This window comes from Pseudomonas sp. TKO26, assembly GCF_003225665.1.
In the GTDB taxonomy this organism is placed as follows: domain Bacteria; phylum Pseudomonadota; class Gammaproteobacteria; order Pseudomonadales; family Pseudomonadaceae; genus Aquipseudomonas; species Aquipseudomonas saponiphila.
On sequence record NZ_QKLN01000043.1, the window covers coordinates 1 to 57126 of the forward strand.

Genomic DNA, 57126 nt, shown 5'->3' on the forward strand with positions numbered 1-57126 from the left:
CACGGGCGGGGCCACCGGCAGCCCCAACCCGACCCCCTTGACCATCCCCGGCGGCGCCGCCGTCAGCGTCGCCGTGCCCAGCGCTGCCAGCCATGGCCCCGCCACCGCCAGCGGCACCAGCATCACCTACACCCCGACCGCCGGGTTCTCCGGCTCCGACAGCTTCACCTACACCGCCACCAACGCCAGCGGTACTTCCAGCCCGGCCACGGTAACCATCACTGTCAGCGCGCCAAGCATCAGCCTGAGCCCCACGACCTTGAGCGACGGCACCGTCGGCAGCGCCTATAGCCAAACCGTCAGCGCCTCCGGTGGCACCGCGCCCTACACCTACGCCATCACCGCCGGTAGCCTGCCGGTCGGCCTGGCCCTGAACACCAGCAGCGGCGTGATCAGCGGCACACCAAGCACCACCGGCACCCTCAACCTGACCGTCACCGCCACCGACGCCAACAGCGCCACCGGCTCCCAGGCCTACACGCTGACCATCAACGCCCAGGCCCCGGTAGCCAATGCCGTAAGCGCCACGGTCGCGGCCAACAGCAGCGCCAACCCGATCACCCTGAACATTACCGGCGGCGCCGCCGTCAGCGTCGCCGTGGCCAGCGCCGCCAGCCATGGCACCGCCACCGCCAGTGGCACCAGCATCACCTACACCCCGACCGCCGGGTTCTCCGGGTCCGACAGCTTCACCTACACCGCCACCAACGCCAGCGGCACCTCCAGCCCGGCCACGGTAACCATCACTGTCAGCGCGCCGAGCATCAGCCTGAGCCCCACGACCCTGAGCAACGGCACCGTCGGCAGCGCCTATAGCCAAACCGTCAGCGCCTCCGGCGGCACCGCGCCCTACCCCTACGCCATCACCGCCGGTAGCCTGCCGGTCGGCCTGGCCCTGAACACCAGCAGCGGTGCCATCAGCGGCACACCGAGCGCCAGCGGCACCCTGAACCTGACCGTCACTGCCACCGACGCCAACAGCGCCACCGGCTCCCAGGCCTACACGCTGACCATCAACGCCCAGGCCCCGGTAGCCAATGCCGTCAGCGCCACGGTCGCGGCCAACAGCAGCGCCAACCCGATCACCTTGAACATCACCGGCGGCGCCGCCACCAGCGTCACCGTGGCCAGCGCCGCCAGCCATGCCCCCGCCACCGCCAGCGGCACCAGCATCACCTACACCCCGACCGCCGGGTTCTCCGGGGCCGACAGCTTCACCTACACCGCCACCAACGCCAGCGGCACCTCAAGCCCGGCCACGGTGACCATTACCGTCAGCGCGCCGACCCTGGTGCTGACCCCAGCGACCCTGGGCGCCGGCACGGCGGGCAGCGCCTACAGCGCGACCCTCAGCGTCGCCGGCGGCACGGCGCCGTACACCTACGCCATCACCGCCGGTAGCCTGCCAGCGGGCCTGAGCCTGAACGTCGCCAGCGGCCTGATCAGTGGCACACCGAGCACCGCCGGCACGAGCAACCTGACCGTCACCGCCACCGATGCCAACGGCGCCACCGGCGTGCGCAACTACTCGATCGCCATCTCCGCCGTGGCGATCACCGTGCCAGCGTCCAGCCAGATCCTGGCGGCGGGCCAGTCGGCCACCGTCGACCTGACCCAAGGCGCCACCGGTGGCCCGTTCACCCAGGCGATCCTGGGTTCGGTCACCCCGGCCTCCGCCGGGCGAGCGCGGATGATCGGCCCATTCTCGATGAGCTTCGTGCCCTCGGCTGCCTTCGCCGGCACCGCAGTGGTCAGCTTCAGCCTGCAGAACGGCGGCGGTGCCAGCGCCGCCAGCACCGTCAGCTTCATCATCCAGGAGCGTCCAGACCCGACCCAGGATGCCGAGGTCATCGGCCTGCTCAACGCCCAGACCCGTGCAGCAGAACGCTTTGCCAGCACTCAGATGGACAACTTCAACCGCCGTCTGGAGCAGTTGCACCAGATGAACTGCGACCGCAATTCGTTCAACGCCAGCTTGCGCAAGGAAGGTCGTGACGTGCCCCTGGGCGAGATCGCCAAGGCCGTCCAGGACCAACTGGGGGCCTCAGCCCACCAGACCGAGCAGGAAAAACGTGAAGCGGCCGCCGCCCTCAAAGACAGCTGCAAACAGGATGCCCTGGCCTTCTGGAGCGACGGCTTCGTCAACGTCGGCTCGACCCACACCCGGGGCGCGCGGGACAGCAGCTTCACCACCCTGGGCCTGAGCGTCGGCGTCGACTATCGCCTGTCGCCCAGCGCCATTGCCGGGGTCGGTATCGGCTACGGCAACGACCGCAGCGACATTGGCAAAAACAACACGCGCAGTGACGGGGACGCCATCGGCATCGCCACTTACCTGAGCCTGAACCTGGCGCCGCAGGTGTATGTCGACGGCCTGCTGGGCTACAACCGCATCAGCTTCGACTCGCGCCGCTACATCACCGGCAGCGCCGATGACTATGCCCGTGGCTCCCGCGATGCCGACCAGCTGTTCGCCTCCCTGACCGCCAGCTACGAGTATCGCCAGGGTCCGCTGTCGCTGACGCCCTACAGCCGCCTGAACGCGAGCACCACGCGCATGGACGCCTACCGTGAACGTGGCGGCGGCATTTACGGCCTGTCCTACGACGAACAGCGCCAGCAGAACTTCACCTCCTACCTGGGTGTACGCACGGGTTACGACCTGATGACCCGCATCGGTGTGGTCACGCCCAAGGTCGGCCTGGCCTGGGGCCACAACTTCAGTAGCAGCAGCGACTACAAGATGCGCTACACCGACCAGGGCGACGAAGGCACCCTGTACCGGCTCAAGCCCGATGCCCTGGACAGCGATTTCGCCAGCCTGGACATGGGCGTGGACTTCAACCTCGGACGCGCCTGGCAACTGGGCGTCTCGTACAAGACCGCCCTGGGCTCGGACGAACGCAACGACACCTTCCGCCTGGGCTTGAACGGCAAGTTCTGAACCCTGGCCACAGATTAGTGGCCCGGGACCGGGCCCTACAGCGGGAAATGGCTCCCCCCGAGCCAAGGCAAAAAAACACACCCCGCCAGAGTCCGACTCTGGCGGGGTGTGGTGTTTTTGCCGCGACCTCAGGCGCTGAACCGAGGACTGTCCTCAGGCCGTCGGCAACTGCCCGCTCTCGATCTCCCGGGCCGTGCGCTCCACCGCGCGGCGGGTCTTGTCGATCAACTCATCGATATCGCCACGCGTCGCCACCAGCGCCGGGGCCATGATCATCCGCCCCAGGGTCGAGCGGATGATCACCCCTTCTTCAAAGCCCAGGGTGCGGCAGCGCCAGGCGATGTCGTTCTCGTTGGCAAAGCGCTTGCGGCTGGCCTTGTCCTCGGCGAACTGCAAGGCGGCCACCAGCCCGCAGCCCTGGATCTCGCCGATCAGCGGGTGGTTGCCGAACACTTCGCGCAGGCATTGCTGCAGGTAAGGGCCGGTGTCGTTCTTGACCTTTGTGACCACCCCTTCATCGCGCAGGGCCTTGAGGTTGGCGATGGCCACGGCGGCGGCCACCGGGTGCCCGGAATAGGTCAGGCCGTGGGCGAACACCCCGCCCTGCTCCACCAGCACCTGGGCGATGCGCTTGCTCAGCACCAGCCCGCCCATGGGGATGTAGCCGGACGTCAGGCCCTTGGCGATGGACAAGGTGTCGGGCTCGAAACCGAAATGCTGATGAGCGAACCACTCGCCGGTGCGGCCGAAGCCGCCGATCACTTCGTCGGCGCACAGCAGCACGTCGTACTGGCGGCAGATACGCTGGATTTCCGGCCAGTAGCTGTCTGGCGGGAAGATCATGCCGCCGGCGCCCTGGAACGGCTCGGCGATGAAACCGGCGACGTTCTCGGCACCCAGTTCGAGGATCTTCTCCTCCAGCTGGCGGGCGCAGCGCAGGCCGAATTCGGCCGGGGTCAGGTTGCCTTCGTGGGCGAACCAGTAGGGTTCGTCGATGTGCGCCACGTCCGGGATCAGCCCGCCCATGTCATGCATGAACTTCATTCCGCCCAGGGCCGTGGCCGCCAGGGTCGAACCGTGATAGCCGTTCCAGCGGCCGATCATCACCTTCTTCTGCGGCTGGCCGAGGATCTGCCAGTAGCGGCGCACGCTGCGGATCAGCACCTCGTTGGCCTCGGAGCCGGAGTTGGTGTAGATGGCGTGGCTGTAGTGCCCGGGCAACAGGCTGAACAGCAGCTCGGAGAGTTCCACCACCGCCGGGTGGGTGGTGTGGAAGAACATGTTGTAGTACGGCAATTGCGCAAGCTGGGCCGTGGCGGCGGCCGCCAGGTCCTTGCGGCCATAGCCGAGGTTGGTGCACCACAAGCCGGACATGCCGTCCAGGTAGCGCGTGCCGTCGTTGTCCCACAGGTGCAGGCCCTGGCCACGGACGATCACCCGCGGGCCTTCGGCGTTCAGCGCCTTCTGATCGAGGAAGGCATGGATATGGTGGGCGGCATCCAGGGCCTGGTAGTCCTGGGTACTGCGTTGGGCGGTTGGGTTTTCAGCACTCATGGTCATTCTCCTGCACGACAAGTGGATTCAAGGGAAGGCGCGGCGACGGGACTCGGCCCGGCGGGCACCAGCGGTTCGGGAACAAACAGGGGCTTGCGCATCACCCACTTGATCCAGACCACGGCGATCAGCGAGATCACGCCCAGCACTACGCCGGCGCTGCCGAAGATCCGCGCGGTCATCTCGGGGGACGGCGAGACGTGGTAGATCGCAAACAGCATGCCGACGATGCCCAGCACCTGGGGCCAGGGGTAGAACGGCGAGCGAAACGGCCGTGGCGCATCGGGGTAGCGCCGGCGCAGGGCGATCACGTCGATGTGCACGATGATGTAGGCCAAGAGCCAGGCCAGGGCCGCGGCCAACAGCAACAGGCTGATGGAATCCGGGTCCTGACCCAGGACCAGGATCGGCAGCCCCGTGAGCGCGGCGACGAACAGCACCGCCACCCAAGGCGTGCGGCCCCGCCGGCTGAGGCGCTTGAACTGGGGGAAGGCCTGGCCGTTCTGGGCCATGCCGTAGAGCATCCGCGGCAGCGCCGCCAGGGACGAGTTGACCGTGCTGCAGGTGGCGGTGATCACCGCGCCCACCAGGAACAGCTTGCCGGCCTCGCCGAACACCGTGGTGGCGAACAGGAAATGCGGCAGCGGATCACTGGCCAACTGCGCCCGCGGCACACAGAGCAAGGCTCCCAGGCAATACAGGGTGATCACCAGGAAGATCACGCTCAGGCCGATGATCATCGAGCGCGGAATGTTGCGCTCCGGGTTGCGGGTTTCCTCCACCAGCGGGCAGACGAACTCGGCGCCGACAAAGCCCCAGATGGCCATGGCCGCCAGGGCCAGCGCCCCCACCTGCATGGGGTTCCAGCCCTGATCCAGGGGCAGTTGCAGGTCCGCCTGGGCGCTGCTTACGGCGCCCAGGCCGAGGGTCAGCAGGATCACCACCATCACCACGGCCAGCACCGTCTGCAGCTTGGCGAACACATCGATGCCCAACAGGTTGAGCAAGGTGAACAGCCCGAGCACCCCATAAGCCACCAGCATCGGCGGCAACACCCCGGGGTAGACCTTGCCGATGATCAGGTCCAGGAGCAGTAGCTCGGCGGACAAGGCAAACATCGCCACCACCATGTAGCCGGAGAAGGTGGCGAGGATCGCCGGAAAGTGCCCGATGGCCACTTCGGTGTAGCTGCTCAGGCTACCGGCCCGGGGCACCATCAGCGCCAGTTCGGAAAACGACAGCGCATAGGTCAGCGCCAGCAGGTAGGCCAGCAGCAGCGGGATGAAGAAGCCCAGCCCGGCCATCCCCGCGCCTTGCAGCATCAGCACCATTACCCCCTGGGACACCACCAGGCCGACAGCCACCGACACCAGCGAACCCAGGCCCAGCACCCGGCGCAAGCCGCCGCTGCTGGCGGGGCTCAAGGCCGCCGTGGAGATATTTGCAGTCATGGCACGCACTCCTTTCTTATTGTTGTTGTGGGCCTGCCGCTACGGCGGCAGGTGCAGCGGCGCCGGGGTGGCGCCGCCCAGGCTCGGCAGCGCTCAGCGCAGCTGGAACCAGGTGGTTTTCAGTTGGCTGTACTTGTCGAAGGCATGCAGCGACAGGTCGCGACCGAACCCCGATTGCCGGCCGCCGCCAAAGGGCACGCTGACGTCCAGGGCGTCCACGGTGTTGACCGACACCGTGCCGGCGCGCAACTGCCGGGCCACCCGGTGGGCACGGTTGAGGTCGTCGGTCCACAGCGAGGCGGCCAGGCCGTAGACGCTGTCATTGGCCAGGGCGACGGCCTGCTCCTCGTCATCGAAGGGGAGCACCGCCAGTACCGGGCCGAACACTTCTTCCCGGGCGATGGTCATCTGCGGGGTCACCCCGGTAAGGAGGGTGGGCTCGATGTAGTTGTCGCTGCCGTCGATGCTCAGTTGGCGGCCGCCGCACACCAGCTGCGCGCCCTGCTCCCGGGCGCCGTCGATATAGCCCATGACACTGGCGGTCTGGCGCGCGTCGACCATGGCCCCGGCGCGGCTGGCCGGGTCCAGCGGGTTGCCCGGACGCCAATCCCGGGCCTTGGCCTGGAGGCGCTCGACGAATTCATCGTGAATGCTGCGCTGCACCAGCAGCCGCGAGTTGGCCGAGCACACCTCGCCCTGGTTGAAGAAGATGCCGAAGGCGGCTTTTTCGGCGGCCAAGTCCAGGTCCTGGCAGTCGGCGAACACCAGGTTCGGGCTCTTGCCGCCGCATTCGAGCCAGACCTGCTTGAGATTGGATTGCGCCGAGTACTGCATGAAGCATTTGCCCACCGCGGTGGAACCGGTGAACACCAGGCAATCCACATCCGGGTGCAGGCCCAGGGCGCGACCGGCCTCGCTGCCCAGGCCCGGCACCACGTTGAGCACCCCTTCCGGCACCCCGGCCTCCAGCGCCAGCTCGGCCAGGCGCAGGGCCGAGAACGGCGACTGCTCGGCGGGTTTGAGCACCACCGAGTTGCCCACCGCCAGGGCCGGGGCCAGCTTCCAGGCGGCCATGTCCAGGGGGAAGTTCCAGGGCACCACCGCGCCGATCACTCCCAGAGGCTCGCGGGTGATGCTGGCGTGGCTGTTGCGGGCACCGGGGGCCAGCTGATCGTAGAGTTTGTCGACGCTCTCGGCGTACCAGGCGAAGACATTGGCCGCACCGGGCACGTCGATGTTCCAGGCGTCCATCACCGGCTTGCCCATGTTCAGTGAGTCCAGCAGCGCCAGCTCCTCACGGTGGGCGAGCATCAGCTCGGCCAGGCGCAGCAGGACTTTCTTGCGCTCCACCGGGGCCATGCGCGCCCAGGGCCCCTGCTCGAAAGCCAGGCGCGCGGCGGCCACCGCCAGCTCGACCTCGGCCGCGCCGCAGGCGCTGACCCGGGCCAGCACCTGGCGGGTGGCCGGATTGACGGCATCGAAGGTGGCGCCGGACTGGGCGGCCAGCCGTTGGCCGCCGATCAGCGCCTGGTCAATGAATGTCTGTTGGGCAGCTCGCTGCTGCCAGTAAGCGAGATCGAACACGCTGCACTCCCTCGTCGGCCGTTGCGACGGCCTGCTTGTTATTAGGTCCTGAGGGATGGTGCGTCACCGCGAGCCCGAGGAAAAATACTAAAAATATGCTCCAGCACCATGAAAAAGCTCTGTAGCCTTCAGGCCCCGAAGGGCCCGCGCAAACGCCAGCGCCCCAGGGCATCCGTGCGATGGCCTGGGGTTGGAACGACGCCTGCTTCAAACGCCCGGCAAGCTCAGCCGGGCCCCTCCAGCCAGTCGCCCAGGCGCTGCAACAGGGCGTCGCAGGCGTGCAGTTGCTCAAGGCTGATGAACTCGTCCGGCTTGTGGCCCTGCTCCATGCTGCCCGGGCCGCAGACCACCGTGGGGATGCCCGCCTCATGGAACAGCCCGCCCTCGGTGCCAAAGGCCACGGTGGCGAACTCCCGCGAGCCGCTGAGCAGCGCCAGCAGTTGCGCGGCCTCGCTGTCGGCGGCGGTGGCCAGCCCCGGGTAGGCACTCAAGGGTTGCAGGTCGATCCCGGTGTCGGCCTGGACCGCCTGCATCTGCGGCACCAGCTCGGCCTCGGCATAACCTTGCAACTGCTCCACCACGGCCTGGGCGTCGTAGCCCGGCAAGGTGCGCACCTCGAAATCGAACTGACACTCGGCCGGCACGATGTTCAGCGCACGGCCGCCCTGGATGGTGCCGGTCTGCACCGTGGAAAACGGCGGATCGAAACGCGGATCGTGGTGCTCGGGTTGCGCCAGCCGGCTACCGATTTCCCCCAGCTTGCCGATCAGCCGCGCGGCGTACTCGATGGCATTGACCCCATAAGGCGCGTAGGCCGAATGGCAGGCCGCGCCCCGCACCTGGCAGCGCATGGCCAGCTTGCCCTTGTGCCCGAGCACCGGACGCAGCTCGGTGGGCTCGCCGATCAGGCACAGCAGCGGCTTGTGCAGGCGTTGCTGCAAGCGTTCGAGCATCGGCCGCACCCCCAGGCAGCCCACCTCCTCGTCGTAGGAAAACGCCAGGTGCACCGGCAGCCGCAGGCGACGCCGGGTCAAGCCCGGCACCGCCGCCAGCACCGAGGCGAGAAAGCCCTTCATGTCGGCGGTGCCACGGCCGTACAGCCGCCCTTGCCGCTCGCTCAAGACAAACGGCTCGACGCTCCAGGCCTGCCCATCCACCGGCACCACGTCGGTGTGCCCGGACAGCACCACCCCGCCACAGTCACTGGGGCCGATGCTGGCAAACAGATTGGCCTTGGTCCGCTCGGGGTTGTAGATCAGCTCGCTGTCCACCCCATGGCGCGCCAGGTAGTCGCGGATAAAACCGATCAGTTCCAGGTTGGAATCGCGGCTGACCGTGGCAAAGCCCACCAGCTGCGCCAGCAGCTCGCGGCTCGATGGCTCACTCATTGCCCGGCACCCCGTAGCTGGGGGCCGCCGTCGGGTCCAGGGCGCGAGTCAGGTAGTCCTGCATCTGTGGCCGGTAGGCCTGCCACAGGCCGGCGAGCTGGCCGATGGGGTCTTCATCGGCCCAGTCCACCCGCAGGTCGACGATGGGCCAGGTCAAATCGTCAACCACGCTCAGCGCCGCCGAATGCACCGGGCCCGCCTCGCCACCGGCGGCCATGGCCGCGTGCAGCGCCGCCAGCAGGCGCTCGACTAGCATCCCCGGCGTCTGTTCGAACGCCTGGACCATGGCCTGAATGACCCCGGCGTCCGCCAGCAGGTTGCCGGCGGCCACGCACTGCTCGCCGGCCAGCGCATGGTGGGTGCCCAAGGCCTGCTGGCCGCTGAACAGCGCCGTACGGCCCTGGTTGTCGATCACCGTCACCTGGCGGTACTGGCTCCAGCCGTTGCGACTCAGGGCCTGCTCCAGGGCGGTGCCGGGGTCGAGCCGGCGCTGTTCCAAGAGGTCGAGAATCTGCGGCCCCAGGGCCGGCAGGGTGACGTTTTGCGTAGCCACCGCCCCCACACCGGCCCGCAGCCAGGGGCAACGGGCGCCGACGGCGATGCTCGACGAACTGATGGCGATGCCCAGCTGGCCGGTTTCGGCGCAGCGGCCAACGATGGAAAAAGTCATGCAAACTCCTTGGCCCATGGGGCCTGCGTCGACGCCGGACGCGGCATCGGTGAGAACAACGCCGGGGTCACTCGGGAATCACCGCGATCACGTCGATTTCCATCAGCCACTGCGGCTGGCCGAGGGCCGACACCACCAGCCCGGTGGAAATCGGGAACACCCCTTTGAGCCACTTGCCCACTTCCTGGTACACCGGCTCGCGGTAGCGCGGGTCGGTGAGGTAGGTGGTGGTCTTGACGATGTGGGACAGGTCGCTGCCGGCCTCCTCCAGCAGTTGCTTGACGTTTTTCATCGCCTGCTCGGCCTGGGCCCGGGGGTCGCCGAGGCCCACCAGCCGGCCATCGAAATCGGTGCCGACCTGACCGCGAACGTACACCGTGTTGCCAGCGCGCACGGCCTGGCACAGGTCGTTGTCCAGGGACTGGTTGGGGTAGGTGTCCTTGGTGTTGAACATGCGAATACGAGTATGAGTCGGCATCAGTGGGCTCCCACGCGGTCGAGGTTATGGAGGGGCGTCTGCGGCTGCGCTGGAGACGGCGCCGCAGACTGCCGGGCTTCGCTGTAGGCAAGGTATTTGCGCTGGGTGGCGATGTGATCGGCGACGTGCTTGGCGTCGTGCCAGACCCCCCAGATAAAGGAGGAGCCGCGGCGCGACAGCCAAGGCAGGCCGAGGAAATAGATCCCGGGCTCGCGGGACACGCCGCGCTGATGCAGGGGCTTGCCCTGTTCGCTGAAGGTGTCCACTTGCAGCCAGGAAAAGTCCACCGCATAGCCGGTGGCCCAGATGATCGAGGTGACCCCGGCCGCCAGCAGGTCCAATTCCAGAATCGGCTGTTTCACGCACGGCGGGTCAGGCAGGCGCTGCCGGGCTTCGGGCTCCAGCGGCAGGTCGAGGCCGTTGCGGGCGATGTAGGCATCGGCCGCGTCCAGCAACGCCAGGTAGTTCTCGTCGCCCCGCGCCAGGTTGTCCACCAGGTCCGCGCGAAAGGTCACACGCTCGCCGTCGAAGGCCTGGGTCAGGCCCACCAGGGTGATGCCTTGATGAGCCAGGGCGCGGAAGTCGATGGTCTGGCCGCCACGGGCACCGCTGACGGCGATGGTCACGTGTTCCCGCCCGGGCTTGGCAATCTCCGCATCCCACTCGCCCAGCACCCCAAGCCACCAGCAGAAGTCCCGGCCACGGTAGGAGCGCGGCGGCCGGTCATGGGCGCCCACCGAGAGGTAGACCTGACGCCCCGCTCGTTGCAGTTCATCGGCGATCTGCACGCCGGAAGAGCCCGCCCCCACCACCAGCACGGCACCCGCGGGCAGTTGCTGCGGGTTGCGATAGGCAGCGGAATGGATCTGCTCGATCCGTGCGTGCTTGGGCGCAATCGGCGGAATCACCGGACGCTGGAAAGGCCCGGTGGCGGCCACCACGCGCAGGGCCTGGATCACCCCGTCGGAGGTTTCGACGGTGAAGCCGGGCCGTCCGACATTGCGCTGCACCTTGTGCACTTCCACACCGGTGCGGATCGGCGCATTGAACTGCCGTGCATAGGCCTCGAAGTAATCCGCCACCTGATCCTTGGCCGGGAAGGCATCGGCCGGGGTGTCGAATTCCAGCCCGGGAAAGCGGTCATGCCAGGCCGGGCCGTTGGCCACCAACGAGTCCCAGCGACCGGTGCGCCAGGCCTCGGCGATACGGCTGCGCTCCAGCACCAGGTGGGGCACCCCCAGTTTGCTCAGGTGTTCGCTCATGGCCACGCCGGCCTGGCCCGCGCCGACCACCAGGGTATCCACTTGTATTTGTTCTACGGTCATGTGTGTGTCCTTCTGCGAGACGGGGGCGCCAGCGCCAGCGCTGGACACCTGGTTCAGAACCCGGGTGTGAGTCGGATGCAGCAGATGGTGCGACAGACGTCGACGAAGGAAAATGACTAAAAATATGCTCCCTGGATAAGAAAAAACGAGGCAGCGCGGGCGCCTGCGGCCGCAGGTTGCACAGGGCCCGACGGTGCTCGTGGGCATAGGGGCACGGGCTGATGGAGATCAGACTGATCCGCAGGGCCTTTCAGATGATTACCCGGCAAAAAAGCATTTCCGAGCTTTCGATCTGCAGGCACTGAAGGCACAATGCGTACCTTTTTGGCTGGCCCTGCCGGAGACCCTGAAATGATCAAGACGCCGTACTACCTCATCGACAAGCAGAAGCTTTTGCACAACATGCAGAAGATCGCCTACGTGCGCGAGCAGTCCGGCGCCAAGGCCCTGCTGGCCCTCAAGTGCTTCGCTACCTGGTCGGTGTTCGACCTGATGCAGCAGTACATGGACGGCACCACCTCCTCGTCGTTGTACGAGCTCAAGCTCGGCCGGCAGAAGTTTGCCGGCGAGACCCACGCCTACAGCGTGGCCTGGGCCGACGACGAGATCGACGAGATGCTGGCCAACTGCGACAAGATCATCTTCAACTCCATCAGCCAGCTGCAGCGCTTTGCCGAGGCCAGCGCGGACAAGGTCCGTGGCCTGCGGGTCAACCCCCAGGTCAGCAGCTCGGACTACCTGCTGGCCGATCCGGCCCGCCCGTTCAGCCGCCTGGGCGAATGGGACCCGGCGAAGATCGAGCAGGTGATCGAGCAGATCTCCGGCTTCATGTTCCACAACAACTGCGAGAACGGCGACTTCGGCCTGTTCGACCAGATGCTGAGCACCATCGAGGAGCGCTTCGGCCACCTGCTGCATCAGGTCGAATGGGTCAGTCTCGGCGGCGGCATCCACTTCACCGGCGAGGACTATGCCCTGGACGCCTTCTGCGCACGGCTCAAGGCCTTCTCCGAGAAGTACGGCGTACAGGTCTACCTGGAGCCGGGCGAAGCGGCGATCACCCAGAGCGCGTCTCTGGAAGTGACCGTGCTCGACACCCTGTACAACGGCAAGCACCTGGCGGTGGTGGACAGCTCCATCGAAGCCCACATGCTCGACCTGCTGATCTATCGCCTGAACGCCAAGCTGGCCCCCAGCAGCGGTGAACACAGCTACATGATTTGTGGCAAGTCTTGCCTGGCCGGAGACATCTTTGGCGAGTATCAATTCGAACGTCCGCTGGCCATCGGCGATCGACTGTCGTTCGTCGACGCGGCGGGCTACACCATGGTCAAGAAAAACTGGTTCAACGGCCTGAAAATGCCATCCATCGTTGTGAAACAACTCGATGGCAGCATCGACGTGGTTCGCGAGTTTGGTTTCGAAGACTACCTGTCCAGCCTTTCCTGAGCGGACAGACACGAGGAGAAGTAAATAAATTGAAGAAGAATGTTCTTATCATTGGTGCAGGAGGTGTCGCCAAGGTGGTGGCCCACAAGTGCGCGCAGCACAACGACGAACTCGGTCGTATTGCTATCGCGTCGCGCAACATCTCCAAATGCCAGGCCATCATCGACAGCGTCAAGGCCAAGGGCAGCCTCAAACAGCCCGCTGAAATCAAGGCCTACGCGCTGAATGCGCTGGACATCGAAGCGACCAAGACGCTGATCCGCGAAACCGAATCGCAGATCGTCATCAACGTCGGTTCGGCCTTCCTCAACATGTCGGTGCTGCGTGCCTGCATCGATACCGGCGTGGCCTACCTGGACACCGCGATCCACGAAGAGCCGGGCAAGATCTGCGAAACGCCGCCCTGGTACGGCAACTACGAGTGGAAACACCTCGAGGAATGCCAGGAGAAAAAGATCACCGCCATTCTTGGCGTGGGCTTCGATCCGGGCGTGGTCAACGCCTATGCCGCCCTGGCCAAGCAAGAGCATTTCGACCGCATTGATTCCATCGACATTCTCGACGTCAATGCCGGTTCCCATGGCAAATATTTCGCCACCAATTTCGACCCGGAAATCAACTTCCGCGAATTCACCGGACAGGTGTGGAGCTGGCAGAACAGCCAGTGGACCAGCAACACCATGTTCGAAGTCAAGCGCACCGACGACCTGCCAGTGGTCGGCTCGCAGAACCTGTACCTGACCGGCCACGACGAAGTGCACTCGCTGTCGAAGAACCTCGACGTGCCCAACGTGCGTTTCTGGATGAGCTTCGGCGAGCACTACATCAATGTGTTCACCGTGCTGCGCAACCTCGGCCTGCTCTCCGAGCAACCGGTCAAGACCGCCGAAGGCCTGGAAGTGGTGCCTCTGAAAGTGGTCAAGGCGGTGCTGCCTGATCCGGCTTCCCTGGCCCCGGGCTACACCGGCAAGACCTGCATCGGTGACCTGGTCAAGGGCACCAAGGATGGCCAGCCACGTGAAGTCTTCATCTACAACGTGGCCGACCACGAAGAAGCCTACGCCGAGACTGACAGCCAGGGCATCTCCTACACCGCCGGCGTGCCGCCCGTGGCCGCCGCCCTGCTGGTGGCCCGTGGCGAGTGGGACGTGCAGCGCATGGTCAACGTCGAGGAGCTGGCCGCCGAGCCGTTCCTCAAGGCGCTGGACGTGATGGGCCTGCCGACCCGCATCAAGGATGAACATGGCGACCGTCCATGGGACGCCAAGGCTTGATGCACTAGCCACAACAGGGGGCGCCACACAGGCGCCTCCTGCCCGGGACGAGTTTTTCGCTGGTGCGTCGCTTTTGCATTTCTGTGCGACAGATCCCACTTCAGGGGCTCCCGCCCGACTCCTTCGCAGTGTTAGCTTGGCAAGGTTTCTGACTATTCGTTCAGATAATCCTTACCCCCTGCCAAGGAATGCCCTACGCAATGGATTTTTCTCTCAAGCACCTGGCTGCGGCCACCCTGATGCTCGCCAGCCTGTCCGCGTTCACCAGCAGCGCCCAAGCCAACATCACCCCGCAGCAAAGCGCGGCCATCCTCAAGACCTTCAGCGACGCCCCGGCCGGTGACTTCCGCCAGTTCCTCGGTGCCCTGGCCAAGAGCGAAACGGCCAAGAGCGCCAACCTCGGTCCGGCCATCGCCGCCTTTCTCGACAAAAAATCCCTGAGCGCCGAACAACAGAACGAAATCCATCGCCTGCTGGGTATCTACGCCCGGATCAAGTACGGCAAGGCCGCCACGCAAACCCTGCGCGAACTGGTGGCCATCCCCACCTTCAACGTCGACGGCCTGCCGCAGTACAAGAACCCCGAGTTTCTCAAGATCGCCGAGAAGATTAAGGAGCTGGCCAAGGCCTTCAACCTGAACTTTCGCAACATCGACAACCGGGTCTACGAGATTTCCCTGGAAGGTACCGGCCAGGAAGTGGTCGGCATCCACGCCCACGCCGACGTGGTGCCGGTGACCCCGGAAAACTGGGTGCTCGAAGACGGCACCCGCCTCGACCCGTTCAAGGTCACCCTGATCGGCGACCGCATGTACGGCCGCGGCACCGAGGATGACAAGAACGGCATCGTCGTCGCGCTCTACGCGATGAAGATCATCAAGGAAGAGCAACTGCCCCTGGCCAGGAACTTCAAGCTGCTGGTGGACACCACCGAAGAAACCAGCGGCGACGCGATTCCCTACTACTTCGAGCACAACCCGACGCCCAACTACAACCTGGCGCTGGACGGCGGCTACCCGGTGGTGATCGCCGAGAAAGGCTACGGCACGGTGATGGCGACCTTTGCCCGGCGCGCCGCCGAGGGTAAAGGTGCAGAAATCACCCACCTCACCGGCGGCCTGGCGACCAACCAGATCCCCTCGACCTCGGTGGCTACCCTGATCACCGAGCAGCCCGCGCAGCTCGCCGCCAGCCTGCAGAAAGCCGGCGCCGAGTACGTCAAGCAGCACGGTGGCAACTTCCAGGTCGCGGCCAAGGTCGTGGGCAAGGACGTGGAGTTGACCGTCACCGGTGTCTCGGCCCACTCCTCCGAGCCCGAGTCCGGGGTCAACCCGGTGGCGCGGATGCTGGACTTGATCAACAGCCAGGACGGCAAGATCGCCTTCAAGCACAACGCCTTCACCGACGCCGCCCGCTATGCCGCCGACAACTGGGGCCTGGACTACCTGGGCAAGCAACTGGGCATCGGTTTTTCCGACGACTTCATGGGCCCGCTGACCACCTCGCCGACCCTGGTCAGCGTGGATGACCAAGTCCTCAAGCTGGCGGTCAACCTGCGGGTGCCCAAGGGCAAGACCCCGGAGGTGCTGAAGGGCGAAATCACCGACAAGCTGGCGGCCTGGAGCAAGAAGACCGGCGTGGCGGTGAACATCGACACCAAGATCGCCGAACCGATGTACCGCAACCCCGAGGGTGAATGGGTCAAGGCGCTGCTGGCGGTGGCCAGCGAGAACCTGGGCATGGCGCACAAGTTCGGCACCTCCGCCGGTGCTACCTCGGTGCATGAACTGCCCAACGGCGTGCAGTTCGGCCTGGCGCGGCCCGAGGTCAAGTACACCGGCCACACCGACAACGAGTTCAAGACCCAGGAGCAGTTCCTGCTGGACCTGCAGATCGTCACCGAAATGATGGGCCGCATCGGCCAGTTGCCCAAGCTCTGACGCACAGCCCGGGCCCGCCACCCTGGCGGGCCCGAGGTTTTTCCCCGCTCAAGCGCAGCGCGCTTTCTATACTGATGGTCGGCGCCCTGTGCCCTGTCCCCGCCGGTTTCCCCTAACCTCGGCAAGCCCCCTCCCGGCACAGGCAAGATCAGCTTCTGAGCGCGGAGAACTCGATGAACAAGCCGGGGATTGTCCTACTGGCCAGCACCGTTGGCCTGCTGGCGCTGCTCGCGCCCCTGTCGCTGTCGCTCTATCTGGCCCAGAGCCAGGGCCGTGAAGCGGTCATGTCCTCCTTGCACGAAGTGGCCAACGACGTTCTGGAACGCGCCCGCATCGAACGTGGGCAGATCAATGACGCCATCAGCCAGCTCGACCAGCAACCCTCACCAGTGACCTGCTCCAGCCAGCAGCTCGACCGGATGCGCAGCCTGGCGCTGAGCTATCGCTACATTGTCGGCATGGCGGCCATGGCCGGCTCCACGCTGCTGTGCAATACCCTGCTCACCCAGGCCGAGCCCCTGGTGCTGGGGCCTTTTTCGGGGCCGGACCCCAGCGGCCTGCGCTTCTGGAACAAGGTGCAACTGCCCGGCCTGGCGGACAAGGACTTTGCCGTGGTGGCGCGGGGTGACTACGCCGCCATCATTCACCCCGACTTCGCCCTGGACCTGCTCAATCAGCAGTCCTCGATGTCGGTCGCCTTCCTGCAGACCCGCCTGCACCGCATCATCGGCCAACGCGGCGTGGTGAAGCCGCAATGGGTGGAGCGCTACAGCGGCAATGGCCAGGCGCTCGAATTCGAGGACGAGGGCTACTTCGTGGTGATCGTGCCGGCGTCCAATAGCGAAACAGCGGCACTGGCCGCCCAATCCACATCGGCGATGAGCGAGAGGATGCGCCACCTGGCCCTGGTCATCACCCCGATTGGCCTGGTACTGGGCCTGGCCCTGGCCGCCCTGGTGCTTTACCTGGCGCGCCGCCGGCTGTCCCTGGAAGGCGAGTTGCAAGCCGCCCTGGAACGCGACGAATTCTTCATCGAGTACCAGCCGATCATCGACCTGCGCAGCGGCCGCTGTGTCGGCGCCGAAGCCCTGGCCCGCTGGCGCAACCAGAATGGCAAGCTGATCAGCCCCTCGGTCTTCATTCCCATGGCCGAGGCCAACGGACTGATCCAGCGCATCACCGCCCGGGTCATGGAGATCGTGGTACGGGATGCGGCGCAACTGCTGCGCGACGATGAACGCCTGCACATCGCCATCAACCTGTCCACCGAGGACCTGAAGACCCAGGACGCCGAACAGCGCTTGCGCAGGCTGTCCGCCGAGGCTGGCATGGGGCCGCGCAGCCTGATGGTGGAGATCACCGAGCGCGGGCTGATCGACCCCGACAAGTCGCGCGCCGTGCTGCTGGCGGTCAGGGCCAGCGGCTTCCAGGTGGCGATCGATGACTTCGGCACCGGGCACTCCAGCCTGTCGTACCTGGCCACCTACGATCTGGACTTCCTGAAGATCGACAAGATGTTCATCGACACACTGGGCACCGACGCCCCGACCCGCCTGGTGACCTTGCACATCATCGAGCTGGCGCGCTCCCTGGGCCTGCAGATGATTGCCGAAGGCGTCGAAAATCAGACCCAGTGCGACATCCTGCGCCAGCACGGCGTGCAGTACGCCCAGGGCTGGCTGTTCGCGCGTCCCATGAGCATCGAGCAACTGAGCGCGTTCATCGACCAGCACACCGCAGCTGCCCGGCACGACAGCGAGCAGGCTCAGCCGGCCGGGGGTTTCAACGGCGGGTAGCTGACGTCCCGCAGCACCCCGATGTAACCGTGATACAGGTTGGCCGTCGGCAGCAGCTGCCGCGCGGCCAGTTGCCGATGCAAACGACGCAGATGGTAGAACGGCACGCGCACATAGAGGTGATGCTCGATGTGGTAGTGGATGGCGTGGGGGCCGAACAGGAAGGTCTGCCAGTTTGGCCGCACGATGCTGCGGGCGTTCTGGCTCTGGTCGGCATGGGCCGGCAGGCCGGCATGCTCCATGATCGCCCGCACCCGGCCCAGCAAGGGCAACAGGGTAATCGCCGGCAGCAGCCACAAACCCGGGTACAGCCAGGGGTGGCCGCTCCAGGCCAGCAGGCCGAACAGCAAGGCATTGCTGGCCAGCATCGACAGCACCTCTCCCAGCGCCTGGCGCGGCGACTTGTCGACCTTGGGCATGATTGCCCGATAGTCGCCCCGGGCGAACCGCCAGGCACTGATGCAATAACCCACCCCGCTCAGGTCCGCCAGCAGCCGCAGGATCAGCCGGCCCCGGGGCAAGGGGTAATCCCCCAGGCCGAACACCGCCACTATCGGGTCGTCATGCTGCATCGGTTGCAGGTGATGCTTGAGGTGCCCGGCGCGGTAGGTGCGCAGCGAAAGAAACAACGGCCCGGCCGCCAGCCACTGGCCGACCAGGTCGTTGGCTCGCTGCCCGCGCAGCAGCAGGCCATGGGCGCTCTCATGCATGAGCACCGCCAGCGCCAGCTGGCTACGGGCGATCAGCAACGCGGCCAGCAGGTAGGTGAGCGGGTGCGGCCAGAGCGCGGCGCCGGCGAACCCGGCGCCGATCAGCGTCCAGTCGCCCAGCAGCGCCAGCCAACTGATCCAGGGCTTGGCCACGAACAGCTCCGCGGCAGGGGCAAAGGCATGCAGTGCGCGGTTGTCGCCGGCACGAGGTTCAGGCTGGGACACGGCGGTGGTTTCCTTGTCGTTGGGTGACCAGGGCACAGACCAGGGCCAGGAGCACGCCGCCCGCCACATCGACCAGCGTGTGCTGCTTGAGGGTCAGGGTCGACAGGCAGATCAGCAGTCCGCCGGCGGCGCTCAGCCATGGGTAGGGGCGGCCCCGGAGCGCCCACCAGGCCAGGCAGGTCACTGCCACATGCAGACTGGGAAAGCCGTTGCAGGCCCGGTCAAGTTGCCACATGCGGCTCAGCCGCTGTTGCAGGAAGGCATTGTCCAGGGCGTCGAGCTGCGGCCTGGGCAGCACTTCCGGAAACAGCCAGAAGCACAGCAGCGCGACGCCGAAAGCCAGGCCGGTGGCGTTGCCCAGCCCGCGAAAGCGCTCCGGGCTGGCGTAGGCCGCCGCCAGCAGGACAAAGGGAAAGAACAGCACATACAGGAACCACGACTCGGCCACGAACGGGATCCATTGGTCCAGCGGCGTGACCCAGTTGTAGCGAGGCGTGACCAGGCGCTGCAGGCCGATGAACAGCGCCAGCCCCAGCAGCAGGGCAAACGCCGCCGCCAGGGCCTGCCCGGGGTGGGCGGCCAAGATCAGGCGACGCACGGGGCTGGCCATGGCCACTGGCTGGACGGCTGCGCTGGAGCGCTGGCGCTTCAAGGCGAGCACCTCACAAGCCGAGCAAACGGCTGACCCAGGCATCGGTCCGCGCCCGGGCACGCTGGTTGCCCGCGGCCACGTCGGGCGCCGGCGCCGCCGCGCTCAACTGCCGCGCCGCCTGCGCCACCTGGCGGCGAAAATCGTCGGCGTCGCCGCGCCAGGTCACCACCTCGTGCAGCACCTGCAGCTGGGCTGCGCGCACGGCATTGCTGGTCTGTTCGGGCTGGTCGCTGAGGACCAGGATGATCGGCCGCTGATAGACCCGGGCAATGGCCAGGGCGGCCATGCCGGGGGCCGACACCATCAGCCGGGCCCGGGCCGCGCGACTGGCCCAGTGCGGGTCGACCCCAAGCCAGCCATCGTGCCCGGCATAGCCCTCGCCCACCCGATGCCCGCGCAGCCCGGCATCCTCCAGCCCGGCGCTCAGGGCGTCGGCCAGCAAGGGCTGGCGAAAATGCGGATTGAGGTACACCGCCGCGTCCGTCCCGAGCGCGTCCGGCAGGGCTTCGGCCAGGGCCACCGGCGTCGGCAGGCGATACAGCGCCGGGGCATGGGCATCATCGACGTCATGGGCGAAGTCGTGTTCGATGCGCGCCCGCGCCGCATCGATCTGGCGGCTGACGATCCAGCCGAACAGGCGCCCGAACTGCCGCGGCCACAGGCCCTCGAAATTGTTCAGCAGCGCCCGCTTGAGACTGGCGCCATAGACATGCACCACCTTGCGCCGCCACCCCGGCAGCATGCCCATGTACAGCAACGCCGGGTGGAAGGAGTCGTTGATCACCAGGTCGACGCCGCGCCAACGGCGCCGCAGCTGCAAGATGTCCCGCAGCATGCGGCCGGGACGGAACAGGTAATGGGCGACATTGCGGTTGGTGGCCTGGCGCTGCATGTTCTGCTCGCGGTCGAACTGCACCGCGTAGTGCAGCGAAAGGATTTGCGCCTGGATGCCAAAGCGCTGCAGAAACGCCTGCCCCGGCACCGAGGTGGTCAGCACCTCGACTCGGGCCCCGGCCGCACGCAGGGCATGCACCAGCAGTTGCGCGCGCATCAGGTGGCCGCGAGCGTCGGCGGTGGCCAGGTAGAGAATCCGCGTACTCATCGGCGTCGGCCCACGCCACCCAGCGCCCAGCCGGCGCCCAGCATGGCCAGGGCCCCGCTGACGCCGAAGCTGGCATCCACGGCGCGAATCTCCTTGAGCAAGGCCGCCAGCCGGCCCGCTTCCCCGGGCGCCACGATGCGCCGCAAGGTGTTCTGGCACAGCCGCACATGGGCTTGCTCATCGGCCAGCACCCGCGCCAACAGCGGATACAGGCGATGCCCGGGATCCAGCACGGCGCAGTGGCGACGCAACACCCGCTCGGCCATCTGCTCGGCGCAGAGCCCGGTGGCATAGGCCGGCACCAGCAGGCCCTGCTCGAAAGACCCGGCATAACGATGGGCCAGGCGCTGCCAGCGCTGGATCTTGCGCCGACTCAGCCAGTCCGGTTCCAGGCGTACCGAACCTTCGTCGCCCAGCGCCCGCAGGGCCTCGGCGAACAGGTTCACATGGCGCTGCTCATCGGCCAGATGCTGCTGCACCTGACGTTCGAGCCAAGGCGGCGACTGCGGCAGCAACTCGTACAGCAGCGTGCGCTCGGTGGCGTCTTCGCCGGCCAGGTACATGCGCAACAACAGGCGCTCACCCCTGCTGCTCAGGTGCAGACGCCGCAGCGCGGCGCGCTTGATGCGATCTACCAGGCGCGCCCGCAGCGCCCCCAGGCCCCGCGCCCGGGGCGGGTTCAGGCAGCTGAAATCGGCCGTATCCACCCTCCCTTGCTCCGCGCTCATTGCCCGGGCTGCGCCGTGGCGGCGATGCTGGCCTGCTGGCTGTGGTGCCAGGCCAGAATCAGGCCGATGAAGCTGTCGCGCATAAAGGCCGAACCGCTGGCAGCGGCACCGGGAAAGGCTTGCTCCTGGCCGTTGTAGCGCAGGTAGCCGCGGCCGTTGACCGCGCCCAGTTGCAGGTTGTCGTGCTTGCTCAGGCCGCGGCGGCGCACCTCCTGGAGCAACGGGCTGTCCTCCAGGCCGAACACGAACAGCTGGCGCTGCACCACCCATTGCGGAATCTGCCCGCTGAGGGCCCGCAGGTCGAGGTTCCAGGTGCCCTGTTCCAGCACCTGCTGCAGGGCCTGGGTGTCCGCCTGCCTGGCGTTGAAGCTGGCGCGCATCAGCGACTTGGACACCCGGCCAAGCCCCAGGCCAATGGTGATGTCGTCGGCCGCCGGGTGCTGCGGGTCACTGGGGCGCACCACCACCAGATAGCTGGCCAGCCGCGCGGCGAGCGATGGCTGGGCCAGTACCTTGCGCGCCTGCTCGGCGCTCAGCAGCAGGCGCTCGCCCGCCCCTTCGCGGACGCTGATGCGATAGGGATCCAGAGCAATGTCGCGAAACGCGCCGCGCACCGGTGCATGCACGTAGGTGTCGGTCTTCCAGGTCGGACCGGAGCGGCGCAACAGCACCTGCAGGCTCAGGGGCACGCGCTGGCCATCACCGGCGACGCCGCTGCCGTGCAGCAGAATGTCGCCGATCACGGTCTTGTCGTCATGGTCGCCGGCGGCATCGATCACGATGGCCCGGGCTTGCCGGTCGACGCTGGCGCGGGCGTCGGCCACGTCCAGGGCCACCCGGTTGCACTCGATGTCGCTGGAGACGGACGTGGCACAGCCACTGTCCGAGGCGAAGTGATACACCCCGCGACCGGCGAACTCGCTGGGCGCGGCCTGGGCCTGGGCCGCCAGGGCCAGCACCGCCAGGCATAGCAGGGAGCGGCCGAATGAAGCCAGTGAAGGTTGGGGCATGAAAGTTTCCTCTAGGCACGCCGGCGGCGTGCGACGATGCGGCGCGCCGCGGATCAATCCAGGTGGCGGTGGTAGGACAGTGCTTCACTGTGGCGGGCACTGGCGCGGCCGATCTGCAGTCCGCAACCACGGACCACGGCACCGGCGGTATCGAGCAGGGAAATGGCCGTGACCATGGCCATCGCCCCCAGGCGCCGCAACCCACGCACGGGCGGCAGGTCCTGATGATTGAGGGCCCGCAGGCTGTAGCCCAGGCGTCCGAGCATCACGCACAAGGGGCCGAGCGGCCCGCTGCGAGCAAGCCATTGCAGCCAGCCCGGCAAGTAGGCGCGAACCAGATAAGGGGTCAGGTCGACACTGTCGCCGCCACGGAGCCAGCGCAGCTTGAGCACTTCGCCCTGGCTGTCGGGCAGACGATGCTCGGTGTGCGCCGCGGGGGCATAGAGCACCGCCACCCCGGCCGCTTGCAGGCGCAGGCCCATGACCTGGCAATGGGCCCGGTACACCCCATCCAGCGGCTCGTAGCGGTAGTGCTCGAAGGTGTCGCAACGAAACGCCACGTTGTTGGCATAGAAGTTACGCGTGGCGCCCTGGCGCAAGGGGCTGGGGAAGTACATGAAGTCGATGGCGGTCAGGGCGCTGCCGGCGACGCTGGGCGCATAGCTGGTGCGCCCGGCCACCGCCAGCGGCGCATCGGGCCCGGCCAGGGGGGCAAGCAACTGTTCCAGCCAGACGGCGCAGGGAATGCAGTCGGCGTCGGCAAACACCACGTACTGGCAGCGCTGCCGATCGACCGCGTCAAAGCCGACATTCTTGGCGTCGTAGTAGCCGGTGCCGCCATCGATCTCGACAAAATCCACGGGCCGACCCGCCAGGGCGCACAAGGCCTGGCGCGCCGCCAGGTCGAGGCCATCGTGGGTGATGATCCACTGGGCAAAGGACTGGGGCGCCAGGCTCTGCAGGGCCAGCCGGGCGATCAGCCGCTCAAGGCTGTGCAGGGCCTCCAGCGCATCCTTGCCGCCGCGCAGGTTGTTGGTTTCCAGCACCAGGGCGGAGCTGGCGGCGATCGCCTCCAGGCGCTCGCGCCCCTGGCTGCCGGGAGGCAACGGCGACATCCCGGTTGTCGTCTCTTGGCTATCCATTTCGTCGTGTCTCTGTAAAAGCGCGGTCGCCCCAGGGGCGGGGGCGCAATCACAGCATTATTCCCGGGATTATTCAAACACCGGCTGCGTGCGGCGCAGGCCGACGCAGCCACGGGACCCGGTCCCTTCCCTTGCACAGACAGCGCAGACAGCATCGGGCGCAGCAGCCACCTGCGCCGCCAGGGCCGGTCGCCCCTTGAGCCTGCCGGGCCTACTTGCCCGAGAACGACACGGGCGGGGCAAATTCGGCCTTGCGCCGCTTGAGCCCATAGTTGCCCATGTGCAAGTAGCGCTCGTTCATGTTCATGAACGGCTTGATCATCGGCGCAATGATCAGGAGAAAGGCAATGGTGCCGATGCCGAAAGGTCCACCCAGGGCCCAGCCGACGAGGAAGATGCTGATCTCCAGCACCATCTTGGCCAGGGTGAAGGACCAGCCGAGCTTGTTCATCATGCTGATCACCAGCAGATCGATGACCCGGATGCCGATGCCGCTCATGATGATCAGCGCCGAGGCATAGGCACACAGGGCCAGGCCGATGCTCAGCAGCACATAGGGGCCCATGATCGCCGCCAGCGCCCGGTCAAGCTCAAGCCACAGCCAAAGGTCGATGAACAGGCCGGTCAGGGTGGTGGTAATGAACGGACTCAGCGGCGGCCACTGGCGGTTCCACAACGCCCACCACAGCAGCAGGCCCACCGAGAACAGCGCCGAACAGGCTCCCAGCCCGACCTGCAGCTGGTTGTTCAGGGCAATCACAAACACATCCAGCGGATCGGTGCCCAACTGGCTGACGATGAAAAACAGCGCCCCCAGGGAAAAGATCATCACCCCTATCAAGTACATCGCCAGCCGGTCCGGCGAACGCCAGGCGCGAACGGAGGCCGCCAGTGCCTGTTTGATGCCCTTGGGCCCGACGTGTTGTTCCTGGGTCATAGCGCTTCCCTCTTCTAATGATTGATACGTCCGTGCAGGTCTGCCATGGCGCGCTCACTTGGCCCCCATGGAGATGAAACTCATGCCGCTGCTGACATGGCGGATGGTGACTCTGGAATTGTCGAGGCCGCCCTCGCAGATCTCGTTCTGCACCTCATGGCTGGCCTGGGCCAGATACAGGCCGCCCATCACCGTGGCTTCGGTGCCCTGGGGCGAATGCATGACCAGCGGCGGTGTCAGTGACGGCTTCAGGTAGCCCGGCTCGCGCAGCAGCATGCCCACTTGCTGGGGAATCTCCGGAAAGCGCCCGAGCATGCCGCCGCCCAGGCAGATCACCTCGACCCGGAACAGCTCCACCAGATTGGCCGTAGCCAGGGCCAGGGCCTGTACCGCCCGCAAGCGCCAGTGATTGAGCGTGGCCTCATCGGAAAAGCCCATCGACGCGACGAACTTGTCCAGCGAGCGGAACGAGGCATAGGCCTGCAGACAGCCCGCCCGGCCACAGGAGCAGGGAGCGCCGCCGGGCCAGACCAGCAGGTGCCCCAGCTCCCGATTGGGCAACATGCGCCCCTGATAGACCACGCCGCCACCGACCCCGGTGCCCAGGGAAAAATGCACCAGGTTGGAGGCGCGCATCACCGTGGCGTCGCCAAAGGTCGCGGCGGTGCCGTCATCGCACCAGATCACCCGCTCGACCCCTTCGATGCGCAGCGCCGGGCCGATGGCCAGGCCTTCCCAGTCCGGCCGGTTGGGCCAGCGGATGATGGTGCCGTCGGCGTTGAGGGTTGGGGCGCTGGCAATCACCAGGCAATTGATCGGGCCGTACAGGGCGATCTGCTGATACAGCAGGACCACCGCCTGCTCGATGATGCTCTGTGGATTGCAACCGGCCGCAATCTCGATGCGCTCACGCTGCACCACGCGGCCGCCGACACTGCAATGGATGGCCATCTTGCTGCCACCCAGATCGACACTGGCGCAATGCATCAGAAACGCCCCCCGCCATCGACCGCGATCACCGCGCCGTTGACATAGGACGCCTGGGGCGAAAGCAGAAAGCCGACCACCGCCGCCACTTCCTCGGGACGCCCCAGGCGCCGCAGGCCGATGCGCTGGCAGACCTGCTGCTGGTCCTCGGCGCTGTAGTGGCTCGACGCCGCGGCGATGGCGCCGGGGGCCACCACATTGACGGTGATGCCCATCTCGCCGACCTCGAACGCCAGGGAGCGGGCATAGCCATGCAGGGCCGCCTTGGACGCGGCGTACAGGCTCTGCCCCGGCATGCCGCTTTCACCGGCCAGCGAGCCCAGGAGCACCACCCGCCCCTCGCGCTGGCCGATCATCGGCCGCACCAGCTGGCGCACCAGGCGTATCGTGGCTTGCACATTGAGGTCGAACAGCTGCTCGCCCTCATGTTGCTGGCTGAGCAAGGCGGACTTGCGCAGCATCCTGGCGGCGCAACAGACCAGGGCGTAGACCGGTCGCGAATCCTCGGCCAGGGTGGCCAGCAGGCGCGTGGTATCTGGCGCGGATGTCAGGTCGCAGGCGACCGGAAGCAGTGTGCCGGGCAGCTCCTCGGTACTGGCGACCAGGGCTTGCATACGCTCGATGTTGTGCTGGTAGACCCCGTAGACCCAAGCGCCTTCGGCGACCAACGCTTCACATATCGCGGCGCCCAGCACACCGGAGGCCCCTGTGACCAGGCACACTCGTCCATTCAGTTTCAGCATGATTTTCCCTATCTGCGATCGATTTAGGCGGGCAGCTGAACCGCTACCCTGTAAGACACCCGGTACTGCGTGGTTCCTGCCGTCGCCACGGGAAGCTGGCGAAAATACTTGTCATCGAAACAGCCCAGGCATGGCGCTCCGTCCTGGTCATAGGCATCGACCACGGACAGCCGCAACAGGGCGCCCAGCGGCGACCGGTGCAGCGGCCACAGGTCACGGCAAAGCCCCGCCTGTTCGGACAACAGGCGGATCATCAGGGGGTCCACGGCTACCCACTCGCCACAGATCTGCAGCTCGGCCCAGTAATGGCCGGTGGCATAGGGAGAACTGAGCAACAGGCCGAACACCTGCCTGGCCGCCAGGCCACGAGCCTGTGCCTGTTCGACCAACAATTTCGAAAATCCACCGCATTCGGCCAACCGGTGCCGGCGCATGAAGTCGAGGTCCCAACGTATGCCGTCATGCAGCATGTAGAACTGCATGTCGGCGCAGACCTCTTCGACCAACTCCCGAAAGGGGCTCGGCAGGAGCAGTCTTCGGCCGGGTATGACTAGGCATTGGCGATAGAAGTCACCGCCCGCGGCAGCCTCCAGGGAACACTGGCGCTGATCGCCGATCAGCACCTGGATCGGTCCCCGGGGCGGGGTTTTCTCGTCGAGGGTGTAGACCAGTTCCACCCGCCGATCGCGCTCGGAATGACGAAACGCCGCGGCCCAGCCGCGCATGGCCAGCTTGTGCAACGACGGCAGGCGCAGATGCAGCGATAGGTTGTACAGATCGTCGGGATCGAAGCAGCGCTCCTCGCCCTGCTGCCGCGCGGCCAGGCCGATGGCCTCCAGCGCCGGTAACTCGTCAGCGGCGAAGCCATACAGCCCGGCCTGCGCCGCAGTCACGCTGAAGCGCCGATGCCGGTCATCGACCTTGGCCAGGTTGTGCACAATGCCCTCGGCCAGGGACAGCCGCTGCAGGGCCGGATTCAGCATGCGAAACCCGGCATTTCGCACTGGGCCGAGGCCTGGCAGCCGCTCAATCCGGCGATGGTCGGGGCGATCTGCTGCAACTGCAACGGCCCCGGCGCGGCGTCGATCCAGGCCCCGTCCAGCAGCACGAAGCCGCCCTCGCGGTGCCATCCCGACTGGGCGGTGCGGCGCACATGGCTGGCCCAGCGCGGGTCGCCCAGGGGCGGGCGCCGGGCATCTGCCGGGGTCACGATCAGGCTCGGCGCGAGGTGGGTATAGGGGCCCTGGTAGACCGCCTCCCGCGGCCGCACGGCAGCCAGCACCGGCTGGCCATCGGCAAAACGCATCGCCTCCAGGCACTGCATCACCGCCTGGCGCTCGGCATCACTGGCCCGCCCTTCATTGCACAGGTCGCGGCACAGCATCACCCCGTGGGAGCCCTGCACCGTCTCCAGGGCCACGCTGCGCTGCAGGTCGACCTGGCCCTGCGGGTCGAGCACCTGCAGGCCGGCGGCCTGCAGCTGCTGGTTGATGGAAAAGAAGCCCTGCAGTTCGCCGAAGCCCATCTCGGAAAACACCAGCATCGACTCCGGCGCCAGGGACTGCAGGCGGGCACAGGCGCGATCGATGAAGTCATAGGCCTGCAGAATCTGCGGGCGCCGGGCCGGTTCGGGGTCGAGCATTTCGTACCACATGAAATGCGACAGGCGATCGGCCAGGGTCAGGTTGACGATCATCACGTCCGCCTCCGCCCCCAGGGCCATGGCGCTGTCGAGCTGGTGCTCGGCGATGCGCATGGCCTGGGCGGCGAATTCCTCGAAGGGCTGGCCGGTGTAGAACAGCGAAACATCGTGGGCATAGCGCACCCCCTGAGCGTTCAGGTCGCGCAACAGGCTGCGCGGGTGGCTGGTGTTCATCGAATTCTGCATCGGGTAGGTGATCAGCGTGCCGTTGAGCGGCCGCGGCGGATGGGTCAGTTGCACGTTGACCACGGCGAAACGCTGGTCGGCCATTTCCGGCCATTCCCAGAGCCGGGACGCCATGACATCGGTGGTTTCCAGAATCCGCGGGATCTCTCCCGAACTGTGGGCACTCCAGTAGGAAAAACAGCCGTGCCGACCGGGGTTGACCCCCGAGAACGCGGTGGCCAGGTTGCTCGGTTCATAAGGCACCGGACCACAGTCCAGATGCCGGTACGCCTTGGCTCCCAGGCGTTGCGAAAACCAGGGCAGCCGTCCTTTGGCAACTTCGGACTCCAAGACCTGCGGGTCCATTCCTTCGGCAATGACAATCAGCGTTTTCATAATAGCGGTTCGCCCTTTATCGTCCTTGATTGCGACACACTTAACGAGCGCCGAACCAACACTTAAACATGACCACACAATGACAATCACCTTGCAACAAGGCGAACATCAACACATATAAAAAACAAATAAACGGCAGCCGCTCACAAACAACTCTTTTAATTAAAAGAGTCGCCACAGAGAATCTCTTATATACAAAACGCCACTTCCTTGACGTCAGCAATACTTGGAAAGTCAGGCCAGAGCCAGCTGAATAAACAGGGGAACCCCATAGAAATCGGGACTTTTCGCCCCTTCAAGTTGTTTGCGATTTTTTAACACAGGAATTAATTCCCGCACGATAACTGCAACTTCGAGTTTATTTCATAATATTACAAAGCATTGCTAAAAATAACCTTGCATTGAGTTTTGAAGTCCGTGATATCTTCGACACCTGGCTGAAATTGATTCACCAACAGCCTTCAATCGAAACTAAAAAAGTAATAACGCAAGCCAGTCCGACAAACGGATAAAACTTAAGGCACAACACTTCACCACCCCCCTGAGATTTCCCGCGGATATCTCGGTCGGATGCTGTTTGCCTGTCGCTTGCTCAACCTTTCCAAGGGAATGGACCTATGACCCTGGCTATTCATGGCGGCACCCCGGTACGACAAACGCCTTATCCCGACTGGCCGCAGTTTGGCGTCGAGGAAGAAAACGCCCTGCTGCGCAGCCTGCATCAGGGCCAGTGGTGGCGCATGCAGGGCCGCGAGAACCTCGACTTCGAGCAGGCCTTTGCCCAATTGCATGGGGGCCATTCGGCCTTTGCCGTGAGCAACGGCACGGTGGCCCTGGAAATCGCCCTGCAAGCGGCCGGTATCGGCCCCGGCGACGAGGTGATAGTGCCGGCCTTCACCTTCATCTCCACCTCCATGGCCTGCCAGCGCATCGGCGCCACGGCGATCGCCGTGGATGTGCTGGCCGATACCCTGTGCATCGACCCGGCCGCGGTGCTGGCCAACATCGGTCCGCGTACCCGGGCAATCATTGCCGTGCACATGGCCGGCCATCTGTGCGACATGCACAGCCTGGCGCGCATCGCCGACCAGCACCGCCTGGTGATAATCCAGGACGCCGCCCACGCCCACGGCGCACGCGGCCTGGGCGATACCGGGATCGGTGAATACGGCTCCCTGGCCTGCTTCAGCTTTCAGAACTTCAAGCTGATGACCGCCGGCGAAGGCGGCCTGGTGCTGTGCCCCAACGAAGAACTGCGGGAAAAGGTCTTCCTCTACGGCAACGTCGGGCGGCCCCTGGGGGATCGCAGCTACCAGCACACCGTGGTCGGCACCAATGCCCGCTTGAGCGAGTTCAGCGCCGCCGTGCTCAGTGCCCAGCTCGGGCGCCTGGAACAGCAGACCCGGGTACGCCAGCACAACGCCCACCTGCTCGGCGAAACCCTGGTGCGCCAGGGGCTGGTGACGCCGCAGGTGCGTACCGCGGATGCCCACACCCACCCCTACTACATGTTCCTGTTCACCCTCGACGACCTCCCGGGACAGCCACAGCTGGACCGCAACCAGGTGGTGGACTGCCTGGTGGCCGAGGGTATTCCGGCCTTTCGCGCCTACCAGGCGCTGTACCGCATACCGAGCTACTGGCAGGCACCGGCGCCAACGCGGCAGAACCTGGAGCAGTGCATCGCCGCCTGCCCGGTGAGCGAGCGCATGGCCCAGCGCGGTATCTGGATCCACCACCGGGCCCTGCTCGGCACCGAGCAGGACACCCTGGACATTGCCGCGGCCATCGCCAAGGTCCACCAGCATCTGGTCGGCGCGCAATGATCGAGCCCCGTGTCGCCCTGGTCGGAGCCGGTTGGGTGGTGCGCCAGGTCTGGGCGCCGCTGCTGGTGCAACAGCAGGCGCAGATCGTCTCGGTGATCGACCCCCAGGCCGACGCCGCCGGGGCCTTCCCGGACCTGGCGCCGGCGCCGCGCTGGCACCGCTGCATGAGCGACCAGGCCTTGCGCGGCTGCAACCTGGCGCTGATCTGTTCACCCAACGTGCATCACGTGCACCAGGCCTTGCGGGCCATGGACCAGGGCCTGCACGTGATCCTGGAAAAACCCGCCTGCCTGTCCCTGGCCGAGGCCGAATGCCTGATCCAGCGCAGCCGGGCCAGTGCCACCGAGCTGCTGGTCAGCGCTGCGGCCTCGCATCGCAGCGACGTCCGCGCCCTGGTCGCGGCGGTGGCCGGCGGCGCGATCGGCACCCTGCATTGCCTGGATATCAGCTGGCGGCGCCAGCGCGGCATACCACGCCCCGGCTCCTGGTTCACCCAGGCCGGCCAGGCCCTGGCCGGCTCCGGCGCCGACCTGGGCTGGCATCTGCTGGAGGTGGCGCTGCAGGTGCTGGACTACCCCTTGGTCGAGGCCGCGCTGTACCACCACGTGGCCGCGCCAGGCGACGCCGGAGAGCACCAGGCCAGCTGGCGCGCCGACCAGGCCGCGGCCGCCGAGGCCCGCATCGAGGTCGAATCCCAGTCCTTCAGTTGCCTCAAGGTCGAGGGCGGCCCGCTGATCCGCATGAGCACGGCCTGGGCCTCGCACCAGGAACGGGACGCGACCCGGATTACCCTGTACGGCAGCGCCGGGGAACTGCAGCTGCACACCACCTTCGGCTTCAGCCAGAACCGGGTGGCGCAACCCAGCCTGACCCTGACGGTGGACGGCCGGACAACCCCGCTGGCCTTTGCCGCCGAGGACAACGTCGCCCCCTACCGGGCCTTTCTGCGCCAGCACCTGGCCACCCTGGGCAGCAGCCCCCAGGCCCGCGAAGGTGAATACCGCAAGCTGCGCTCGCTGGCCTCGGCCATGTCCGCCCTGTACCCCCACTTATCGTCATCCGGCGCCGCACCTTCGGTTCAATGACCGCGCGCCGCAGCCAGGAGCCCATCCCATGGCCGATTCAAGCCTTTTCAAAGACAAGTTGCTGCAACTCTCCCGACTCTCCGGCCCGATCGTGGTATCGCGTATCGGCTTCCTCCTGCTGTCGCTGGTGGACACCATGATGGTCGGGCGCTACGCCACCGAGTCGCTGGCGGCGATCTCCATCACCCACGCCATCGCCGACACCTACATGCTGATCGCCGCCGGGCTGCTGCTGGGGATCCTGGTCATGGGCTCGATCGCCATCGGCCAGCAAGACCCGCGCGCCGCCGGCCTGGCCGCCCAGCGCGGCGTGGTCCAGGCCCTGGGCCTGGGCCTGCTGTGTGCCCTGGCCAGCGTCGCCAGCCTGCCCCTGCTGAGCCGCTTCGGGGTCCAGGCGGACCTGGCCGCGGCCATCGCGCAACTGATGGGGGTGGTGGCCCTGGGGTTGCCGGCGATCCTGATCTACATCGCCTATTCGTTCTTCCTCGAAGGCATCTCCCGCCCCATGCCCGCCACCCTGGTGATCCTGGGCGGCAACCTGATCAACGGGGTGCTGTGCTACGCCATGGTCTACGGCGCCTTCGGCCTGCCGGAAATGGGCGCCCTGGGCTCGGCCTGGTGCACCACCCTGGTCAGGCTGCTGATGGCGCTGGCGATCGTGCTCTATGTGCACCGCTTCATGGCCGACCGGGCCGACTTCGGCATCAACCGGCGCTTCGCCTGGGGCTGGTCGCAATGGCAGATGCAACGGCGCATCGGCTACGGCGGCGGCTTGAGCTTCGGCATCGAGGCCGGCGCCTTCATGCTGATCGCGGTCATGGCCGGGGTGGCCTCGCCGCTGATCGCCGCCGCCTGCGCGGTGCTGGTCAACATCCGTTCGATCCTGTTCATGATTCCCATGGGCGTGGGCTTTGCCACCTCGATCCTGGTCGGCATGGCCCACGGCAACCGCGACCTGCCGGACATCCGCCGCTCGACCCAGGCCGGCCTGTGGCTGGGGGTGACGCTGAGCACCCTCTGCGCCCTGCTCCTGGCCGCCCTGCCCGGGCCGCTGCTGGCGCAGTACAGCCATGACGCGCAACTGCTGGCGGCGGCGCTGTCGAGCATGCTGCTACTGGCCCTGGCCATGCCCTTCGACGCTTGGCAGGGCGTCATGTCCAATGCCCTGCGCGGACGCGAGGATGCCCTGGCGCCGACCCTGATCCACGGCATTGCCTACCTGCTGCTGATGGTGCCCCTGGGCTGGCTGCTGACCCTGCACTGGCAACGCGGCCTCAACGGTCTGGTGGAAGCCATGCTGATCGGCAACCTGGTGGCGGCGGCGCTGATGACCCAGCGCCACTACCAGCTCAACCGCCGCGGCAGCGAGGCCCCTGCGGCCGCCGCCCTGCCGGATGAGGGGGTCTGATGCAGCTTTCGGTGATCATCCCGGTGCACGCCAAGGCCGAGCGCCTGCGCTTGACCCTGGCCAGCCTGCGCCGCCAGCAGCAGCGTTGCCAATTCGAAACCCTGATCGTCGCCGACGCCGCGCAACCGGCGGTCATGGCCCAGCTCGCCGCCTTGAGCGATGTGCGCATACTCCACTCGCCGGGCCTGGGGCGCGCGGCGGCGCGCAACCTCGGGGCAAGCCTGGCCCAGGGCGAGGTGCTGCTGTTTCTCGACGACGACATCCTGGTCCGGGACGGCTTCTTCGAGGCTCATCTACAGGCCCAGCGCGCCCAGGCCGGCCTGGTCCACGGCCGGCTGCGGGAGCTGATCGCCCTCAGCACCCTGAGCGATCCGGCCCTGGGCTGCCCCGGCTGCCCGCCGATCCTGCCGGAGGATCTGCTGGCCGGGCGCTGGAGCGCCGACGGCGCGCGCCTGGTCGCCAATCCCCTGGAGCAGGCCGCGGAACATCCTCGGGCCAGCCAGTGGCCGTGGCTGGGCAGCGCCGGAGCCAATATCTCGGTGTCCCGCAGCGCCTGGCAGCAGGTTGGCGGTTTCGATGCCTCCTATGGCCGACGCTGGGGCATGGAAGACCTGGACCTGGGCTACCGCCTGTGGCGGGCCGGGGTCCGGCTCAGCCTGGCCCCCGCCGCCTGCGGCTATCACATGTCCCACCACAACCCGCAGCGCTGGCAGGATCACCGGCACAACCTGGAGCTGTTCCAGGCCCAGGCGCCCATCGCCGAGGCCCTGGCCCTGGACCAGTTGCTGTCGCCCACCGGCTCGCTGCAGCGCTACATCGCCCGTGTCGACCAGATCCGGCAGAACGCCCTCTCCCCCTGCGCCCGGGAGTGACGCTTGAGCGCATCGAGAAAGCGCCCCTGGCTGCCAAACAGCATCAGCACCTGGGAGCGGTAGCACAACGCGGCCTCGCGCCAGCGTGACCAGGAGCAGGCAATGTCCCGGGGCCGCAGGCGCAGGCCCAGGGCCTGCATGTGCTCCAGTTCATGCTCTGGGGAGCACTGTTCGACGTAGGGAAAATCGCTGTAGAAGAACAGCCGGTGGTCCAGGGCACGGGCCAGACGATGGGTCAGGCAATGATCGACATGGGCGCCGATGGCCAGGGGCGCGCACAGCACATCCTGCGGCCGCAGGCAGCCGCGCAGGCGCTGCAGCAGCCCCGGGTCGGGCTCCGGCCAGGCCGCCGGGTCGGGCGTGAGAAACAGCGACTGCGGGCTGGCATGCAGGAACTCGCCATGGCCATCCAGGCGCAAGGCCGCGTCCTGCGCCCCCAGGCTGGAACAGGCGCAACCGAGGAGCGCCGCGGCGCGCTGATCCTCCTGGCGCCGCTGCCCGGGGCTGGCAAAACAGCGCCAGCGCTGTTCGCTGGCATGGGCCCGAGCGATGGCCGGACCGGCGTCGCCGGCGAACAGGCTCAGCAGCACGATCTGCCGTCCCCCGGCCCAGGGCGCCAGGCCACTGCCCAGCGACCAGACGGCGTCGTCCGGGTGTGGTGACAGCACCACCACCCGGCCGCGCGGCGCCTCAGCGAGCATTGACGGCACCGCCGGCATACAGCTGCCCCAGGCGCAGGAAGCGCGAGATCTCCCGGTCGTTGCGTTCCACCACCCGGCAACGGCCCATTTTCAGCGGCGAGAGCTGGATATCGGGGAAGTTGGCCATCTGCACCCAGGACAGTTGCTCGAACGCCCGGTACAGCCCCTGCAGCTCGACCTCGCAAGCTGCCAGGCGCATGGCCGGTGGCACTTGGGCCAGGCGCCGGGCGCTGGCGCTGAAGGCCTCTTCGAAGTCCGGACCGACATGGGTTTCCGGACAGGGCACGCAGTAGTCCAGGTACATGCCAAAGCGCAACAGCGTCTGATACAGCTCAGCCTCCTCCTGGACCCGGGCCGCCGAAGGCACCTCGTGGCTGCCGAAATTCAGGTAACCGCTGGCCATCGCCGCCGGTGCCTTGAGTGCTTGCAGGGCGCGGCCGACGAACATCAGCAGGCCCCCCAGGTCCTTGAAGCCATTGACCGCGAAGCAGTCGAAGCGGCCACGCAGGCTGGGCGGCAACGGCTCAAAGACGTCGTAGTGGACCACTTCGATATTGTCGAAGCCCTGTTGCGCCGCGACCCGGGCGATGGTCGCCAGCAGTTGCGGATCGATGTCCGCCACGACGATCTGCCGGCGGTAGCCGTGGACCGCGAGAAACAGCGAGAACAACGCGTCGTCCCCCAGCAGCAACAGCGCCTCATGGTTCAGGTCGCCCAGGCTCTGCATGATCTTGTAGCGCCGCACCAGGGTTTCGTATGTCTCGATGGATTGGCTGTAGCGGTTCTGCTTGTCGCTGACGAGGTCGGCGAGGATCTCGCGAAAATGCGGGTTCAGTTGCAGGCAGTCATCGCTGACCAGGTGCAGCCCATGCCCGGGCGCCGGCGTGTCCGGCACGCCTTGCCAGACGAAACGCGGCGCGTCCGTGCCCAGCACCTGGCCCACGCGCCCATCGGCCAGCAGTTGCGCCAGGCACCAGAGCACCTGGCGCACCGTCAGGCGCGACGAGAGCAGTTGGTAGATGCGTTGCGGGCGCCCGAGCTTGGCCAGCAGATCGTCCAGCGCCGCCGCTTGCGCGCCGCTCGCGCCGGGCAGTGTCGCCAGCGTCGCCTGAAGTTCCGAACCTGTTGCAGTCACTGTATGCATGCAGCCTCCTGTGGCGTTGCTTGAAGTGAAATGCCGTCAGAGCACGGCATGCAGAATGTTTCCGGCACAACGGCCGTGAAAGAAATTGACCCCGACTTCCAGGGTGTCGCCACGGCGGTCGGCATAGCCCAGCCCGGTGCCGAACAGCCCGGGCAGCGCCTGACCACCGACCATCAGTTCGTGGGTTTGCGGGTGTTTGCACAGATTGCCGTCACGCTCATCGAGGGTCAGGCTGACGCCCGCCGCATTCAGCAGCCCGGGCACTCTCGGGCGGTAGCCGGTGGCATTGATCAGCAGCGCGCCGCGGCTGAGCCAGGGTCGCGGATCGGCGTTGCCGATATGCAACTCGACGCAGGCCCAGGTCCCCGCCTCGATCTGCAGCAGGGTGTCGCGGGCGGCGCCGCGCAGGCCACAGAAACGGTTGACCTCGCCGCTTTGCGCGTCGATCAGGTCCTGGGCCTGCAAGGCTGGCGCAACCTTGGCCGAGGCCGCCCACAGTGCCGGACGCTGGCGGCACAGCACCTGGATCGCCGCCGCTGGCAGGCGCCCGGCAAAACGTTGCAGCAGGTAGCCGACCACGGAGAACGCGCTATGGCTGCCCCCCAGCACCAGCAGTGGTCGGCCCTGCTCCAGGGCCTGCAGCAGCAGCGGGTCGGCCTGCCCGCGCAACACCCGGTCGGAACACAGGCTCGCCGGCGCCGCGCCCTCTTGCGGCAGCAGCTCGCGCACCCGGGCGCCACAGGCCAGCACCAGGTAACGGCTGTGGCTGCTGCCCCAGTCGCCCTGGACGCTGAAGCCACTGGCGCTGCTGCGGACACTGGCCACCGGGTGGGCAAAATGAATCGCCGCCTTGGGCTGGTCCCGGCACAGATCGAGGATCACCTGGGCCAGCTGGCGCAGGAACGCCGAGACTTCGAGCAGCGACACCACCTGCTCCGGGTTCTGCAGCCAGCGCTGCACCTGGGGCTGGCCCAGGCACTGGGCGAACACCCCATCGCTGCGGATGCCGCGCAGAAAGTCGGCGATCGGCGAATTGGCCTCGATGGCGTAGGCCAGGCACTGCCACTGGCTGAAGGATGCACTGCGCTCATGCACCTGCACCCCGCCGTCGAGCAATGCCTGCAAGCGTCCATTGCGGTCCGCGGCAATGAACAGGCCCAGGGCGGCGGGCCCGAAGCCGATGATCTGTAGCAGCGTTTCCATGGCGTTACCCCTTATAGCGAGAGCATGGGATCGCCCCGGTGGTGACCGGCGCGATCAGAATGAATAGGACAGTTCCAGGGCCAGGTGGGAGTCGCTGGCCAGCGCATCCCACACCGCATCGCTGCGGGAGCTGCTGACCAGCACTGCGGAGACTCCGGCCCGCAGGGCATCGCTGAGCCCCAGGTCGAGGGACGCGCTGAGCATGTTGTTGCCCAGGTCCGAGGCCTGCGCGGTGTAGCCCAGGAACAGCGAGGACAGGTGCGCATCGTTGAGTTCCAGGCGCGCACCGAGCAGGAACTTGCGGTCGAAGATGCTCACCGGGGCCAGGCGCTGATCCTGGTCGCGGTGGTACTCGCCGATCAGGCTCAGGTCGGCGTCACGCCAGGCCCGGGTGATGGCGTATTCCAGGCCGACGGACAGCTTGCGCGAGTTGTAGGCGCTGTCCGAAACCCGCTGATCCAGGGCTTCGAGCTTGTACAGCCACTGTTCGCGGACCCAGATCGCGTCCAGCCCCCACTGCGTGACCTCGGTGTACTGGGCCACCAGGCTGTCGCCTGCGGTGCGGAACGCCGGCGCCCGGTTGGTGCCCTTGAAGTAGCTCAGGCCGATGTCCAGATCGGACACCGAAACGAAATAGCGCGCCGCCACATCCAGCCCATCCCGATCGGCGCCGTGGAGGTACTCGGCCTGCGACTGCACCCGGTAAGCGGCAAAGCGCGCCGGCTCGCGGTAGAACTGCACCGGCTCGAAACCGTCCAGCAGGTACAGGCTCAGGTGCCCGGGGCCCAGGCTGCTGCCCAGCTTGAGGGCCTTCTGCGAGAGTTTCTCCTCCGGTTGCAGGCCGTCGAGGTTGTCATAGGTGTTGATCACGTCCACCAACTGGCGGGTTTCCATGACGCCCCAGTGTTCCTTGATCCGGCCCACCTTGAGCTCGCGGCTGTCCTGCTCCAGCAGCACGAACAGTTCATCCCAGTAGAAGTCCGGGCGCGGATCCCTCTTGGCGCTTTCGAGGTAGCGCGGGTTGACCACCAGCCGCAGGCGCAGGCTGTCCCAGCTCTGCAGGTACTGATAATCCAGGCCCAGTTGCGCGGTGCCGGGCAGGTCGTCGTCGACCCCGTCGGCGGGCGACGAGGTGAAGAAATAGCGCTTGAGGGCGATCTTCGCCGACAGTTCCTGCTCCGCCGCCTGGGGCTCGGGCTGGGCCGGCGACCGAGCTTGCGCCTGGGCCTGCCCGACAGCGCCCCACAGCCCCAGCGCCAGGGCCGCAAGCCCGGGACAGCGGGTGATCATTGCGTCAGGTTTCCGAGCCGGGCCGGTTCGAAGGCGTCCTCGCCGATGCCGGTGCGAAACTGCACGTCGGAGCTGACCAGCAGGGTCTGGCGTCCGGTGATGTGGTTGACCATGGTCATGTTCAGGGCGCGCCAGTAGCGTCCCAGGAACAGCTGGTAGCCATCCAGGGTCAGGGTCTTGAACTTGCTGCCCTTGCGGTCGTAGTACTCGGTCTTCATCTGCCGGTAGTCGGCCTTGTTGTACCAGACCCAGATCGACGAATAGCCCGAGTACGGGTACAGCGGCACCTGCTTGACCACCGCGCACTGGGCATCGCCGCAGGGCTCGTCGCGCAGCCACTGGTAGTCGTAGTTGCCGACCTCCATCGAGCCGATGTCCTCATAGGAGAACTCGCTGCCGGAAAACGAGCCGGAACGGTCGGCCGCCGCCACCCGCTTGACCCGCTTGAGGGCCGGCAGGTACAGCCAGACCTGATCGCCCTCCTTGATCTTGGAGTGGATCAGCACCCGGGAATTCTTGATGTTCTCCGGGGCCTCGAAGGTCAGCAGCACCTTGTCCCCCACCGCCGTGCTGGCGGTTTCGAAACTGTTCATGCGCATGAAGCGATCGGTACGGGCGCCCTCCTTCTCCACCAGGGTCAGGCGGATGCGCGCGCTGGTGTCCTGGTAGCCCAGGTCGCTGTCGCGCCAGCGATGGGCGTATTGCTGCCCCAGTTCCTGTTCCGGGCTGGCCAGGGTCGGTGCCTGGTGCAACAGGGCGCACAGTGACAGGCAGGCGCTGAATGCGGCTTTGTGGTTCATGGTCGAGTCCTTGTCTGAATGAGGGTCGGGTCAGGCTTCGCGGGGCGCCAGCCGGGTGGCGGCGCGGCCCCACAGGAAGCGGTCGAAGGTCAGCAGCACCAGGGGCAGGCACAGGGCGTCGAAGATCAGTCCGAGGAAGATCGCGATCACCGCCAGCAGGCCGAAGTCGGCGTTCATGGAAAACGGCGAGAGGGTCATCACCATGAAGCCCGAGGCGAGGATCACCGAGTTGGCGAACACCGACGGCAGCACATGCTGGTAGGTCAGGCGCAGGGCTTCCCGGGGCGAATGCCCCTGCTCCAGGCGCAGCCCCTTGTAGTGGCTCATGATGTGGATCGTGGCCTCGACGATCAGGCCGTAGACCACCACGCAGACGTTGATCGCCGCGGTGTTGATCTCGCCGCGCCACAGGCCCCAGAGGCCGAACATGATGAAGAACGGAAAGATGTTGGGCAGCACGCTGATCAGCCCCAGCCCGGCGTTGCGCAGGAAGAACGCCACCATCAGGGTGATGGTCAGCAACTCGAACAGCAGGCCGTTGACCATGTACTCGATGCTGATGTGGGTCAGGTTGGCGAACACCACCGCCTCCCCCGTGCCCAGGCCCGGGATCAGCGCGCTGCGCCGGGCATTGGCCTGCCACCAGTCATCGGCGCGCTGCTTGATGTCGCGGATCTGCTGGGTGTCGAGCCGGGTCAGGGTCACCACCAGGCGCGTGGCCGACTTGTCGATGTTGATCTGGCTGCCCAGGTCCAGGCCGAAGGGCAACGACATCTCGTAGACCAGCAGCATCTGCGCCGCCAGCGCCGGGTCCACCGGCAAGCGGTAGTCCTCGGGTCGACCACCGTTCATGGTCTGGTTGAGCTTCTTCAGGGCATCGCCGAGGGTGGTCACCGAATCGACCTCCGGCTGGGTCCTGAGCCATTGGGCGAAGCGATCCAGCTCCTGCAGAAAGGCCGGATCGGAGATATCGCCCTTGCTGGAGGTGGCGACGTACTCCAGGCGATAGATGCCGGACAGGTTGTCCATGGCGAACTCGGTGGCATTGCGCACCGGGATGCTGGTGTCGAAGTTCTCGACGATCCGGTCATTGATCAGGTTGTGGCGCGCCGGCTCGATCGCCAGCACGAACAGCACCACGAAGCCCAGCAGGCAGAGTTTCGGGTAGCGCAGCAACGGCTCCATGTACGCCGAGTAGCGGCGGCTGGCCGCGCCTTCCAGCGGCTTGAGGCGCAGCAGCGGAATCAGCACCGCGGCCACCGAGAGGGTCACCAGCAGCGCCATCACCGCGCCGATCGCGGCCAGCACGCCGAACTCCTTGTAGGGCGGCGACGCAGCGAACACCAGGCTGTAGAAGCCCACGGCATTGGTCGCGGTGCCGATGGCGATGGGCTTGATGGTGTCCTTGATCGCCGCACAGGCCAGGTCCACCCGGCGCTCGCCGTACTGGCCGCTCATCTGCCGCGCCGCCGACAGCACGTGCATGATCTCCGCCACCGAGGTGGCCAGCACGATGGTCGGCAGCAGCCCGGTCAGCGCGGTCGCCTCGAACCCCAGCCAGCCGCTGGCGCCCAGGGTCGCGGCGGTGGCCAGGCTGATGGCGATCAACACCACCAGCAGCGCACCGAGGCTGCGCAGCATCAGCACGCTGGCCAGGAGAATGATCAGGTACATCAGCGGGGTCAGCACCGCCATGTCCTGCTGCGCGGCTTGCGGGTAGGCCGCCTCCACCGCGGCCAGCCCGGTCAGGTGCACTTGCAGCCCGGGGTTGTTACGCGCGAAGTCATCCAGCAGGCGCTGGCCTTCGGCGGTGGCGGCGAGCGCCGCGTCCAGGGTCTGGGGCGGAAACTGCAGGGTCACCAGCACGCCCACGGTCTGCCCATCACTGGACACCAGGCGCTTGACCAGTTCGATGTCATTGCGTCCCAGGCGCTCCATCAGCTGGATATGCGCCGGTGTCAGGTCCGCCGGCTCGCGCACCAGGGCCTCGACGTGCACCGTGTCGTCCTCGGCGAACACGTGCTGGAAGTTGGTCACCGAGTCGACCCGATAGGCGTGGGGAATGTGCCAGGCGCGCTGGGTCAGCTCATGCAGCTGTTCCAGGTAGGCACGGGTGAACATCGTGCCCTTGGGGTTCTTGATCACGAACAGCAGGGTGTCGGACTTGCCGAACTGGCGATGCAGCGCATCCAGTTGCTCGACGGTCTTTTCGCCCTCGGGAAAGAACGCCCGGTAGTCGGCGGCGAAGCGGATCGAGGTCATCCCCCAGGACAGCACCGCCACCAGGATCAGCGTCAGGGTGAACAGCCAGAAGCGGTAACGCTTGAGCCAGCGTTCGAAGGTTGAAGTGGCCATCAGCGGCGCCCTCCAGGACCGGTGCCGATCAGCTCAAGCAGCTGGGCGACGCCCTCCTCGACGCTGCGTCCGGCCGTCTCGATCTGGCACTCGCAGGCCGGCGGCGGCTCATAGGCGCTGTCGATCCCGGTGAACTGCGCCAGCTGGCCGCTGCGGGCCCGGGCATACAGGCCCTTGGGGTCGCGGGACTCGCACAGGGCCAGGGCGGTGGCCACGTGCACTTCAAGGAAGTGCCCGCCAGGAAACAGCGCCCGTGCCCGCTGGCGATCTTCGATAAAGGGCGAAATGGCGCTGACCAGCACGATGTAGCCACTGTCGTAGAACAGCCGGGCGACCTCCCCCAGGCGGCGGACGTTCTCCTTGCGGTCGGCGGCGGAGAACTTCAGGTCGCTGTTCAAGCCACTGCGCAGATCGTCGCCATCGAGCACCCTGACCCGCGCGCCCAGCGCTTCGAGCCGGGCCTCCAGGGCCCTGGCCAGGGTCGACTTGCCGGCACCGGACAGGCCGGTGAACCAGACGCACAGCGGCCCGTGGGCCAGCGCCGTTGCGCCACCGCGGGCCCTGCCGCCGGTGTCGCCCTTGCTCATGTCATAGCTATTCACTGTCACGTCTCTCATAGGCACATCCAATGGGGTCACTCATAGACCGAGCGAATGATTCGGCAGGGGTTGCCCGCCGCCAGCACACCGGGGGGAATCGAACGGGTGACCACGCTGCCGGCGCCGATCACGCTGTTGTCACCCACCTCCACACCTCCCAGCAGCACCGCGCCGGCACCGACCCAGACGTCGTTGCCCAGGACGATCGGCGCCGCGCGCTGCACGCATTTGCGCCGGCCATCGACCAGCACCGTGCGCGCCTCGGGCTGCAGCGGGTGGCGGGTGGTCATCAGTTGCACGTTGGGCGAGAGGTAGACCCGGTCGCCAAGGACGATCCGGTTGCCGTCGACAAAGGTGCAGTTCATGTTGATGAACACCTCGTCGCCAATCTCGATATGCACGCCATAGTCGCAATGGAAGTTGGCTTCCACCCAACTGTTGCGCCCCACTCGCTTGAGCAGCCGGGCCAGCAAGGCTTGTTGTTGCTTGATATCCAGCGGCGAACAGTTGTTGTAGAGCCGCTGCAACTCCTGGGCACGCATGCGCATCCGTGCCAGTTCCATATCAGGGGTGCAGAACCATTCACCGGCCAACATGAGTTCGCGGGCCGAAGGTTGTTTGCGGCTTGCGTTAGTTGCAACTTGCGAAACGTCCATGAGCAACTCCGAAGTTCAATAAGTTCAGGCCTGCGGCAACTTTTCATAGACGGATATATGTTTGAACGACCCCTCGACGAAGGGCGTCTTGTCCCAGCTCGACCAACGCTCCAGCAGACGCATGCCGGCCAGTTCGGCCATCAGGTCCAGCTCGGCCGGCCAGGCGTAGCGCAGCTCCACCGGAATCACCCGCATGCCCTGCGCCTGCAGGCGGATAAAGCGACAGCTGACCCGCTGGGCCACCGGGTCCAGGCGCGAGGCTTCCAGCAGTACCTCGTTGCGCTCCAGGCCACCGACGTACACCGGCTGGTCCTTGGCGTAGCGCGACAGGTCCGGGTAGAAGGTTTCGATCACCAGCCGTCCGTGTTCCTTGAGCAAGCCGCTGGTGGCCTTGAAACAGCTGACCTGGGCGGCCTGTGACGGCAGCAGGAACAACGAGCTGAAGGTGCAGAAGGCCAGGCTGAAAGGCCCGCCGCGGACCCCTTCGAGGGTGGCGAAGTCGGCCTGGGTCAGCGGCAGCTCGGCGCCGCCGGGCTTGGCCCGCAGCTTCTCCAGCATCGACGGCGAAGCATCGACGCCATGCACCTGGACCCCGCGCTCGCGCATCGGCAAGGCGAAGCGCCCGGTGCCGATGCCCAGTTCCAGGACCGGCTCGCGGGTGCCGGCCATGGCCACCAGCACTTCGATGGCATTGGCCGGCGCCTCGCCATACAGATCGTCATAGATATCGGCCAGGGTTTCGCCGTAGGTGCTGGCATCGCTCATGTGCTGTTCCACTCTGTGTTTTTTTGGGCAATAAGGTCCCGTGCGGGGGATAGAATCCCCCGCAGGAAACAACCGTTAGTTAAGTGTTCAGTTCAAGGAACTAGTGATTGAGTGCTTGCCTTATATAGTCGGCAAGATGTTTGTCTTGAACATCCGCTAGTGTCAGCAGTTTTATATGTCGGCGAAACTTTCCCGAGCCTTCCAGAACCCGATGCGGGTCTTCGAACAGATAGCCCTGGCCAAACTCCACCGACACATGTCCGGTATAGGCGTAGACCCCGCAGAACGGCGCGACACGGGAAAACAGGATGCCCCCGTACTTCACCGATTCGGCGACCGTGCCACAGCACTCCTCCACCACCTGGCGTACCCGTTGCACCACCTGCAGCAGGTGGCCGTGGGTGCTGCCGATGTCCTCGAGCAAGGTCAGAACCGCATCTTCGGTTTTACGCATGCTTGGGCACTCCCTGCCGCTGTCTTGGGTCGGACCGAGCAATCACTGGCCCACCGGGGTGCACAGCTCCACCAGGGTCCCGGCCGGGCAGCGAACATAGGAAACCACCTGCCCCCAGGGCTTTTTCTGCACTGGCGCATGTTCCGTGGCGCCGACGGCCAGGGCCTTGGCATGGGCCTTGGGCACATCGTCGGTGACCAGGGCGATCTCGATGCCCAGGGGTTGCTGCTGGGGGCTGCAGAACTGATAGCCGCCCTCGCAGTTGGAATGGGCCAGCTCGCGACTGGCAAACGCCAGGGTGGTGGCGCCACTGTCGAGTTCACCGTAATCACCGGATTCGTCGAGAAAGCGCCGGGAGAAGCCGAAGGCGTCTTCGAAGAAACGGATCGAGGCTTCGACATCGGGGACATAAACAATCGTGTATCCAAACTTCACAGTGTCACTCCTTAAATTGCTCTGTTTATGCGACTCGTGGTGCCGCAGGGCAGCCGCGAGCCGGTGTGGATTTTCCCGGTAAGGCTGTACTTGCGCCAGCACTGAATGCCCCTGCCGCCGGTGTTTCATCGGGCCGCCTGTATCAGGCACTGCACCACCTGCTCCAGGGCGGCCCCGGACAGCAGGCTGTAGTGATCTGCGGTCAGGGTCAGGCAGCGCTCGCCCACGGCTTGCTCGGCCAAGGGCCGCAGGCCGCTGGAGCGGTGTTCGACACTGGCCCGCAGGTGCCAGCTCGGGCAATTCACCGGCCGGTAGCGATAGTCCAGCAGGGCCGCGTAGTGCCGACAGAACAGGGCAAAGCGTTCCTGGGAGGCGCTTTCGGCGATGGCCGGCAGCGCCTGGCCCTCGGCCTGGATCCGTGCGGACTGCTCCAGGTCGCGCTGGAACAGTTGCTGCAACAGGCTGGGCGGCAACTCCGGCGCCGGCTCCGGCGGCGCGCCCGCGTCGAGGGTCACCAGGGCCGGCCGCCCCTGCCCCTCGGCACTCAGCAGGCGGGCCATTTCCACCGCCAGCACACCGCCGAACGACCAGCCGGCGACCACCACCGGGCGCCCCGCCAGCAGGCGCTCCTGCAGCTGTCCGAGGTATTCCCGGGCCTGGGCCTGGAGGCTGTCGAAACGCTGCCCGGCGTCGGCGCACAGGCCGATCACCTCGAAGCTCTCGCGCAGCAGGCGGATCAGCGGCCAGTAGCACGACAGCGCGCCGCCCACCGGGTGCACCAGCACCAGCAGCGGCCGCTTGTCATCGACGCGGGCGCAGAAGTCCACCCGATTGCGCGGCCGCTGTCCGCCGCCCTGCAGGTAGCCGAGCAAGGCATTGACCGAGGGGTAGGCGTAAATGTCCGCCAGACTCAGGTCCAGCCCCAGCTCGCTGTTCAGTGCCAGCAGGATGTGCACCGCGTGCAGTGACGAAGCCCCTTGGTCGAACCAGGACCCGTCGGCCTCGCGCAGCGCCGGCAGGACCCGCTGCACGCAGCCCAGCAGCAGTTCCCGGCGCGCCGAGAAGCCCGCGTCCGCGGCCGCCGCCTGTGGCCCGCAGAGCCCCGGCAGCAAGGCCCGCAGCGCCTCGCGGTCGACCTTGCCATTGGCCGTCAGCGGCAGCTGCGCCAGGGCGAACAGGCGCACCGGCACCATGTAGGGGTTGAGGTACTGGGCGGCGAAGTCCAGCACCGACTCGCCGCTGGGCAGCGGCTCGCGGGCCACGAAGAAGCCGTACAGGGCGCCGCTGCCATCAACGCAGGTGGCCGCCTGTTGCACCCCGGGGGCCCGGGCCAGCACCGCCTCGATTTCCGCCAGTTCCACACGCATGCCATTGAGCTTGACTTGCAGGTCCTCGCGGCCGAGGAACTCGATCTCCCCGTCCATGCGCAGGCGGCCCATGTCGCCGGTGCGGTAGACCCGCTGCTGCAACCCGGGCTCGATGAAGAACGCCTGATCGGTACGCTGGCGGTCGTGGATGTAACCGGCGGCCAGGCCTTCGCCGGCGATGTACAGCATGCCCTTGACCGCGGGCGGACAACGACGGCCCAGGGCGTCGAGTATGTAGAAACGCTGATTGCTCAGGGGCCGTCCGTAGGGAATGCTCGGCCATTGCCGGTCCACCTGCCGGACCTCGAAGCAATTGGACCAGATGGCCGCTTCGGTGGCCCCGCCCAGCGCCATGAAGCGCGAGCCCGGGGCCAGTTCCCGCAAACGTTCGGGCAGGCCCAGGGCGATCCAGTCGCCGCTGGCCATCCACAGCCGCACGCTGGCGAGAGCGTCCGGCCGGTCCACGGCCCTGGCGTAGCCCAGGGCCATTTCCATGATCGCCGGAACCGAGTTCCAGACACTCGCCCGGTGGCGCTGCGCGGCGTCGAGCCAGGCTTGCGGATCAGTGCTGCGCTGGCCATTGGTCGCGAGGATCAGCGCGCAGCCGCACAGGGCCGGCATGAACAGGTCGAACACCGACAGATCGAAGCTGAACTCACTGACCCCGAGCAAGCGGTCCGCAGGCTCGATGGCCAAGTGTTCGCGGCAGTCCTGCAGGGTGTTGAGCGCCGCGCGATGGCTGATCGCCACGCCCTTGGGCGTACCGGTGGTGCCCGAGGTGAACATGATGTAGGCCAGGGCCGTATCCACCGCCGGGTAGGCCGGGCTGATCGCCGGGCCCCGGGCCTCGGACGACTGCAGCCAGTGCCGGTAGTTGAGCGACCAGTTCACCGGCGAAGCGATGATCGCCGCGATGTCCCCGTCGTCATCGCCCAGGACCGTGGTGGCCGCGGCCTGATTGATGATCGAATGCACCCGGCGCGGCGGCGAAGTCTTGCTCACCGGAACATAGGTGGCACCGGCCATCAGCACCGCGTAGATCGCCACCACGTTGCCAATGTCACGACTGCCACGCACCACCACATGGTCGCTGGGCCCGACCCCGTTCTCGTTCAGGTGGCTGGCCAGACGACTGGCCAGACACAGCAACTGGGCAAAGCTCAGGCTGGCATCGTCGCTCAACACCGCCGGCGCATCCGGGCGCTGCGCCGCCTGATGCAGCAGCCCCTGATAGAGCGCCTGTCCGGACAGCGGCCGCTGCAAGTGGTTGAAACGGTCGACCCGTTCCAGCAAGGACTGCGGCAAGGGCAACTCGCTCAAGTCCCAGCTCTGCGGCTGCAGGGCCAGGCGCTCCAGGGCGCCATGAAAATGCTCGAAGGCCTGGGCAATCAGCCCGGTTTCGAACAGCCCCTCGCGCTCGTCCCAGGACAGGCACAGGCCGTCGGCGCTGGCGAAGGCCTGGGCGTCGATCCAGATCTGCGGCGTCATCATCGCGTGGTCGGTCTGCTGCAGGGGCGCGGCCGGCAGGTCCATCTCCAGCAACGAGGAGAACACATAGGGCATCGGCGGCTCGGCGCTGCTGGCCCGCTGGTCGTGCTCGCGGATCCACTGGCGAACCACCGACACGCCGTCGTAGGCGCCATGCTGCAGCGCCGCGTACAGATCCTGCTGGACCTGCCGGGCGCAGGCGGCGAACGCCAGAGGCTGGGGCGGTAGGTCGAGCAACAGGGTGTCGGCCTGGTTGCCAAGGGTCGAAGCCAGCGCCGGTTCGAGCTGTGCCCGGGTGTTGTACATGACGCTGCAGGTCACCGAAGCCTTGCCCGACCAGCGCGCCAGGGTCTGCAGGAACAGGGTCAGCAAGGTGGCGTTGAGCGACACCTGATGGCGTCTTGCTGCGGCCTCCAGGGCCTGTTGCAGCTGCGGGCCCAGGATCCGCCGGTGCTCGATGAAACGCGGCGCCGCCGACGTTCCGGGGCTGCGCCGGGCCAGGGGCAGATCGGGGCCGGCGGCCAGTTGGGGAATCTTGCGCTGCCAGTAGTGGCGGGCCTTGTACCGCGCCAGGCGCCGGTTGCGGCTCAAGGCGGCGAGCGCCGCCGGGGCATAGCCGGGGAGCGCGCCGTCGGCCTCCTGCGTCACCAGTGCCAGCAGGTCGTTGATGAAGATCTGCACCGCCGGCGCATCGAACAACGCCAGCCGGTAGACCACGTGCAGGCAGCGCTCCTCGTGGTCCTCCACCAGTACCAGGCGCAGCAGCGGCTGTTCCGCGGCCAGGGGCGCAATGGGCATGGCGCTGTCCGCCAGGGAGGCGCAATGCCGCGCCCGCGCACCGGCCACCGCGGGCTGTTGCTCGACGCTCGGCAACCCCGCGGCCAGGGGCTTGAAGCGCGGTGAATGGGCGTCCAGGGTGTAGCCCAGGACCGGGTGCCGGACCAGCATCCGCGCCAGGGCGCCCTGCAGCTGTGCCGCCGTCGGCACGGCACCGGCATACACCAGGTGCAGGTAGGCGGCGCTGCCCTGGCTGAAGGCCGAGTGCTCCCCCAGCCAGTAGGCCTGGCGCAGGCCGGCCAAGGGTGCCGCCAGCGGATCGGGCGGCGCCAGGTAATCCAGCAGACGGTGCTTTTCCTGGCCGACGCTGTGCCGGATGTCTGCGGGCAGCCCGGCCTCGTCGCAGCGATAGCGCAGGCGCCCGGCCTCTTCGTAGAGATGGACGCCGCGCTGCTCCCAATGCTCGATCAGTGTCGCCACCGCCTGGCTCATAGTTCGCCCTCCAGCATCGACGCTCGCGGCTCGCTGTGCGCCGCGCGCAGCAGCCCGGCGACGAACTCGCCGAGGCTGGCGGTGCCGACGATCAGGGTCAGGTCGATACCGTCCTCGCCCCACAGCTGCGGGTGACGTTGTTCCAGCAGCGCGCACAGCTGCAGGGCCTGCAGCGAGTTGCCACCGCAGGCGAAGAAGTTGGCCGCGCCGTCCAGCTGGTGCGGCGCCAGTTTCAGCAACTGGGCACACAGCTCCAGCACATCGTCCAGTAGCCGGGCCTGCAGCGGGCCCGTCGAGATTGCACTAGTCATGGACGGCTCCCAGCAGCGCCCGCGCCGCCAGCACATAGGCATCGCTGCCCAGGCCGGCGATGAAGCCGTGGCACAGGGGCGCCAGCACCGAGCTGTGGCGGAAGGCTTCGCGGGCGAACAGGTTGGAGATGTGCACTTCCATCCAGCGGCCCGGGTAATCCTGCAGCGCATCGCGCAGGGCCCAGCCAGACATCATCAACGCCCCCGGGTTGATGATCAGGGCTTCGGCCTGGTGCTGGCTTTCGATGAAGTCGATCAGCTCGCCTTCGTGATTGCTCTGCCGGGCCAGCAGCGTCCAGCCGCGGGCAGCGGCCAGCGCGCCGACCTCGCGGGTGATCTCGGCCAGGCTCTTGGCGCCATAGACCTGGGGCTCACGCTGCCCCAGGCGGCCCAGGTTGGGGCCATTAAGCAGGAGTAACGTCGGCATGGCTGGCCACCTCCAGCAGGGCCAGGATCTGGCGTGGGTCGGTCAATCGATAGGTGCAGGGGTAGCGCCGGATGTCCTCGGCGGGATGGTCCCAGAGCGCCAGCGCGGTCTGCATGCCCGCCGCCTCGCCGCATTGCAGGTCGGCCAGGGCGTCGCCGATGAACAGGCAGCCGGCGGCCGGCACCTGCAAGTGCTCGACGATGATCCGCGCCATGTCCGGCGCCGGCTTGGGGTTGGCCACATCGTCGCTGCCGACGATCCGCGCGAAGTACTCCAGCAGGCCCAGGTGATCGAGAATCGCCACCGTGCGCTGGTGATCCTTGCCGGTGGCGATGGCCATGGGAATGCCCCGGTCGCGCAGCCCCGCCAGCAGCGGGCGGACGCCATCGAACACGCGGATCTTCTGCATGCGCGCATTGCTTTCCTGCATGAACACCGGATGCATCTGTGGCGGCAGCCCCATGATCTTCATGATCTGCACGAAGCTGCGGCCCAGGTGCTTGCAGTATTCGCTGAAGGGTGGCGGCTCGACATCCGCCCCCAGCACCTGGGCGTGGGCCGCGTGATAGGCCTCGCGGATCACCTGCTTGCTGTCGATGAGGGTGCCGTCGAGGTCGAAGATGACCGCGTTGATCGCAGATTCAGACATGGGCCGCAGTCTCCAGCGCCGCTTGATGATCCAGGCCACGGTCCACCGTGGCCACCATGGGGGCCAGCGCCAGGGACTGCGGCGCCAGGAAGGCCGCGACCCGGGCGAACTCGCCGTGCGGGTCCTGCAGCACCCGTTGATAGTCCAGCTCCAGCAGTTGCATGTTGGGCCGCTGGCGGACCCAGGCCAGGACCTGTGCCACATGCTCGCGATACAGCCGGGCCAGGTCCTGCGCCTCGCGCGCACCCCAGGCCTGGCCGCTGTGGTGCTCGGCCATGTCGCGCTGCGAGCGGATCACCGCGTCGATCTCGCGGTGCATGAACAGCACCCGGTAGCCATGGGTCGCCGGCAGATACTGGAGAAAGCGCGACACCAGCTTGACCGCCCGCCCGCGGGCCTGATCCATCCAGGCCAGATAGTCGTCCCGAGTCTTGACCGCCTCCCATTCGAAGTAGCCATGGGGGTTGCGCGCATCGCCCTGGCGCAGGTGGTCGGTCAGCGGCGCCAGGCCGCCACTGGCCAGGGCGCGCATCATCATCGAGGTGCCGGAACGCGGCAGCCCCGACACCACGGTCACGCTGCCGCCATTGGCAGCGACACAGTCCGGCACGTTCATGCACTCATATTGCTTAAGCATCCCTGCTCCTTAGTCGTTCTGTTGCGGGCCCGGGTCCCGGGGCTCGCGCTGCACCAGCCCGAGCCGATGGCCGAAGGGGTCCTCGATCACCGCCTTGTAGCTGCCCCAGAGGGTCGCCAGCGGCGGCTCGATGATCCGCACCGCCGCCGGCAGCCGGGCGATCAGTGCATCGAGCCCGGACACCAGCAAGTCATGCATCACCGCCGCCGATGGCCAGGGGCGCTCCGGGTCCTCGATCAGGCCGAAGCCGGCACCGCCCTGCTCGTCCCCGTCCAGGCTGATCCAGCGGGTCGGGGCAAAGCGCCGGCTGACGCGGAACCCCAGGACCTCCACGTAGAAGGCTTCGGCGGCGGCCAGGTCGGGCACCGCCAGGGTGGCGAAGCACAGGGTCGAGCCACTCAGCAGGGCAGGCATTGGCGCGCCTCCTCGGGCTGTGGCCGGGCACCGACCTGGAACTCGAAGGCGACCCGGTGGCGAATCAGCGCGCAGACCACCGAGGCCTCGATGCTCGCCGCCAACTGCGCCTGCAGCCGGGAGCGTTGCGCCGCCGGCCAGCCCTCGACCTGCAGGTCCAGCTCGATGTCCTGCAGGTGCACCGGGGTCGGCGCCACCTCGCACATGCCGCGGATGTCGACCATGGCGCGGATGTCCAGGCGCACCGCCCCGGGTAATTGCTGGCGGCGGCTGAGCTGGGCCAGCACATCGGCGGCGATGGCCATCAACAGGTACTCCTGGGGATTGGGGCCCCAGTCGATGCCCGCCAGCTGCTTGGGCTGGTCGATGGGAAAACTGCGCCGATCCTCGGGCGCCTGCCCGGCGAAGTCGGCGCGCAGCTGGGTGCCGTAGAGCCACTGGCAATCCAGGCTCAGGGCCTGCCCCGGCGCCGCAGCGGCGGATGCCGGGGCGCTGTCCAGTGGCGCAAAGCGCTGCCAGTCCTCTGGGCGCCCGGCATCCACCAGCCGCGCCGCCAGCCCCAGGGGCTGGACGAAGGTCTGATGGTTGGGGCTGTGGGTCTTCACCGCCTCGATCACCTCCAGCGCCTCGCTGAGCTTCTTGTCGGTTCCCGAGCGGATCTCGTAGCGCACCTGGGGCGCGGCGGCGCCGGCCTCCTGCAGTTGCGCACGGGTGGTCATGGACAGGTGATCGACGGTGGTCCGGCGCGCGGAAAACCCTGAAACCGCCGACACCAGGAAGCACCCGGACAACGCCGCCAGGGCCAGTTCCTGGGGCCACGCCGGGTCCAGCAGGCCGTGGCACTGCAACGCCGGGCTCGGGCGGATCGGCACCTCGAAATGCCGCGGCGCGCGCAGCAGGCCGATGGTCGCCGGGGCGACCCCAGCGAGCATGCCGGCGGCAGGCGAATACTGGGCGTAGGCCCCATAGCGGAAGATCGCCTGGGCCGGCTCTTGCTGGATCTCGTGGACGATCTCGCTGAAACCCGAGATGTTCATGCCGTTTCTCATGGCTGCTCGCCTCCTTGGTAGACCTGCTGCAAGGCCTGTTCGAGGTCGGCGCACAGGTCGTCGGGATCCTCGATCCCCACCGACAGTCGCACCAGCCCGGGATTGAGGCCGATCTTGGTCTGCTGCTCGCGGGTCAAGCCGCTGTGGGAGGTGTTGAACGGCAGGCTCACCAGGGACTCCACGCCGCCCAGGCTGGTGGCGCAGGTGATCAGCCGCAGGTGCTCCAGCAGCGCCAGCGCCGCGGCGTCGCCGCCCTCCAGTTCAAAGCTGAGCATGCCGCAGGTGGCCTGGCCGGCGTACTGGTACAGATGGGGGTGGGCATAGTCCTGGGCGTACAGCGAATGCACCCGCTTGACCCGCGCGTGCCGTTCGAGAAAAGCCGTGACCTGCCGGGCGCCGGCAGCGTGGGCCTGCATACGCACCGCCAGGGTCTTCATGCCCCGCTCCAGGAGAAAGCACACGAAGGGGTCGAGGCTGCCGCCAAAGCGCAGCAGCTGGGCCCAGATCCGGTCCACCAGCTTGCGACTGCCCGCCACGGCGCCGCTGGTGGCGTCGCTGTGGCCGTTGAGGTACTTGGTGGCCGAGTGGATGACGATGTCCGCGCCCCATTCCAGGGGGCGGCAACTGATGGGGGACAGGAAAGTGTTGTCCACCACCAGCAGAATGTTCTGCTGTTTGCACAATGCGGCGATGGCGACCAGGTCGATGGCCTTCATCAGCGGGTTGGACAGCAGCTCGAAGAACATGATCTGGGTTTGCGGGCGGATGGCCCGGCGGATCTCGTCCAGGTCCAGCGGATCGACATAGCTCACCGAGCGCCCGGCCTGGCCGATATCGGCGTGCAGCAGGCTGTAGCTGCCGCCGTACAGGTCATAGGAAGAAATGATGTGGCCGTTGCGATTGGTCAGGGCGAACAGGGTCGAGGAGATCGCCGCCATGCCCGAGGACAGCACCAGGGCGCTCTGCGCGCCTTCCAGCGCGGCCACCTTCAACTGCACCGACCATTGCCCCGGGTTGCCGTAGCGGCTGTAGGTCGGGATGTCGCGGATATAGCCTTCCAGAAACGACTCGTAGGTGGTCTGGCTGAAGCGGAAGGTGGTGCTGGGAAATATCGGCGTGCCCACCGCCCCGGTCACCGGGTCCTCATAGGTGCCGGCGTGCACACAGAGTGTCGCCGCCGTCTCGCCCTGGTTCAGGCAACGATTGTTGGCCATCGCCGGACCGGCCAGGCGCTGGCGGTTCAACTGGTTGAGCCAGGGCAACTGGGCGTCGGTGCCGGGACGATTGGCAAACTCCGCCGCGGTCTTGTTTACGTCGTTCACACGCATTCCCTCGTCTTGCGAATCTTGCGGGTGATCCAGCGGATGCCGGATCACCCTGGTCGGTACGGGCCGAGAACAGCACGCCCGAGCTTGGCTAACGGGATCGGCCGCCAGCCAGGTCAGCCCACCCGGGCCTGGGTCTTGTCGGCGACGAAGGCCTCCAGGCGCTCCAGGGAATTGACCAGTTCGATGGACAGCTCGTTGTCCTCGATGGAGAAGCCGAATTCGGTTTCCACCTGGATCAGCAGTTGCAGGGCGTCGATCGAGTTCAGCCCGAGGCTGCCGATCAGGTCCCCTCCCGAGAGGTCTTCCCGGTTCAGTTCACGGCCCACGGTGCTGGAGAACACTTTGATCAAGCGGTCGGTGTCGGTCATTTTTCTAAACTCCTGGTGAATAACATCGTGCATTGGTAAATCGTCGATTCGCGGCGCCAGACTGGCTCGGCGACGAATCCATGGCGCGCCAGCGCCGTCACCACTTCGGCCTGCCGCGGGTACTGGCAGCCGCCATGGGTCAGCCAGTCCACGCCGACGGCCGCCGAAGCCGTGTCGTTGAAAAAGATCTCGTCGATGATCAGCTGGCCATCGGGCCCCAGGCGTTCGAGCAAGGCCGGCAGGGCCTGGGCCACCCCGGGCTGATGCAGGGTGTTGTCGAGCACGATCACGTCGAACCCGCGCGCGTCCAGCTGCGCCAGGTCCTCGTGGCTGTGCACCGGGATATCCGCCGCCGGCGGGTTGAGCCCGCCCAGCTGCACGATCCGACTGGCCCGGCAATCCAGGCGCCGACGGCCCAGCAAGGCCTGGGTGTACACCGCGCCGGTGGCGCAGATGTCCAGCAGGGCGATGGCCCTGGGGGCCTTGTGCAGGGCCTTGCGCCAGGTCAGCTGGGCCGCCAGTTGCTTGTCCGCCCCGGCCACCGCGCGCTGGTAACGGCGCTGCAGTTGCGGGTGCTTGGGGGTCTGTTCGAAGGCGCGCCGGTCCAGGCCGTCGTGCAGCACCGCCAGCAACGCGTCCAGGCGGTTCCAGTGGCGGCTGTTGAAGGACTCCAGGTCCAGCACCGCGGCCAGGTCCTCCAGGTCCTGCGGCGTCTCGGCCTCCGCGGCCTCGTGCAGCAGGCCGTTGGCCTGGGCCGTGTCGAAGGCCACCGCCAGGGTGTGGGCATGCAGGCCGGTGCGCTGGGCGACCTGATCGACGCTCAGGCCCTGGGCACTGAGCTGCAAGGCCCCGCTCTCCCACAGCGCCAGCAGCAACTGCGAACGCTTGTAGGCATGGGCGGCCTCCAGCAGCACCTGATTGTTCGCCGGACGATAGCGCCGGCTGAGCAGCGGCTTGCCGTTGCCGCTGCGGGCGATCAGCGGCGTGCGCTCGAAGCGGTCGGGAACCTTGGCCGGCGCCAGGTGGGCCTGGCAATGCTCGCGCAGCAGACGCGGGTCCCAGGGGCGTTGCGGGTTCCAGACCACGAAGGCAAAGACATGGTCGTTGCCCGCCTGGGCCGACTTGACCGCACGCACCGCGCAATCCTGCACATCCGGGTGGCTGCCCAGCACCGACTCGATCTCGAACGGCGAGATCCAGCGCTCGCCACGGCGGATCGCCGTGCTTTCGCGGCCGACGATGCTGTAGCCGGCGGCGCTCTGTTCGGCGATGTCGCCGGTGTCGTAGAGGCGCCCGTCTTCGAGTCGCACCTTGAGGGCGAAGGGCTGGCCCGGCGCGCCCGGCTGCAGCACCTCGATCCCCGGCATGGGAAAGCCGATGGACAGCGGCGGCAACGGCGCGACGCCGGCAAACACCGCACCGCTTTCGGTACTGCCATAGTTGCGCGACAGGCCGATGCCGAAGGCCTGCTGGAACTGCTGGTCGAGCTGGCCGTCCACCGGGCCGGCGCCGGACATCACGCCCTTGAGCCCTTCGGGACGGGTTCCCGGTCCGCCGCGCTGGGCCAGCAGACCGGCCAACAGTGGCGTTACCACGGCATGGCTGGCCCAGTGGCGCAACGCCTGCAACCCGGCCCCCAGCTCCGTGGGCTTGCAGACCCGCACCTGGCTCCCGGCCAGCAGCGCGCCCCATAACCAGCCCAGGGCATAAGCGTGATACACCGGAGCGATGAACAGCACCCGGTCCTCGGGGCCCAGTTGCAGCAGGCGGCAGTAGCGCAGGCCTTCGTCACGCCAGCTTTGCAGATCGCGAAAGATCAGCGACGGCTCGCCGGTGGTGCCCGAGGTCAGCAGATACAGGCCACGCCGCTGCGGCAACTGCGCCGGCTCGCCGCTGCCCGGCTCCAGGCGGGTCACCTGCAATTGCCCCTGATCCAGCGCCAGGCAGTGGCTGATGGCGGCCTGGGCCGCGTAGCGCTGCAATTCCCCGGGCCGGGCATCGCTGGCCACCAGCAGCGGCGACAGGCCGTGCTGCAGCAGCATCAGCAGCAGAGCGACATGCTCCAGGGAACTGTCGAACACCAGCAGCAGGCGCTGCGGGCCAGCGGCGGCCAGCACCGCCAGCGGCTCTGCCCAGCGCTCGCGCACGGCGGCAGGCAAGGCGGCCAGCACCGGGCCGGCGGTCACTTCGTTGAACCAGCGCTCGTCGTCAGGCCACTCATGCACCATGGCGATAGGCCTCCTTGGCGTGTTCGAGCAGGCTCCTGACCGCTGCCGGAGCGTAGGACGGCGCGCGGCACAGTTCGTCGAGGCTGATGGCGTCCTCGAAGTACAGGCTCAGGGTGTCCCAGGGGGTGAAGCAACCCTTGCAGGCATCCAGGCGCGGCCGCTCGGCCAGCAGCAATTGATAGAAAGGTGAACGGTTGACCGGGGCCAGGGCCTTGTTCCAGTCGTCCTCCAGCAGATTGCCCATGTTGTGGAACCAGATGTTCGGGCACGGCGTGGCCACGCCGTCGCTGAAGGTCGACAGCACCAGTCGCGGCAGGTGGCAGCGCCAGGTGCGCCGGCCCTGGTGGTAGAACGAGCTGAGGCGGTCCAGGTAGGCCTTGGGCGGCAGGATCTGCGGGTAGCGCTCGCGCAGCTCGAACAGCTCATCGATCAGCGGATACTGCTCGGGCCGGACCTTGAAGCTGTCGCTGTCCGGGCCGCGCACGGGGAAGGGAAACAGCTGCGGCGGGTTGTCTTCAAACTGGGCGCACCATTCGACGAACTCCCGCAGGTAAGGCGCGCTGCGATCATTCAGCACGCCGTAGATTTCCAGCGGCAGGCCGGCCTCCAGGACCATGGCGATGCGCTCCATGATCATCTCGTGGATGCGCGGCGACAGGACCCGGTAGCTGTTGCCCTCATAGTGGCTGCTGTCCAGGGAAATCTGCACCACGACATTGCCCAGCTCGGCCAGGCGCCGCACTTTGTCCCGGGTCAGCGGCAGGCCGTTGGTCTGGACGATCAGCACCTCGTGCAGCGGCGCCATGCGCTCGATGAAGCTCATGATGCCCTTGATGATGAAGATCTCGCCGCCGGTGAGTTTCAGCAGCGGTGGCCTGAAGGTGCGGTTGACCCGTTCGACGATGGTCTGCAGGCGCTGGCCCAGCTCGCTGTCTTCGCTGTAGACGTCATGCACTGGTGGTTGGAAGATCAACTTGCCCTCGTGGGACGACTTCATGTTGCTCTGCCCGGTCAGGCAGTAGGTGCAGCCCAGGTTGCAGGAGTCCTCGTTGATCACCAGGTCGTTGCCCAGCAAGCGGCTGTGGCCGAGGAAGTTCACCGGTTCGGCTTTGCTCATGGCTCAGGACTCCTTGCTGAACTGGATGTCGCGCAGGCTCAGGCCCGCGCGGTGCAGCTGCATGCTGATGCCCAGCTGCACCTGGCGCAGCTCGCCGAGCTTGCCCCGGTAGAACTGCTCGACCTGGGGCCGCCGTTCGTGGGCATAGGCCTCGGTGAGGGTTCCCTCTTCGGCCAGGTCGGTCATCTGGGAAATCAGCTCGTAGTTGAAGTCGCTCATCTGCCGGCGCAGGTCGGCGGCCTTGGCCTCCCCCGCCTGGAGGATCGCCAGGCCCCGGGGGTCATCCAGCACCGCCCGGCGCAGGCGCGACATGAAGGTGTGCATGACGATGTCGTATGTCTCGAACTCGAACACCGCCGGTTCCTTTTCGATGACCATTTCCGAGGCGTACTTCTCGCCGTAGAGCAAGGCACTGATGGACGACAGCTGGCGCACCCGCGGGTCTTCGAAGTCGTAGCTCAGGGCGTTGAGCGAGACGTCGAAGTCGTCATGCAGCTTGCCTTCGGCGCGCAGGGTTTCCACGGCTTCG

General features: G+C 66.9%; 50 protein-coding genes (1 of these 50 only partly in view). 9 read left to right on the forward strand and 41 right to left on the reverse strand.

Going from position 1 to position 57126, the window contains the following annotated elements; genetic code table 11:
• Positions 1-2944: autotransporter domain-containing protein (locus DNK59_RS30610; protein WP_110725731.1), on the forward strand; the 2944-nt coding region annotated here is incomplete at its 5' end.
• 153 nt (positions 2945-3097) lie between these two features.
• Here the strand turns inward: DNK59_RS30610 and DNK59_RS30615 are convergent.
• From DNK59_RS30615 to DNK59_RS30645, 7 genes are all read right to left on the reverse strand, one after another.
• Positions 3098-4498, reverse strand: coding sequence for an aspartate aminotransferase family protein (locus tag DNK59_RS30615; protein WP_110725732.1), 1401 nt, complete (start codon positions 4496-4498; stop codon positions 3098-3100).
• A gap of 2 nt (positions 4499-4500) precedes the next feature.
• Positions 4501-5949, reverse strand: coding sequence for an APC family permease (locus DNK59_RS30620; RefSeq protein WP_110725733.1), 1449 nt, complete (start codon positions 5947-5949; stop codon positions 4501-4503).
• Positions 5950-6042: 93 nt separating this feature from the next.
• Entirely contained in the window at positions 6043-7533 is a 1491-nt protein-coding gene (locus DNK59_RS30625) for an aldehyde dehydrogenase (protein ID WP_110725734.1), read from the reverse strand.
• A 224-nt stretch (positions 7534-7757) separates the two neighbouring features.
• Positions 7758-8921, reverse strand: a complete 1164-nt coding sequence (gene argE, locus DNK59_RS30630; protein WP_110725735.1) for an acetylornithine deacetylase — start codon at positions 8919-8921, stop codon at positions 7758-7760.
• Positions 8914-9591, reverse strand: coding sequence for a DUF1028 domain-containing protein (locus tag DNK59_RS30635; RefSeq protein WP_110725736.1), 678 nt, complete (start codon positions 9589-9591; stop codon positions 8914-8916). Before DNK59_RS30635 ends, argE begins: the two co-directional genes overlap by 8 nt.
• Before the next feature lie 67 nt (positions 9592-9658).
• Positions 9659-10069 carry a RidA family protein gene (locus tag DNK59_RS30640; RefSeq protein ID WP_011061806.1) on the reverse strand — a complete coding sequence of 137 codons (411 nt, stop codon included), beginning with the start codon at positions 10067-10069 and terminating at the stop codon, positions 9659-9661.
• A complete protein-coding gene (locus DNK59_RS30645) occupies positions 10069-11394 on the reverse strand; it encodes an NAD(P)/FAD-dependent oxidoreductase (protein ID WP_110725737.1) in 1326 nt (441 codons plus the stop codon). Before DNK59_RS30645 ends, DNK59_RS30640 begins: the two co-directional genes overlap by 1 nt.
• A 351-nt stretch (positions 11395-11745) precedes the next feature.
• Here DNK59_RS30645 and nspC point away from each other — a divergent pair, with 351 nt between their 5' ends.
• The 4 genes from nspC (at position 11746) to DNK59_RS30665 (ending at position 17853) form a co-directional block, all read left to right on the forward strand.
• Complete coding sequence (gene nspC / locus DNK59_RS30650) at positions 11746-12843, forward strand: carboxynorspermidine decarboxylase (RefSeq protein ID WP_110725738.1); 1098 nt, start codon at positions 11746-11748, stop codon at positions 12841-12843.
• A 29-nt stretch (positions 12844-12872) separates the two neighbouring features.
• Positions 12873-14117: a saccharopine dehydrogenase family protein gene (locus DNK59_RS30655; RefSeq protein ID WP_092313957.1), complete on the forward strand. Its 1245-nt coding sequence runs from the start codon at positions 12873-12875 to the stop codon at positions 14115-14117.
• A gap of 200 nt (positions 14118-14317) precedes the next feature.
• Entirely contained in the window at positions 14318-16057 is a 1740-nt protein-coding gene (locus DNK59_RS30660) for a dipeptidase (RefSeq protein ID WP_110725739.1), read from the forward strand.
• Positions 16058-16230: 173 nt separating this feature from the next.
• Positions 16231-17853 carry an EAL domain-containing protein gene (locus tag DNK59_RS30665; protein WP_110725740.1) on the forward strand — a complete coding sequence of 541 codons (1623 nt, stop codon included), beginning with the start codon at positions 16231-16233 and terminating at the stop codon, positions 17851-17853.
• On the opposite strand, the gene DNK59_RS30670 is transcribed toward DNK59_RS30665, so the two are convergent.
• From DNK59_RS30670 to DNK59_RS30720, 11 genes are all read right to left on the reverse strand, one after another.
• Complete coding sequence (locus DNK59_RS30670; RefSeq protein ID WP_110725741.1) at positions 17823-18788, reverse strand: fatty acid desaturase family protein; 966 nt, start codon at positions 18786-18788, stop codon at positions 17823-17825. The genes DNK59_RS30665 and DNK59_RS30670 overlap by 31 nt on opposite strands.
• Positions 18775-19398, reverse strand: coding sequence for a phosphatase PAP2 family protein (locus tag DNK59_RS30675; RefSeq protein ID WP_110725771.1), 624 nt, complete (start codon positions 19396-19398; stop codon positions 18775-18777). The genes DNK59_RS30670 and DNK59_RS30675 overlap by 14 nt, the downstream gene beginning before the upstream one ends.
• A gap of 52 nt (positions 19399-19450) precedes the next feature.
• On the reverse strand, positions 19451-20542 hold the full coding sequence (locus DNK59_RS30680) for a hypothetical protein (protein WP_110725742.1): 1092 nt from the start codon (positions 20540-20542) through the stop codon (positions 19451-19453).
• On the reverse strand, positions 20539-21270 hold the full coding sequence (locus DNK59_RS30685) for a hypothetical protein (protein ID WP_110725743.1): 732 nt from the start codon (positions 21268-21270) through the stop codon (positions 20539-20541). The genes DNK59_RS30680 and DNK59_RS30685 overlap by 4 nt, the downstream gene beginning before the upstream one ends.
• A complete protein-coding gene (locus tag DNK59_RS30690; RefSeq protein ID WP_110725744.1) occupies positions 21267-22280 on the reverse strand; it encodes a hypothetical protein in 1014 nt (337 codons plus the stop codon). Before DNK59_RS30690 ends, DNK59_RS30685 begins: the two co-directional genes overlap by 4 nt.
• A gap of 53 nt (positions 22281-22333) precedes the next feature.
• On the reverse strand, positions 22334-23395 hold the full coding sequence (locus DNK59_RS30695; RefSeq protein ID WP_092313942.1) for a glycosyltransferase family 2 protein: 1062 nt from the start codon (positions 23393-23395) through the stop codon (positions 22334-22336).
• Positions 23396-23633: 238 nt separating this feature from the next.
• Positions 23634-24359 carry a YitT family protein gene (locus DNK59_RS30700; RefSeq protein ID WP_110725745.1) on the reverse strand — a complete coding sequence of 242 codons (726 nt, stop codon included), beginning with the start codon at positions 24357-24359 and terminating at the stop codon, positions 23634-23636.
• A 54-nt stretch (positions 24360-24413) separates the two neighbouring features.
• Positions 24414-25346, reverse strand: a complete 933-nt coding sequence (locus DNK59_RS30705; RefSeq protein ID WP_092313938.1) for an ROK family protein — start codon at positions 25344-25346, stop codon at positions 24414-24416.
• Positions 25346-26089, reverse strand: coding sequence for an SDR family NAD(P)-dependent oxidoreductase (locus DNK59_RS30710; RefSeq protein ID WP_110725746.1), 744 nt, complete (start codon positions 26087-26089; stop codon positions 25346-25348). Before DNK59_RS30710 ends, DNK59_RS30705 begins: the two co-directional genes overlap by 1 nt.
• Before the next feature lie 23 nt (positions 26090-26112).
• Positions 26113-27072, reverse strand: a complete 960-nt coding sequence (locus DNK59_RS30715; protein ID WP_158288770.1) for a transglutaminase domain-containing protein — start codon at positions 27070-27072, stop codon at positions 26113-26115.
• Positions 27066-28352 (reverse strand): alkaline phosphatase family protein, encoded by a 1287-nt coding sequence (locus DNK59_RS30720; protein WP_110725748.1) that lies wholly within the window; start codon positions 28350-28352, stop codon positions 27066-27068. The genes DNK59_RS30715 and DNK59_RS30720 overlap by 7 nt, the downstream gene beginning before the upstream one ends.
• 617 nt (positions 28353-28969) lie before the next feature.
• Between DNK59_RS30720 and DNK59_RS30725 the strand changes: the two genes are divergently transcribed.
• Genes DNK59_RS30725 through DNK59_RS30740 form a run of 4 tightly spaced genes read left to right on the forward strand, consistent with a single transcriptional unit; the run spans position 28970 to position 33543 of the window.
• On the forward strand, positions 28970-30178 hold the full coding sequence (locus DNK59_RS30725; RefSeq protein WP_110725749.1) for a DegT/DnrJ/EryC1/StrS aminotransferase family protein: 1209 nt from the start codon (positions 28970-28972) through the stop codon (positions 30176-30178).
• A complete protein-coding gene (locus DNK59_RS30730; protein ID WP_110725750.1) occupies positions 30175-31263 on the forward strand; it encodes a Gfo/Idh/MocA family protein in 1089 nt (362 codons plus the stop codon). Before DNK59_RS30725 ends, DNK59_RS30730 begins: the two co-directional genes overlap by 4 nt.
• Before the next feature lie 28 nt (positions 31264-31291).
• Positions 31292-32671, forward strand: a complete 1380-nt coding sequence (locus DNK59_RS30735; RefSeq protein WP_110725751.1) for an MATE family efflux transporter — start codon at positions 31292-31294, stop codon at positions 32669-32671.
• A complete protein-coding gene (locus DNK59_RS30740; RefSeq protein ID WP_016965808.1) occupies positions 32671-33543 on the forward strand; it encodes a glycosyltransferase family 2 protein in 873 nt (290 codons plus the stop codon). The genes DNK59_RS30735 and DNK59_RS30740 overlap by 1 nt, the downstream gene beginning before the upstream one ends.
• On the opposite strand, the gene DNK59_RS30745 is transcribed toward DNK59_RS30740, so the two are convergent.
• The 23 genes from DNK59_RS30745 to DNK59_RS30855 all read right to left on the reverse strand — a co-directional run.
• Complete coding sequence (locus DNK59_RS30745) at positions 33483-34244, reverse strand: PIG-L deacetylase family protein (protein ID WP_158288771.1); 762 nt, start codon at positions 34242-34244, stop codon at positions 33483-33485. The two genes, DNK59_RS30740 and DNK59_RS30745, sit on opposite strands and share 61 nt — an antisense overlap.
• The gene (locus tag DNK59_RS30750; protein ID WP_110725753.1) at positions 34234-35388 is read right to left on the reverse strand and encodes a bis-aminopropyl spermidine synthase family protein; all 1155 of its coding nucleotides are present in this window, start codon (positions 35386-35388) and stop codon (positions 34234-34236) included. Before DNK59_RS30750 ends, DNK59_RS30745 begins: the two co-directional genes overlap by 11 nt.
• A gap of 36 nt (positions 35389-35424) precedes the next feature.
• Positions 35425-36591, reverse strand: coding sequence for a hypothetical protein (locus DNK59_RS30755; protein ID WP_110725754.1), 1167 nt, complete (start codon positions 36589-36591; stop codon positions 35425-35427).
• Between the two features lie 54 nt (positions 36592-36645).
• Positions 36646-37881, reverse strand: coding sequence for a hypothetical protein (locus DNK59_RS30760; RefSeq protein ID WP_110725755.1), 1236 nt, complete (start codon positions 37879-37881; stop codon positions 36646-36648).
• Positions 37878-38681 carry an outer membrane lipoprotein-sorting protein gene (locus DNK59_RS30765; RefSeq protein ID WP_092313916.1) on the reverse strand — a complete coding sequence of 268 codons (804 nt, stop codon included), beginning with the start codon at positions 38679-38681 and terminating at the stop codon, positions 37878-37880. Before DNK59_RS30765 ends, DNK59_RS30760 begins: the two co-directional genes overlap by 4 nt.
• A gap of 30 nt (positions 38682-38711) precedes the next feature.
• Positions 38712-41036, reverse strand: a complete 2325-nt coding sequence (locus DNK59_RS30770; protein ID WP_092313914.1) for an RND family transporter — start codon at positions 41034-41036, stop codon at positions 38712-38714.
• Positions 41036-41653: an adenylyl-sulfate kinase gene (gene cysC, locus DNK59_RS30775; protein WP_110725756.1), complete on the reverse strand. Its 618-nt coding sequence runs from the start codon at positions 41651-41653 to the stop codon at positions 41036-41038. The genes DNK59_RS30770 and cysC overlap by 1 nt, the downstream gene beginning before the upstream one ends.
• A gap of 17 nt (positions 41654-41670) precedes the next feature.
• Positions 41671-42291, reverse strand: coding sequence for a sugar O-acetyltransferase (locus tag DNK59_RS30780; RefSeq protein ID WP_085057499.1), 621 nt, complete (start codon positions 42289-42291; stop codon positions 41671-41673).
• A 24-nt stretch (positions 42292-42315) separates the two neighbouring features.
• Positions 42316-43056, reverse strand: a complete 741-nt coding sequence (locus tag DNK59_RS30785; protein WP_092313910.1) for a class I SAM-dependent methyltransferase — start codon at positions 43054-43056, stop codon at positions 42316-42318.
• 100 nt (positions 43057-43156) lie between these two features.
• Positions 43157-43510 (reverse strand): DUF1801 domain-containing protein, encoded by a 354-nt coding sequence (locus tag DNK59_RS30790; RefSeq protein WP_016966241.1) that lies wholly within the window; start codon positions 43508-43510, stop codon positions 43157-43159.
• A 42-nt stretch (positions 43511-43552) separates the two neighbouring features.
• On the reverse strand, positions 43553-43945 hold the full coding sequence (locus tag DNK59_RS30795) for a VOC family protein (protein WP_110725757.1): 393 nt from the start codon (positions 43943-43945) through the stop codon (positions 43553-43555).
• Positions 43946-44070: 125 nt separating this feature from the next.
• A complete protein-coding gene (locus DNK59_RS30800) occupies positions 44071-48069 on the reverse strand; it encodes a non-ribosomal peptide synthetase (RefSeq protein WP_110725758.1) in 3999 nt (1332 codons plus the stop codon).
• Complete coding sequence (locus tag DNK59_RS30805; RefSeq protein WP_158288772.1) at positions 48066-48380, reverse strand: phosphopantetheine-binding protein; 315 nt, start codon at positions 48378-48380, stop codon at positions 48066-48068. Before DNK59_RS30805 ends, DNK59_RS30800 begins: the two co-directional genes overlap by 4 nt.
• A complete protein-coding gene (locus DNK59_RS30810; RefSeq protein ID WP_016967067.1) occupies positions 48373-48807 on the reverse strand; it encodes a type II 3-dehydroquinate dehydratase in 435 nt (144 codons plus the stop codon). Before DNK59_RS30810 ends, DNK59_RS30805 begins: the two co-directional genes overlap by 8 nt.
• A complete protein-coding gene (locus DNK59_RS30815) occupies positions 48785-49456 on the reverse strand; it encodes an HAD-IA family hydrolase (protein WP_110725760.1) in 672 nt (223 codons plus the stop codon). Before DNK59_RS30815 ends, DNK59_RS30810 begins: the two co-directional genes overlap by 23 nt.
• Complete coding sequence (locus tag DNK59_RS30820) at positions 49449-50093, reverse strand: sulfotransferase (protein ID WP_110725761.1); 645 nt, start codon at positions 50091-50093, stop codon at positions 49449-49451. The genes DNK59_RS30815 and DNK59_RS30820 overlap by 8 nt, the downstream gene beginning before the upstream one ends.
• Positions 50094-50102: 9 nt before the next feature.
• Positions 50103-50507, reverse strand: a complete 405-nt coding sequence (locus tag DNK59_RS30825; RefSeq protein ID WP_110725762.1) for a VOC family protein — start codon at positions 50505-50507, stop codon at positions 50103-50105.
• Positions 50492-51556, reverse strand: coding sequence for an OsmC family protein (locus DNK59_RS30830; RefSeq protein WP_085057525.1), 1065 nt, complete (start codon positions 51554-51556; stop codon positions 50492-50494). Before DNK59_RS30830 ends, DNK59_RS30825 begins: the two co-directional genes overlap by 16 nt.
• Positions 51553-52878, reverse strand: coding sequence for a PLP-dependent aspartate aminotransferase family protein (locus tag DNK59_RS30835; protein WP_208605263.1), 1326 nt, complete (start codon positions 52876-52878; stop codon positions 51553-51555). The genes DNK59_RS30830 and DNK59_RS30835 overlap by 4 nt, the downstream gene beginning before the upstream one ends.
• A 119-nt stretch (positions 52879-52997) precedes the next feature.
• Positions 52998-53252 (reverse strand): acyl carrier protein, encoded by a 255-nt coding sequence (locus DNK59_RS30840; protein ID WP_016967073.1) that lies wholly within the window; start codon positions 53250-53252, stop codon positions 52998-53000.
• A complete protein-coding gene (locus tag DNK59_RS30845) occupies positions 53249-55480 on the reverse strand; it encodes a fatty acid--CoA ligase family protein (protein WP_110725763.1) in 2232 nt (743 codons plus the stop codon). The genes DNK59_RS30840 and DNK59_RS30845 overlap by 4 nt, the downstream gene beginning before the upstream one ends.
• The gene (locus DNK59_RS30850; protein ID WP_092313894.1) at positions 55470-56597 is read right to left on the reverse strand and encodes a radical SAM protein; all 1128 of its coding nucleotides are present in this window, start codon (positions 56595-56597) and stop codon (positions 55470-55472) included. The genes DNK59_RS30845 and DNK59_RS30850 overlap by 11 nt, the downstream gene beginning before the upstream one ends.
• Positions 56598-56600: 3 nt before the next feature.
• A protein-coding gene (locus DNK59_RS30855; RefSeq protein ID WP_110725764.1) for a B12-binding domain-containing radical SAM protein crosses the window boundary here: on the reverse strand, positions 56601-57126 show its 3' end. It continues 1289 nt past the right edge of the window; only the last 526 of its 1815 coding nucleotides appear in the window; its start codon lies off the right edge, out of view; its stop codon occupies positions 56601-56603.

What these genes read in the sequence shown, in the direction of transcription:
- DNK59_RS30615 (WP_110725732.1), bottom strand. Translation starts at nt 4,498, where the DNA reads ATGAGTGCTGAAAACCCAACCGCCCAACGCAGTACCCAGGACTACCAG.
- DNK59_RS30620 (WP_110725733.1), bottom strand. Translation starts at nt 5,949, where the DNA reads ATGACTGCAAATATCTCCACGGCGGCCTTGAGCCCCGCCAGCAGCGGC.
- argE (WP_110725735.1), bottom strand. Translation starts at nt 8,921, where the DNA reads ATGAGTGAGCCATCGAGCCGCGAGCTGCTGGCGCAGCTGGTGGGCTTT.
- DNK59_RS30635 (WP_110725736.1), bottom strand. Translation starts at nt 9,591, where the DNA reads ATGACTTTTTCCATCGTTGGCCGCTGCGCCGAAACCGGCCAGCTGGGC.
- DNK59_RS30640 (WP_011061806.1), bottom strand. Translation starts at nt 10,069, where the DNA reads ATGCCGACTCATACTCGTATTCGCATGTTCAACACCAAGGACACCTAC.
- DNK59_RS30645 (WP_110725737.1), bottom strand. Translation starts at nt 11,394, where the DNA reads ATGACCGTAGAACAAATACAAGTGGATACCCTGGTGGTCGGCGCGGGC.
- nspC (WP_110725738.1), top strand. Translation starts at nt 11,746, where the DNA reads ATGATCAAGACGCCGTACTACCTCATCGACAAGCAGAAGCTTTTGCAC.
- DNK59_RS30660 (WP_110725739.1), top strand. Translation starts at nt 14,318, where the DNA reads ATGGATTTTTCTCTCAAGCACCTGGCTGCGGCCACCCTGATGCTCGCC.
- DNK59_RS30665 (WP_110725740.1), top strand. Translation starts at nt 16,231, where the DNA reads ATGAACAAGCCGGGGATTGTCCTACTGGCCAGCACCGTTGGCCTGCTG.
- DNK59_RS30675 (WP_110725771.1), bottom strand. Translation starts at nt 19,398, where the DNA reads ATGGCCAGCCCCGTGCGTCGCCTGATCTTGGCCGCCCACCCCGGGCAG.
- DNK59_RS30680 (WP_110725742.1), bottom strand. Translation starts at nt 20,542, where the DNA reads ATGAGTACGCGGATTCTCTACCTGGCCACCGCCGACGCTCGCGGCCAC.
- DNK59_RS30685 (WP_110725743.1), bottom strand. Translation starts at nt 21,270, where the DNA reads ATGAGCGCGGAGCAAGGGAGGGTGGATACGGCCGATTTCAGCTGCCTG.
- DNK59_RS30690 (WP_110725744.1), bottom strand. Translation starts at nt 22,280, where the DNA reads ATGCCCCAACCTTCACTGGCTTCATTCGGCCGCTCCCTGCTATGCCTG.
- DNK59_RS30695 (WP_092313942.1), bottom strand. Translation starts at nt 23,395, where the DNA reads ATGTCGCCGTTGCCTCCCGGCAGCCAGGGGCGCGAGCGCCTGGAGGCG.
- DNK59_RS30700 (WP_110725745.1), bottom strand. Translation starts at nt 24,359, where the DNA reads ATGACCCAGGAACAACACGTCGGGCCCAAGGGCATCAAACAGGCACTG.
- DNK59_RS30705 (WP_092313938.1), bottom strand. Translation starts at nt 25,346, where the DNA reads ATGCATTGCGCCAGTGTCGATCTGGGTGGCAGCAAGATGGCCATCCAT.
- DNK59_RS30710 (WP_110725746.1), bottom strand. Translation starts at nt 26,089, where the DNA reads ATGCTGAAACTGAATGGACGAGTGTGCCTGGTCACAGGGGCCTCCGGT.
- DNK59_RS30715 (WP_158288770.1), bottom strand. Translation starts at nt 27,072, where the DNA reads ATGCTGAATCCGGCCCTGCAGCGGCTGTCCCTGGCCGAGGGCATTGTG.
- DNK59_RS30720 (WP_110725748.1), bottom strand. Translation starts at nt 28,352, where the DNA reads ATGAAAACGCTGATTGTCATTGCCGAAGGAATGGACCCGCAGGTCTTG.
- DNK59_RS30725 (WP_110725749.1), top strand. Translation starts at nt 28,970, where the DNA reads ATGACCCTGGCTATTCATGGCGGCACCCCGGTACGACAAACGCCTTAT.
- DNK59_RS30730 (WP_110725750.1), top strand. Translation starts at nt 30,175, where the DNA reads ATGATCGAGCCCCGTGTCGCCCTGGTCGGAGCCGGTTGGGTGGTGCGC.
- DNK59_RS30735 (WP_110725751.1), top strand. Translation starts at nt 31,292, where the DNA reads ATGGCCGATTCAAGCCTTTTCAAAGACAAGTTGCTGCAACTCTCCCGA.
- DNK59_RS30740 (WP_016965808.1), top strand. Translation starts at nt 32,671, where the DNA reads ATGCAGCTTTCGGTGATCATCCCGGTGCACGCCAAGGCCGAGCGCCTG.
- DNK59_RS30745 (WP_158288771.1), bottom strand. Translation starts at nt 34,244, where the DNA reads ATGCTCGCTGAGGCGCCGCGCGGCCGGGTGGTGGTGCTGTCACCACAC.
- DNK59_RS30750 (WP_110725753.1), bottom strand. Translation starts at nt 35,388, where the DNA reads ATGCATACAGTGACTGCAACAGGTTCGGAACTTCAGGCGACGCTGGCG.
- DNK59_RS30755 (WP_110725754.1), bottom strand. Translation starts at nt 36,591, where the DNA reads ATGGAAACGCTGCTACAGATCATCGGCTTCGGGCCCGCCGCCCTGGGC.
- DNK59_RS30760 (WP_110725755.1), bottom strand. Translation starts at nt 37,881, where the DNA reads ATGATCACCCGCTGTCCCGGGCTTGCGGCCCTGGCGCTGGGGCTGTGG.
- DNK59_RS30765 (WP_092313916.1), bottom strand. Translation starts at nt 38,681, where the DNA reads ATGAACCACAAAGCCGCATTCAGCGCCTGCCTGTCACTGTGCGCCCTG.
- DNK59_RS30770 (WP_092313914.1), bottom strand. Translation starts at nt 41,036, where the DNA reads ATGGCCACTTCAACCTTCGAACGCTGGCTCAAGCGTTACCGCTTCTGG.
- cysC (WP_110725756.1), bottom strand. Translation starts at nt 41,653, where the DNA reads ATGAGAGACGTGACAGTGAATAGCTATGACATGAGCAAGGGCGACACC.
- DNK59_RS30780 (WP_085057499.1), bottom strand. Translation starts at nt 42,291, where the DNA reads ATGGACGTTTCGCAAGTTGCAACTAACGCAAGCCGCAAACAACCTTCG.
- DNK59_RS30785 (WP_092313910.1), bottom strand. Translation starts at nt 43,056, where the DNA reads ATGAGCGATGCCAGCACCTACGGCGAAACCCTGGCCGATATCTATGAC.
- DNK59_RS30790 (WP_016966241.1), bottom strand. Translation starts at nt 43,510, where the DNA reads ATGCGTAAAACCGAAGATGCGGTTCTGACCTTGCTCGAGGACATCGGC.
- DNK59_RS30800 (WP_110725758.1), bottom strand. Translation starts at nt 48,069, where the DNA reads ATGAGCCAGGCGGTGGCGACACTGATCGAGCATTGGGAGCAGCGCGGC.
- DNK59_RS30805 (WP_158288772.1), bottom strand. Translation starts at nt 48,380, where the DNA reads ATGACTAGTGCAATCTCGACGGGCCCGCTGCAGGCCCGGCTACTGGAC.
- DNK59_RS30810 (WP_016967067.1), bottom strand. Translation starts at nt 48,807, where the DNA reads ATGCCGACGTTACTCCTGCTTAATGGCCCCAACCTGGGCCGCCTGGGG.
- DNK59_RS30815 (WP_110725760.1), bottom strand. Translation starts at nt 49,456, where the DNA reads ATGTCTGAATCTGCGATCAACGCGGTCATCTTCGACCTCGACGGCACC.
- DNK59_RS30820 (WP_110725761.1), bottom strand. Translation starts at nt 50,093, where the DNA reads ATGCTTAAGCAATATGAGTGCATGAACGTGCCGGACTGTGTCGCTGCC.
- DNK59_RS30825 (WP_110725762.1), bottom strand. Translation starts at nt 50,507, where the DNA reads ATGCCTGCCCTGCTGAGTGGCTCGACCCTGTGCTTCGCCACCCTGGCG.
- DNK59_RS30830 (WP_085057525.1), bottom strand. Translation starts at nt 51,556, where the DNA reads ATGAGAAACGGCATGAACATCTCGGGTTTCAGCGAGATCGTCCACGAG.
- DNK59_RS30840 (WP_016967073.1), bottom strand. Translation starts at nt 53,252, where the DNA reads ATGACCGACACCGACCGCTTGATCAAAGTGTTCTCCAGCACCGTGGGC.
- DNK59_RS30845 (WP_110725763.1), bottom strand. Translation starts at nt 55,480, where the DNA reads ATGGTGCATGAGTGGCCTGACGACGAGCGCTGGTTCAACGAAGTGACC.
- DNK59_RS30850 (WP_092313894.1), bottom strand. Translation starts at nt 56,597, where the DNA reads ATGAGCAAAGCCGAACCGGTGAACTTCCTCGGCCACAGCCGCTTGCTG.